Genomic DNA, 55,626 nt, shown 5'->3' with positions numbered 1-55,626 from the left:
CGCGTTGAACGCGCCCTGCGCGGTGGAGATCAGCAGGCCGATGCCCTGCTTGGAGCCGAGGAATTCGCCGACCACCGCGCCGACCAGCGCGAAGCCGAAGCTCACGTGCAGGCTCGCGAGAATCCACGAGAGCGCGGACGGGATCACGACCGACGTGGTGATCTGCCGGCGCGACGCGCCGAGGATCTGCGCGTTCGCGATCAGGTAGCGGTCCGCTTCGCGCACGCCCTGGAACGCGTTGCCGAACACCACGAAGAACACCATCACGACGGCCAGCGCGATCTTCGACGCCATCCCGAGGCCGAGCGCGATCACGAACACCGAGCCGAGCACGACGCGCGGGATCGAGTTCGCGATCTGGATGTAGAGGCCGAACACGTCGGCCATCAGCTTGTTGCGGCCGAGCACGATCCCGCAGATCACGCCGGCGACCGAGCCGATCAGGAAGCCGATCGTGGTTTCCTCGAGCGTCACCCACACCTGCGTGAGCAGCGGCCCCTGCGACGTGCCGTTGACGAACCAGTCCTGGATCTGCGCGAAGATCAGCGTCGGCTGCGAGAAGAAGAACGAATCGATCCACTTGAGCCGCGCGGCGAGTTCCCAGCCGCCCAGCACGACGACGAGCACGGCGATCCGCAGGCCGATGATCAGTTGCCGGCGGCGGCGCAGCCGGGCCTGTGCGGCGCGCGACTCGTCCTCGAGCGTCGGCGCCGGAATGGCGGTGGGGGGAAGCGTCATGTCGGTCATGCTCCTGTCCTTGCTCTGTCCTGTTGCGGCGTTCAGCCGATCTGCACTTCTTCGCGCAGGTCGTGCCAGATGTCCTTGGAAATCTCGATGAAGTGCGGGTGATAGCGAATCTCCGACGTGACGCGCGGGCGCGGCAGGTCGATCGGGTACACGCGCTTGAGCGTCGCCGGGCGCGCGGTCAGCACGAACACGCGGTCCGCGAGCGCGATCGCCTCTTCCAGGTCGTGCGTGACGAACACCACCGAGCCCTTGTTCGCGGACCAGAGCTGCAGCAGCTCGTCCTGCATCAGCGTGCGGGTCTGCATGTCGAGCGCGGAGAACGGCTCGTCCATCAGCAGGATTTCCGGCTGGTTGATGAAGGTCTGCGCGAGCGCGACGCGCTTCCTCATCCCGCCGGACAGCTGGTGCGGGTAGTGCTTCGTGAACTTGTCGAGGCCGACCTTGCGGATCCATTCCTCGGCCTGCGCGTACGCGACGTCCTTCGAGCGGCCGCGAAACAGCGGGCCCGCGGCGACGTTGTCGATCACGTTGCGCCACGGGAACACGGCGTCCGCCTGGAACACGAAGCCGATGCGCGGGTCGATCCCGTCGACCGGGCGGCCCATCACGCGCACTTCGCCGGACGCGGGCTTGAGCAGCCCGGTGATCAGGTTCAGCGTCGTCGACTTGCCGCAGCCGGTCGGCCCGACGATCGCGATGAACTCGCCGCGCGCGACGCTCATGCTGAAGTCGCGCAGCGCGACGGTTGCCTTGCCTTCCGGCGAAATGAAGCGGCACGACACGTTGCGAAACTCGATCGCCGGTGTGCTCGGTGAAACTGCCTGGTTCATCGCATGTGGTCCTGCGTGTGGGACGCCGCGTCGCGGGCGGCGCCTGGGCCGGTCAGCCGGGCCGGAACGGGGAAGCGGGGCGCGCGGGATCGTCCGCGGCCGCGCTTGTTTCGCGCTTACTTCGGGCTCACGTACTCATTGGTGTAGGTGCGCGTCAGGTCGATGTGCTTGCCCTTCACCGACGGGTTGAACGCCGACAGCACCTTCAGCACGGTCGCCGGGCCGTCGGCCGGCATCTTCGCGTCGGCGGTGTACATCGGCAGCGACGCCTTCAGCGCGGCCACGTAAAGCGCCTTGTCCTTCTGGTAGTCGGCCGGCATCTTCGCGGCGATCTCCTCGGCGCTGTGCGTATGGATGAACTGCATCGTCTTCGCGAACGCATGCGCGAGCTTCGTCGCCTGCGCCTTGTGCGAATCGGCCCACGCGGACTGCACGTACAGGCTCGCGGCCGGGTAGGTGCCGCCGAGCGCCGCGCGCGTGCCTTCGAGCGTGCGCAGGTCGACCAGCACCTTCGCGTCGCCCATCTTCTCGAGCGCGGACACGGTCGGCTCGGTCGTCATCCCGGCGTCGATCCGGCCCTGCTTGATCGCGGCGATGAAGCTCGCGTCGGCGCCGACCGGCAGCATCGTGTACTGGGTCGACGGCACGCCGTGCTGCAGCGCGAGGTATTGCGTGAGGAAGCTCGTCGACGAGCCGAGGCCCGTCACGCCTAGCGTCTTGCCCTTCGCGTCGGCCATCGACTTGAAGGTCGGCGCGGCCTTCGTCGCCACCATCTCGGCTTCGCCCGGCACCTGGCCGAACACGGCGATCGCCTTCACGTCCTTGCCCTTGCTCTGCAGGTCGATCGTGTGGTCGTAGAAGCCGACCACGCCCTGCACCGCGCCCGCGAGCAGCTCGTTCTCGGCATCGACGCCGGCCGGCTGCGACAGCAGCTCGACGTCGAGCCCTTCGTCCTTGAAGTAGCCGAGTTCCTGGGTCAGGCGCGCGGGCAGGTAGATCAGCTTCGCGATCCCGCCGACCATGATCGTGATCTTGCCGCCGTCGTCCGCCGCGGCGAGGGCGGGATGCGCGGCGAGCGCGCAGGTCAGGGAGGCTGCAACGGCGAGGGGGCGCAGGATGGGGCGCATCGGGGTGTCTCCGTTCGTTGTCCGTATGGCGCGATGCTTTCTTGCATCGTTGCAACGAGTATAGGGACCCGAAACCTTCCGCTACCTTTCGCGGGGCGGCAATTCCTTTAGGGGTTTTCCAGCAATCTGGCCGGACGAATGGGTGCGGACGGCGCCTACCGCCATCCCCCCAGAACCCGCCCCATCGCATCCAGCCCCATGTCGAACAAGCGCCCGAAGAACGGCACCATGTTCGGCACCATCAGCTGCACGAGCAGCAGGCCGACCAGCATCGTGACCGGGAAGCCCACCTGGAAGATCCCGACCTGCGGCGCCGCGCGGTTCAGGATGCCGAGCGCGAGGTTGGCGATCAAGAGCGCCGCGACCACCGGCAGCGCGAGCAGCAGCCCCATCTGGAACACCGTCGCGCCGAACGCGGCGAGCGTGCGCCAGCCGGGCGCGTGCAGCAGTTCGGCCGATACCGGCAGCGCCTGGAACGACGCGGCGAGCGCCGCGAGCACCTGCAGGTGGCCGTCGAACGCGAGGAACGCGAGGATCGCGACCGCGTTCAGGAAGCGGCCCATCACCGGCGTCGCGCCGCTCGCGTGCGGATCGAAGAAGGTTGCGAAGCCGAGGCCCATCGACAGGCCGATCGCGTCGCCGGCGGCCTGCGCGGCGGCGAACACGATCTGCATCGTGAAGCCCATCGCCACGCCGATCAGGAACTGCGTGACGACGATCCAGATGCCCTGCGCGGAAAACACGGTGACGGCCGGCATGGCCCCAAGCGTCGGCGCGACGACCAGCGCCATGAACGCCGCGACGCCGATCTTCACGCGCCCCGGCACCGACGCGTGGCCGGTCACCGGCGCGACCGCGACGAGCGCGAGCATCCGCACGAACGGCCACAGGAACGCCGTGAGCCACGCATTGAGCTGCGCGTAGGTGACCGAGAACATCGCCGGAGCCCGGAGCCGCTAGGCGTGCGCCGCTCAGCCCGCGCCGAGCGTCGCGACGTGCAGCAGGGTCTGCCGCAGGTAGTCGAGCACCGTCGTCATCATCCACGGGCCCGCGATCACGAGCGTGGCCAGCACCGCGAGCAGCTTCGGGATGAACGACAGCGTCGATTCGTTGATCTGCGTCGCGGCCTGGAACAGGCTCACGAGCAGGCCGACCGCGAGCGCGACGAGCAGCAGCGGCGCGGAGACCAGCAGGCCGACCACCATCGCGTGGTGCGCGAGCGTCATCACTTGTTCGGGCGTCATCGCATGCTCTCCGGCGTATTTCAGATATTTCAGATGAAGCTCTGCGCGAGCGAGCCGAGCAGCAGCTGCCAGCCGTCGACGACGACGAACAGCATCAGCTTGAACGGCAGCGACACGGTGGACGGCGACACCATCATCATCCCCATCGACATCAGCACGCTCGCGACGACCATGTCGATGATCAGGAACGGGATGAAGATCGTGAAGCCGATCTGGAAGCCCGTCTTCAGCTCGCTGGTGACGAACGCGGGCACCAGCAGCGACAGCGGCACGTCTTCCGGGCCCTGCATCGGCGCGGCCTTCGAGATCTTCGCGAACAGCGCGAGATCGGTCTCGCGGGTCTGCTTCAGCATGAAGCCCTTGAACGGCGCGACGCCGCGCTGCACCGCCTGCTCCATCGGCACGCTGCCGTCGGAGAACGGCTTGTAGCCGTCGTTGTACGCGCGGTCGAGCACCGGCGACATCACGAAGAAGGTGAGGAACATCGCGAGGCCGACCAGCACCTGGTTCGGCGGCGTCGACGACGTGCCGAGCGCCTGCCGCAGCAGCGACAGCACGATGATGATGCGCGTGAAGCTCGTCATCATCAGCAGCATCGCCGGCAGGAACGACAGCATCGTGAGCAGCAGCATCGTCTGCACGCTCAGCGAGTAGGTCGTGCCGCCGTTCGGGCCGGGGGCCGCGTTGAAGGCGGGCAGGCCCGCCGCCTGCGCGCACGCGAGCGCGGGGGCAAGGCCGAGGATCAGGGCGGGCGCGATGCGCGCCGCGCGGCGCAGGAAGACGTGTTTCATCGGAATGCGGGTACGGATGGGTGACGCGGCGCCATGTCAGCGCTCCTTGCCGCGCCCGAGTCGCTTCGCGGCTTCGCCCGCGAGCGCATCGCGAAACCGCGCGCCGAACGAGCCGGACGCGTTCGCGTCGGCGGCGCCGGCGCCGGGCGACGTCGACACGACGGCCGCGTCGGGCGCGGAGCCGGCCGGCAGCGTGTGCAGCAGCCGGACGTTGCCGGGCGCGACGCCGAGCACCAGCCACGTATCGCCGATCTCGACGATCGTCGCGCTTTCCTTCGCGCCGACCGCGACGCTCGACACGACCTTCAGCGGGCCGCCGCGCCGCGCCGGCTGGAAGCCGAAGCGGCGCGCGAGCCACGCGCAGCCGAACACGAGGCCGATCACGACCGCGAGCCCGACGAGCGTCTGCAGCACCGCGCCGACGCCGAGCGACGGCGCGGCCGAGCCGACCACCACGCTCGACGCGATCGCGCCGGCATGGTTCACCGCGTTCAGGTCGGCCGCGCCGGCGCCGCTGCTCGCGAGCGCCGCCGCCCCGGCCAGGAGGGCCGGGAGGGTGGCGACGGCGAAGCGGTGGGCGCGGCGGGCGGCCTTCACGACGTTCACCGATTCAGTTTCCGGATGCGCTCGGACGGCGTGATGATGTCGGTCAGGCGGATGCCGAACTTGTCGTTCACGACCACCACTTCGCCCTGCGCGATCAGGCAGCCGTTGACCAGCACGTCCATCGGCTCGCCCGCGAGGCCGTCGAGTTCGACGACCGAGCCCTGCGCGAGCTGCAGCAGGTTGCGGATCGCGATCTTCGTGCGGCCGAGCTCCACGGTCATCTTGACCGGGATGTCGAGGATCATGTCGATGTCGTTGTGCGTCGACGTCGACGCGGCCTTCGACAGCGGCTGGAACACGCCGGCGCCCGTCGCGCCCGGCTCGACCGCAGGCTGCTGGTTCTGCTCGGCGAGCGCGGCCGCCCAGTCGTCGAGGCCCTGTTCTTCGTCCGCGGCAGGCGCTGCCGCCGGCGCGGCCGGGGCCGGGGTCGCCGCTGCGGCCGATTCCGCGAGCGCCGCGTCGGCGAGGGCCTGCGCGTCGAGTTCGGGCGTCGTCGTGTTCAGCTCACTCATATCCACCTTCCCTCATCGTGTCGTTCGCGCTGATCATCTTCTGCACGCGCAACGCATATTGACCATTGAAAATCCCGTAACCGCATTCCATGACCGGCACGCCGTCGACCTTCGCGGTGATCGTGTCCTCGATCGCGAGCGGCAGCACGTCGCCCGCGCGCAGGTTGAGGATCTGCTCGAAGGTCACCGGGATCTCGGCGAGATTCGCGGTCACCTCGACCTCGGCCGTCTGCACCTGCTGCGACAGCACGCGCACCCAGCGGCGGTCGACCTCGAGCGCCTCGCCCTGGATCGGCGACGCGAGCACGTCGCGGATCGGCTCGACCATCGAATACGGCATGCAGATGTGCAGCGTGCCGCCCGTCGGCCCGAACTCGATCGAGAACTGGGTGACGATCACGATCTCGTTCGGCGTCGCGACGTTCGCGAACTGCGTATGCATTTCCGAGCGCACGTATTCGAACTGCAGCGGCCGCACGCTCTTCCACGCGGTCGTGTAGTGCTCGAACACGAGGTTCAGCAGCTTGCCGATGATGCGCTGCTCGGTCGCGGTGAAGTCGCGGCCCTCGACGCGCGTGTGGAAGCGCCCGTCGCCGCCGAACAGGTTGTCGACGACGAAGAACACGAGGTTCGGGTCGAACACGAACAGCGACGTGCCGCGCAGCGGCTTCACGTGCACGAGGTTCAGGTTCGTCGGGATCGGCAGGTTGCGGGTGAACTCGCTGTACTTCTGCACCTTCACCTGGCTGACGGAGATTTCCGCCGTGCGCCGCATGAAGTTGAAGATGCCGATGCGCAACAGACGCGCGAAGCGGTCGTTGATGATCTCGAGGCCGGGCATCCGGCCGCGGACGATCCGCTCCTGCGTCGCGATGTTGTAGGGGCGGATGCCGGCTGCGTCGCGCTTGTCGTCATCCGCGTCGGCTTCGCCCGTGACGCCCTTGAGGAGTGCATCGACCTCCTCCTGGGACATGAACTCCGAGTGGCCCATCTGCGTTCCTTTGTCGGCGAGTTACTGGACGACGAACTCGGTGAACAGCACGTCGTCGACCTTCGCGTGCTGGTTGCCCGGCTGCGTCGGCTGCTCGATCAGGCCCTTCAGCTCGCCGGGCGAGCGCGCGCTTGCCGTCGGGCGTTGCGAGCTCCTCCGGGTGCTTGTTGCTCAGCGCGAGCAGGATGCGGCTGCGGATCTCCGGCATGCGCGCGGTCAGCTGCTCCTGCGCCTTCGCATCGGTGATCTTCAGCGACAGCCCGACGCGCAGGTAGTGCTGGACGCCGTCTTCCGACTGCAGGTTCACGGTGAGCGGGTCGAGCGGGAAGAATACCGGCGCGGCGAGCGGCGGCGGCTCGACCGGGCCGCTCGCATGGCTGACGCCCTGCTTGCTCAGGAACACGTACATGCCGCCCGCGGCGGCGGCCGCGGCGCCGAGCGCGATGACGGCGAACAGCGCGATGCGCTTGAGCTTGCCGGACGAAGCCGGCTTGTCGGCGGGCGGATTTGCAGTCGTGGAGGCCATGTGAATGCGTGCGTGGTGACTCGTAGCATGCATTGTTCGGCATCCGGCCCGAAGCCGATGGGCGGAAAAGAGGGGGGATTTGCGGTTATCTCAGGCGATTGTCGGGCGGGCCGGGCGGTGAGGGGCCAGCGGCGGACAGCCTGAGGGCGGGCAACGGCAAAAGGCCGGGCGAGCGCCGGCAGCCGCGATCGGCCGGGCGGCCGCACCGGCGTGCCCGGCCCGCCGCCGTCAGATCGGCAGCAGCGTCAACAGCGGCGCGAGCAGCACCATCGCGACGCCCGCGATCATCATCGTCAGGCTCGACACGACGCCTTCCTCGCTGCCGATCTCGCGCGCCTTCGCGGTGCCCACGCCGTGCGCGGCCGCGCCGAACAGCGCGCCGCGCGCGAGCCGCGTGCGCATCGGCACGAGCGCGAGCACGATCTCGCCGAGCAGCATCCCGCAGATGCCGGTCGCGATCACGAACAGCGCGGTCAGGTCCTTCGGCGCATGGATCTTGTCGGAGACGGCGAGCGCGAACGGCGTCGACACCGAGCGGGTCATCAGCGAGCGCTGCAGCTCCGGCGACAGGTGCAGCAGCTTCGCGAGCAGCAGCGACCCGCAGACCCCGGCGGCGATGCCGACCACGACGCCGACCGACAGCGACAGCCAGTGGCGGCGGATCAGGTCGCGGTAGTCGTAGATCGGCACCGCGAACGCGATCGTCGCCGGGCCGAGCAGCCACATCAGCCAGCGCGTGTCGCGGAAGTAGACCGAATACGGGATGCCCGTCAGCGCGACGAGCGTGACCAGCACGCCGGGCACGAACACGAGCGGCGAGAACAGCAGCGTCTTCCGGTACGCATAGAGCCGCTTCGACGCGAAGTACAGCACGACCGTCAGCACGAAGCAGCCGACGGAGATCGCGGCGTTCACCTGGTCGACGCTCAGGCGCGACAGCAGCGCATGCATGACGGGCTCCGGCTCAGTGGACCGACACGGTCGCCAGACGCGCGCGGCGGCGTTCGGCGAACATGCGTTGCGCGGCGAGCTTGCGCTCGAGCTTCGCGGCGAGGTCGACCGCGACGGCCACCGCGACCATCACGAACGCGGTGCCGGCGACGACGACGAGCGCGAGCCGCCAGCCGTCCTCGCGGAACAGGCCGCCGTACTGCACGGCCGCGACCGCGGCCGGCACGAAGAACAGCAGCATGTCGGACAGCAGCCAGTTCGCGCCGTCCTTCACCCACGCCGGCGCGACGCCGCCGGAGAACAGCAGCACGAGCAGCACCGCGAGGCCGATCACGCCCGACGGCACCGACAGCCCGACCGCGCGCACGGCCCAGTCGACGGCCATCCACAGCACGCCGAGCGCGGCGGCCTGCAGCGCGATCCGGCCAGTGCGCGTGAGCTTGCCCGGCGTGGCGGGAAGGACGGCGACAGACGCGGTCGAGTGGCTCATGGCTGGCTCCTGCAGAGATTCGGTTGATGGTAGGAGTATAGGGTTTCCCCCATCCATAAATAAAATGACTTGTCTCTATCCTTGTCATTCCATTTCGGAATTCTACGACCGTTGCACCAATCTGGGGAGGCGCCGATGGAGTTGCGCGCACTGCGGTATTTCGTCGAGGTGGTCCGCCAGCAGAGCTTCACCGCGGCGGCCGACAGGCTGTTCGTGACCCAGCCGACCATCAGCAAGATGGTGAAGGCGCTCGAGGACGAGATCGGCTCGCCGCTGCTGCTGCGCGACGGCCGGCAGATGGTGCTCACCGACGCCGGGCGGATCGTGTTCCAGCGCGGGCAGGACGTGCTCGCCGCGCAGGCGCAGCTGCAGTCGGAGCTGAACGACCTCGGCACGCTGGGCCGCGGCGAGCTGTCGATCGGCATCCCGCCGCTCGGCGGGTCGCTGTTCACGCCGATCATCGCCGCGTACAAGCAGCGCTACCCGAACATCGAGCTGAAGCTGTTCGAGCAGGGCGCGCGGATGATCGAGGCCGCGCTGGTGGCGGGCGAGCTGGAGCTGGGCGGGCTGCTGGAGCCGGTCGATCCGGAGGTGTTCGACCGGCTGCCGATGGTGCGCGCGCCGCTGTGGCTCGTCGCGCCGCGCGAGTCGCGCTGGGAGGAGCACCCGGCGGTGCCGCTCGCCGACCTCGCGCGCGAATCGTTCGTGTTCTACGCGGAAAGCCTCGCGCTGCACGACGCGGTGCTCGACGCGTGCCGGCAGGTCGGCTTCACGCCGTCGATCGTGAGCCGCAGCGGGCACTGGGATTTCATGGCCGCGCTCGTGCACGCGGGGGTCGGCATCGCGCTCCTGCCCGAGCCGTACTGCCGGCGGCTCGATCCCGACCAGTTCACGTGCCGGCCGATCGTCGAGCCGGAGATCACCTGGGCGATCGCGCTCGGCTGGCTGAAGAAGGGCTATCTGTCGCACGCGGCGCGCGCGTGGCTCGAGGTCGCGCGCGCGACGCTGCCCATCGCGTCCGGCGATGATCTCGCCTTCGGGGGTCTGCTCGCGCGCGAGTGATGCGGGCCGGGACATCGGCACGCGGCGGCCGTGCGGCTCATGCGTGCCGTGGGCGGTGGGCGTGGGCGACGTGTGCGGCCCGCGGCCGGTGGCCGGGCACGCGACGCCGGCCGCGGCGGGGCTCAATGCCCCATCGCCGGCCCCGCGCCCTTCCTCGGCTTGGTGATCCACACGAGCGCCGCGAGCGCGACGAACACGATCGCCGACAGGTGGAAGAAGTCGTTGGTCGCCATCATGAAGCCTTGCTGCGTGACGATCTGGTTGATCTGCGCGTTCGACATCTGGCCCGCGATGCCGAGCTGCGCGAGCGCACCCTGGTAGTCGGTCGTGCTCTGCGCGTAGACGCTCACGGATTCGGACAGCCGCGCATGGTGGTAGATCGCGTCGTTCTCCCAGAACGTCGAGCTGGCCGCGGTGCCGATCGCGCCGGACAGCGTGCGCAGGAAGTTCGACAGCCCCGACGCGCTCGCGAGCCGGTCGTCGGCGATGCTCGACAGCGTGATCGTCGTCATCGGCACGAAGAAGCACGCGACGCCGATCCCCTGCACGAGCCGCGGCAGGATCACGTGGTTGAACGGCACGTCGAGCGTGAACGTCGAGTTCCAGATCGACACGCCGGCGAACACGACGAACGCGAAGCTCGCGACCATCCGCAGGTCGAGCCGGTGCATGTTGCGGCCGATCAGCGGCGACAGCACCAGCGCGAGCAGCCCGACCGGCGCGGTCGCGAGGCCGGCCTTGCCGGCCGTGTAGCCCATCACCGTCTGCAGCCACAGCGGGAAGATCACGACCGAGCCGAAGAACGCCATGAAGCCGAACGAGATGATCAGCGCGCCGAGCGCGAAGTTGCGGTCCTTGAAGAGCGTGAGGTCGACCACCGGCTCCTTCTCGGTCGCCTCCCACACGAGCATGAACGCGAGCGACACGACCGCGATCAGCGCGAGCGCGACGATGAACGTCGAGTTGAACCAGTCGCGGTCCTTGCCGAGGTCGAGCATCATCTGCAGGCACGACACGCCGATCACGAGCAGCGCGAGCCCGACCGCGTCGATCCGCTGCCTGGTCGTCTTCGTCTCGCGGCCGCGCAGAAGCACGAACGCGCAGGCTGCCGAGAACACGCCGATCGGCAGGTTGATGTAGAAGATCCACGGCCACGTGTAGTTGTCGCTGATCCAGCCGCCCAGCAGCGGGCCGAAGATCGGCGCCACGATCACCGTCATCGCCCATAGCCCGAGCGCGAGCCCGCGCTTCGCGGGCGGGTAGCTGCGCATCAGGATCGTCTGCGACAGCGGCACCATCGGCCCCGACACGAGCCCCTGCAGCAGCCGGAACGCGATCAGCGTCTCGAAGTTGTTCGCGAGGCCGCACAGCGCGGACGCGATCGTGAACGCGAGCACCGACAGCGTGAACAGGCGCACCTCGCCGACCCGCCGCGCGAGCCAGCCGGTGAGCGGCACCGCGATCGCGGACGCGACCGAATACGACGAGATCACCCATGTGCCTTCGCTCGTCGCGACGCCGAGGCTGCCCGAGATCGTCGGCACCGCGACGTTCGCGATCGACGTGTCGAGCACTTCCATGAAGGTGCCGAGCGCGAGCCCGACGGTGAGCAGCGCGAGGGCGCCGCCGGACAGCGGCGCCGGTTCGGCGGCGGGGGACGCGGGCGAGGCCGCGGAGGCCGTGGTGTCGGACATCGGAATCTCCTATGCGCGGCGCGCGCAAAGCGCACGACGGGCGTGCACGGCCGGGAACGAGGGGAAATACGTGGAGCGGAGCGTATGACGCGTCATCTTCTGCCCAGACAGATAAATAAGTGAACGCTTAACCAAAATGTCGACGCCTCGCATGGCTTCAGCAGTCCGGCTCGCCGGACGAATCGCACCCGAGGGTGCCGGGGCCGTTCGCGATGAAGCGCTGCAACAGGCCCGTGAGCGTCGCGAGCTCGTCGGCCGAGAAGCCGGCGAGCTGCGCGTTCAGCGCGGTCGCGATCAGCGACGGCAGCGCGCGGGCGGCGTCGGCGCCGCGTTCGGTCAGCGTCAGCTCGATCACGCGGCGGTCCTGCTCGCTGCGTGAGCGTGCGATGAAGCCCTTGCGCTCGAGCCGGTCGAGCATCCGCGTCATCGAGCCGCTGTCATACGCCATCTTGCGCGACAGCTCGAACGGCGTGCGCACGTATCCGCGCGACAGCAGCAGGATCACGCCGACCTGCTGCGCGGTCAGGTCGAGCGGCTCCAGCGCGCGGTCCATCCGCTCGATGAGCGCCTGACGCGCCTTCGTCAGGTAGTAGCCGAGACTCGATTCCAGCTCGATGCCGTCAGGATCGTAGAGACCGCCGTTCATTCTCGATTGCGCGCGCAGCAATAGTGCTTTGTCGGAAAAACGCGACCAGTATCTTGAAAATTAATTGCTTAGTCAATATTATTTCAGGCAACCAGTTACGACGTGCGACCTGCACTGCCGGAGACGATGTTCTGACCTGCCTTGCCCGCGCCGCGGGCGCCTCGAGGATGTTCGCGATGCTGTTCCTGAAAAATGCCGCCGGCGCGCTGCGCCGCAACCTGACCGATACCGCTCACCATGTGTTCTCCGGGCCGCACCGCGGCTGGAAGCTCGCGCTGTACGTCGCGATGCTGGTGTTGCCGGGCGGCTCGCTCGCGGCGCTCGGGTTCGCGTGGTTCGATCATCGCCGGCAGCGCAACGCGAAGGGGGCACGCAATGGCGAACGCAAGGCGGCGGCCGCCACGGAGCCGTCGTCATGGCGCGCGGCCGCCATCGAACCCGCACACTGCCACTGACTGACCGGCCGGCACCTGCCGGCGAGCGGCGCGCCCCGCGTGCGCCATCCGCCGCAAGCGATCCGTAATGCCCGGTAACCCGGCCTGCCGCGCCGGTAACACATTCCCGCCCTCGCGCGCCTTACCCTAACGGCTGCGCAGCTTCCCCGCCGTCAGTTACCATTTGTCCGCCTGCGGCCTGCCGGCCGCATCGCGCGCCCGCGTGCCCATGCCCCGGGCCGCGCCCAGACAGGAATCACACGCATGCCGTACGTCCCATCCCCGCGCGCCCGCCGCCCGCTCGCCGCCGCCGTCGCGTTCGCGACCGCCATGCTGCTCGCCGGCTGCGCCGTCGGGCCCGACTATCACCGCCCCGACACGCCGATGCCCGCCGCGTTCAAGGAAGCGCCCGCCGGCTGGAAGGTCGCGCAGCCGGCCGACGGCGCCGACCGCGGCGCTTGGTGGAGCGTCTACGGCGATCCGCAGCTCGACGCGCTGATCGGCAAGCTGAACGCGTCGAACCAGACCATCGCGCAGTCGGCGGCCGCGTACCGGCAGGCGCGCGCGCTCGTCGCCGAGGCGCGCGCCGCGTATTTCCCGACCGTCGGGCTGAGCGCGTCGGGCTCGCGCTCCCGCACGCCGCGCGCGTCGCTGTCGTCCGGCTCGTCGTCGAGCTTCGGCGGCGGCAGTTCCGGATCGATCGGCAACAGCTACAGCGTCGGCCTCGACGCGTCGTGGGAGCCCGACCTGTGGGGCAAGGTGAGCCGCACGGTCGGCGCGCAGCGCGCGGGCGAATCGGCGGCCGCCGCCGATCTCGCGAACGCGCGGCTGTCTCAGCAGGCGACGCTCGCGCAGACCTACTTCCAGCTGCGCACCGCCGATGCGCTGCAGAAGCTGCTCGACGACACCGCCGCGTCGTACGCGCGCTCGCTGCAGCTCACGCAGAACCGGTACGCGCAGGGCGTCGCCGCGCGCGCGGACGTGATCCAGGCGCAGACGCAGCTGCAGAGCGCGCAGGCGGCCGCGATCGACAACGGCGTCGCGCGCGCGCAGTACGAGCACGCGATCGCGACGCTGATCGGCGAACCGGCGTCGACGTTCTCGCTGCCGCCGCTGCCGCTCGCCGCCGAGCCGCCCGTCACGCCGGTCGGCGTGCCGTCGGCGCTGCTCGAGCGGCGGCCCGACATCGCGGCGGCCGAACGCCGCGCGGCCGCGGCCAACGAGCAGATCGGCGTCGCGATCTCGGCGTTCTTCCCGACACTCACGCTGTCGGCACAGGGCGGCGTGCAGAGTTCGGTGTGGTCGAACCTGTTCACGCTGCCGGCGCGCTTCTGGACGGTCGGCCCGCAGCTCGCGGCGACGCTGTTCGACGCGGGCCTGCGCGCCGCGCAGACGGAGGCCGCGCGCGCGACCTACGACCAGGACGTCGCCGCATACCGGCTGTCGGTCCTCACCGCGTTCCAGGACGTCGAGGACAACCTGGCGTCGCAGCGCATCCTCGCGCAGGAAATCGACGTGCAGCGGCAGGCGGTGGACAGCGCCGAACATGCGCTCGCGATCGTGACGAACCAGTACAAGGCGGGCACGGTCGACTACCTGAACGTGCTGACCGCGCAGACGACCGCGTTCAGCGCGCACCAGAAGCTCGCGACGATCGCGGGGCAGCGGATGGTGTCGTCGGTCGGGCTCGTGAAGGCGCTCGGCGGCGGCTGGGACGTGTCGCAGATCGCGCGCGAGACGGGCGGCGTGGCCGCGCCTGCGCCGGCCAGCGGCGCGCCGGCCGTGCCGGTTGCGCAGAAGTGACGTGAAATGCGCGCGTCGCGCGCGTCAGCGCGCCGCGTCGCCGTAGATCAGCGACACCGAGCCGTCGCCGATCGGATGGCCGAGCAGGTTCAGCAGGCCCGCGAGGTTCGCCAGCTGCTCGGGCGCCGCATGCGCGGTGCCGCGGAACGACCCGCTGCCGGGCCCGAATGTGCCGTGCCCGTCGAGAAACAGCGGGCCTTTCGTCGTGGCCAGGTCGAGATCCGCGCCCGAACCCTTCGCCTGCAGCACCGCGCGGTACGAGCCGAGCGGCTTCACGCGCGACACGCGCGAGCTCATGTCGTCGATCGTCACCGTCAGCTGGCCGAACGCATTGCTGCCGATCAGCCGCCAGTCGCTCCAGCGGACCCACACGTCGCCCTGCAGGTCGAGCGTGTTGAACGGCGTGCCGAGCCCCGCCAACAGCGACGCCGGCACCGACATCGCGCCCGCGGACAGCACCGCGCCACGCCACGTCGCGTCGAGCGTGACCGCGTCGGGCATCGCCTCGGTCTGCCGCATCCGCATCTGCACGCGCCCGGTCAGGAGCGGCCAGAAGCGCGTCGTCCATTCGACCCGCCCCGGCAGCAGCGTCGCCGCGCTGCGGTCGGCGCCCGGCGCGAGCATCAGGGTGCCCGAGCCGTGCCACAGCGAGCCGTCCGGATCGACGAGGTTCACATGGCCGCCCGTCGCGCGCGCGAATTGCGGCGCGATCCACGCGGCCGGCGCGAGCGCGACCAGCGTGACGGCGGTCGCGAGCCCGCCCGCCGCGAGCCACGGCAACGCGGCCCAAAGCCGTCTCGGCCACGGCCTCATCGGCCGGCCGTCGCTTGCATCATCCATTGCGTCGTTTCTGCATCATTTCTGCGTCGACGGCTGCATCACGGCCGTCAGGTCGACCTGGCCGTCGTCCTTCAGCGCGGTGACGTGCGCCTCGCCGACCTGCACCTTGAACTGCTTGCGCACGTCGTCGAGCCATTGGGTCCACGCCGGGAACGACGCGTTCTTCAGCTGGATCTGCACGCCGTTGCCGACCAGCTGGATCTGCCCGCCGGGCATCCCGTGGTCGGACAGCGACGCCGCCAGCGCGTCCTTCAGCGCGGCGCCGGTCGGCGCGACGCCCTGCGCGGCCGCCGTGAGCGAGCGCGCTTCGTTCGCCTGCGCGGTCATCTTCGCGAGCTCGGCGCGCATCGCGGGCAGCGCGCGCGTGATCCGCGCGCGGCCTTCCTGCGCGGGCGACCACAGCACCGAATAGGCGATCGCGACCGCCAGCACGGCGCCGCCCCAGCCGAGCAGGTTTTTTTCCCGCGGGGTGCGCTCACCCCAGAATTGCGTGAGAGTCTGGTTCAGTTCAGCCTTCATGACCGGCTCCGGATCGTCCATTTGCCCGTGCTGCTGTCGACTTCGCCGGCCAGCCCGTTGCGCGCGAGGCGCTGCGTGAAGTCGGGATCGACCGTCACGCCCTGCTTGAAGCCGACGTCGAGCCGCCGGTCGTGATAATCGAGCGACGCGATGCCGTTCAGCGGCAGCGTGCCCATCGAGCGCGACAGCCCGCTCGCGAGCGCGAGGAAATCGTTCGGCGACAGCTCGCCCGCCGCGAGGCGCAGCTGGTCGAGCTGGCGCTGCATCTGCGCGGCCGGATCGAGCACCGTCGTGGTCTTCGGGAACGCGGACAGCAGCGTCTCGGTGATCTGCGCGGACAACGCATCGCGCTCGCGCGACAGCTTCCACCAGTGCACGTTCATCCCGATCACCGCGACGCCGAGCGTCGCCGCGACGAGCGCGACCGGAACCCGCAGCCGCTTGAGCGTCGCGCGGTCGAAGCGCCACGGCTGCGACTCGAATTCGAACTGGCACAGATCGAAACGCTCGGCCAGCGCGCGGCGCGCGAACGTGTCGAACGGCAGCGGCGCCGCGCCCGGCAGCAGCGCGGCGGCGCCCGACGGCTCGACGTCCGTGCGCTTGACCGACGCGAGCTGCGGTTCCGCGCCCGGCTCGCCGAGCACGTACAGCTCGACCGGGGCGCCGCCCGCGAGCGCGGCGAGCGTGCCGGTCGCGCGCTGTGCGGGCGCAGCGAAGCCTTCGCCCAGCGCGCCGCGCGCGACCGCCAGCTCGAGCCGCGGCGAGCCGGATGCGTCCGGCTGCGCGCCCGCTTCGACGAGCACCGGCTCGACCGACGCCGCGACGCCCAGCACCGCGGCGACCGCGGCCGGGCGCGGCGGCGGGGCGGCGTCAGCCTCGGCTTCGGCGGCTGCCTCGTCGGCCGCCGCCGTCGCCGGATCGGTGACGGCCGCGGCCGCCGCGAGCGGCGGCGGCAGGCAGCGCGTCGCGGGCACCGCGCGCAGATGCCGGTGGCCGGCCGCGGCAAACGCGTCGCAGATCGCGCGGAACCACGCGCGATCGACGACCGCGAGCACGCGGCGCCCGTCGGGCAGCGCCGCCGGATCGACCGCGACGTGGCAGCCCTGCGGATCCTGGATCAGCTGGTCCTCGACGATGTTGGGCAGCGCCTGGCGCAGCTTCGGCCCCTTGAGCGGCGGCACCGTCGCGGCCAGCAGCAGCACGTCGCGCGCGGCGACGACCAGCACCGTCGCGGCCGCGCGCGGCAGCAGCGCGAGCGCGGCGCGTCCGGCCCGCTGCGTCTGGCCGGCCTTGTCGACGAGCATGAACGGCAGCTCGGGCCATTGCCATTCCTGCAACGGCACGGCGGGCTCGCGCGGCGGCAGTAAAACAATCAGCGTGCTCAAGGGCTCCTCTCCCGAATGGCGTCGTTATAGCTGGTCGCGGATGCGCACGACCCGCGTCGAGTGCGTGGTCGGATCACGATACACGAGCGAGGTGCGGTCGACCTCGGCGCGATCGTGCTGGATCCGTCCATGCACGATGAAATAGTTCGAATTGACGTCGATCAGCGTCGGATCGGGCGTCACGTTCGGCGGCGGCGCGCCGGCGCCGCGCAGCGCAAGCTGCACGTCGCCGACGTTGCGGAAGAACACGGTCTCGCGGCGCGACACGAGCGCCTGCGCCGACGCCACGCTCATCCCCGGCACCAGCGCCGCGATCACCTCGGCGGGCGCGGTGTTCATGTTCACGGGCGTCGTGGTCGGCAGCACGGTGACGAACGGGCGCAGCCGTTCGACCATTTCCGGCGTGACGCCGTCGACGTCGAGCAGGCTGTCGACGCTCGTCATGATGAGCGGCGCCGGCCCGCGATCGCTGTCGGCGAGGCCGGGCTCGTCGGTGAAGGCCGTGCCCTGCGTGCCCGTGCCTGCCTCCGGCAACGGCGCGCCCGCGGCGCCGGGCAGCGTCGCCATCTGGAAGCGCGACGCCGAATGCTTCAGGCCCGCGCGCACCTGCAGCGCGATGCGCTTCGCGAACGCGCCGTCGTAGCCGAGCGTCGTCACGAGGCGCTGGAACGCCTGGAGCTGCGCGGCGTTGAGCTGCAGCACGCCGGGCGCGGGCGTCGACACGAGGTTGCGCAGGTTGAACTTCGCCTGCGCGTCCTCGATCGCGCCGGACAGATAGGTGTCTTCGCCTTCGCTGCCGCCGCCGCCCACGCCGATCTTGCCCATGAAGTCCGACAGCTTCGTCTTCGCGATCGGCACGCCCCAGATGCCGCCGAGATACGTGATGCCCGGCGCCGTGTCGCCTTCCGAGCGCAGGATCATCCGCGTCCAGTCGAGCGCGCCGCGCGCGACCCACTGCGCCTGCGCGATCAGGCGCTGGTTCTCGATGCGGCGGATCTGCACCTGCTCGCGCCACAGCATCCCCGATACGAGGATCGCCGACAGCGCGACGACGAGCAGCGCGGTGATGATCGCGGCGCCGCGTTGCCGGCGCGCGGGGCGGGGGGGCCGGAGGAACGGAAGCGGGGCAGGGGCGCGCATCGTCATTCCCCGACGAGGAAGATACGGGTCACCGGCACGCGCAGCGACGTCGCGCCGATGCTGACCTGCAGGCCCGTCACCGCGCGCGGCGGCGGTGCGTTGCCGAGCTGCGGCACCTTGATCGCATCGTTGTTCTGCGCGAGCGCTTCGTCGGCCGTCTGCACGTTCGTGGTCCAGCCGACGCGCGGCACGTAGAGCTTCGCGTCGATCGCGCCGACTCCGCCCATCAGCGCCACCGAGCTCCAGCCTTCGACGTCGGGGTTCTTCAGCGTGTCGCGCAGCCGGTTCGCGTCGGCGAGCGGCGGCGACGCGTAGCGCACCACGCGCCCCGCCGCGATCCGGTAGCGAATCACCTGCAGCCGCGGCGCGGCGCCCGGCGCGTCGAACGCGCGGACGATCTGCAGCGTGTTGCCGGCGACGCCGAGCGCGGGCTGGCCGGCCTCGTCGTCGGTCGCCGCGCGGCGCGCGTCGATGCGCATCTGGTCGAACATCTGCGCAAAGATGCGTTCGTCTTCCATCGCCGACGACACCTTGTCGCGGCCGCGCATGATCTGGTCGAGCCCGCGCCATGCGAGCACGGCGACGACCGCGAGAATCGCGATCGCGATCATCAGTTCGATCAGCGTAAAGCCGCGCGTGCGGGCGCGCCGCGTGGATTCAGAGCGAGCGGCTGGTTTCATTCGCGACCACCGTGACCATCTGCGCGAGCACGCCTTTGCCGTCCGGCGCGCTCACCGATACCTGGACGCGCCGGAACACCGGATTCGGCGTCGCGCTGACGCGCTGCGTGCAGACGAGCTTCACGTTGCCCTGCGAGCAATCGAAGCTCTGCTCGCCGATCTCCGGCCACGCATGCGCGAGCCGCAACTGCGCGAGCGCGTTGTCGGCGCTCCAGCTGGCCAGCAGCCGGCGATGCAGGTCCGACGAGCCGGTCGCCAGCGTGCCGACCGCGCGAATCGACGCGGCGAGCGCCACCGCGATGATCGCAAGCGCGACCAGCACCTCGATCATCGTGAAACCGCGCGCCGCTGAACGTCCCGTGCAGGGACGCATCGCGGGAGCGGGGGAAGGGGAGAAGAACGGCCGGCGATGCATCGTCACTGCACCTCGTAGCGGCCGTTGCCGGTGCCGACGATCGTCACGCTGCCGACGGTCGAGCGCAGCGTCACGCGCACCGGCATGTCGATGCTCTCGGTGCCGAACACGACGCGGTCCACGCGCGTATCCGAGCCCGGGTAGTCGATGTCGGCGCCCGTCACGCCGCCGTCCCAGTCGCGCGGGCGCAGCAGGTCGTCGCGCAGCGTGCGCCAGCCGTCGGCGGTGCTCATGTCGAAGCGAAATCCGCGCGCGGTCGGCTGCCAGGCGATCGGACGGGCGCGCACCTGCGCTTCGTCGCCCGCCGTCTCGAACAGCAGCGCGAGCCGCTGCGCTTCCTCGCGCAGGTCGGTGCGCGGATTGCGCGTCAGCGACAGCGACGCGAGCGACACCAGCAGGCCCGCGATCACGAGCACGACGAGCATCTCGAGCAGCGTGAAGCCGCGCTGCGGCGCCCGCGCGCCATCCGCGCGCGCCGGCGCCCGGCGCACACGGCAGCCGCGCCCGAAGCGGGAAGTCGTGCGGATGGCGAGCATGGGGATCAGAAAAAAGAGACGTCGGGCCGGTCAGCGATCGTTTACTGCCACGAACCGATGTCGGTATCGTTGGATTCGCCGCCTTCCTTGCCGTCGGCGCCGTAGCTGAACACGTCGATCTCGCCGTGCACGCCCGGGTTCAGGTACTTGTACGCGTTGCCCCACGGATCGTTCGGCAGGCGCTCGAGATAGCCGCCGTCCTTCCAGTTGTTCGGGATCGGATCGGTGCTCGGCTTCTGGATCAGCGCCTGCAGGCCCTGGTCCTGCGACGGATAGCGGCCGTTGTCGAGACGGTACAGCTTGAGCGCCTGCATGATCGTGCCGATGTCCTGCTTCGCGGCGATGCGGCGCGCCTCGTCCGGACGGCTCATGATCTTCGGCACGATCAGCGCCGCCAGAATCCCGAGAATCGCGACCACCACCATGATCTCGATCAGCGTGAAACCGCGCTGACGGCGAACAGCTCCGTTGCGTCGAGTGATCCACGTTTGCATGCTGCTGACTTCCTCTTTCCAAAAAATTGTCGTCGATTGAGTGACGTTTCCGAAGCAACCGGGTCAGGTCCCTGCGGGACTGCTGCGCCGATTGCGCCGGGCACGGAGCACGCATTGTAAGGCGCGGCCCGCCAAGGGCTTTCACTCAACGCAAATTTCACATACATCCGTACAATAGCGCGCATGAACGCGATCTCGATCCGGATACTCTCCCTCGCCCTCTTCGCGGCGTTGTGCGCGACGGCCACCTATTGGGTCGTCACGCTGTCGGCCCGCGAAGCACCGCTGCCCGCCGCCGCCGCGCGGCCCCCGATTCGCACCGAGGATGCCGCCGCGCTGTTCGGCGGCCAGCTCGACAAGAATCCCGTGCAGGACATCCACCTGTTCGGCATCCTCGCGCTCCAGCGCGGCGCCGCCGCGATCGTCGGCGTCGGCGGCGAGCCGCCGCGCGCGGTGTCGCTCGGCGCCGAGGTCGCGCCCGGCGCGAAGCTCGCCGAAGTCCGCGACCGCTCGATCATCGTCGAGCGCAACGGCGCCCGTGCCGAAGTCGCGTTGCCCGCCAACACGCCGTCTCCGGCGATCTACATGCGCTGAACGTCCGGTGACGGCCGGCACGGCCGTCACTGCACCATGTTGTTCAGCTCGATGATCGGCAGCATCACGGCCAGCACGATCACGAGCACGATGCCCCCCATCGCGAGAATCAGCAGCGGCTCGAGCAGGCTCGTCAGGAACATCGTGCGGCGTTCGAGTTCGCGCGCCTCGCCTTCGGCCGCGCGGTCGAGCATCGTCGTCACGTCGCCCGTCGCCTCGCCGGAACGGATCAGGTGCACCAGCACCGGCGGAAACGTCTTCACGTTGTTCAGCGCGCGCGACAGCGCGGAGCCTTCGCGCACGCGCACGATCGCGTCGTCGATGTTCGCGCGCATCGCGCGGTTCGACAGCGTCTCGCCCGCCGCCTGCAGCGCGCGCAGGATCGGCACGCCGGCCGCGGTCAGGATGCCGAGCGTGCTCGCGAAGCGCACCGTGTTGTAGCCGCGCACCAGCTTGCCGGCGAGCGGCGCGGTCAGCAGCCAGCGGTCGAACGCGAGGCGCGGCCCGTCGCGCGACAGCGTCGCCCTGACGAACCAGACGACGAGCACGGCCGCGATCACGATCGCCCACCACCAGTGCCGCACGAAATCCGACAGCGCCATCATCACGACCGTCAGGATCGGCAGTTGCTGCTTGGTGCTCGCGAACACGTTGACGACCTGCGGCACCACGTAGCTCAGCAGGAACGTGACGATGCCGAACGCGATCAGCGTGACGATCCCCGGATACGTGAACGCGAGCAGGATCTTCTGCTTCAGCGCGTTGCTCTGCTCGATGTAGTCGGCGAGGCGCGACAGCACGATGCCGAGCTTGCCCGTGTGCTCTCCCGCCGCGACGAGCGCGCGATAGATTTCCGGGAAATCGCGCGGATGCTGCGCGAGCGCGTTCGCGAGCGAATGGCCGCCCAGCACCTCGGCGCGGATCGCGGCCATCAGTTCGCGGATGTAGTCGCGCTCGGCCTGCTCGGTCAGCACGCCGAGCGATTCGTCGAGCGGCAGCCCGGCGATCAGCAGGCTCGCGAGCTGGCGCGTGAGGATGGCCTGTTCGCGCTGCGACAGCTTGCGGCCGAGCGCGAGGCGCTGGCTGCGCGCGCCGCGGGTCGCGCTGGCCGCCGGCTCGACGACGAGCGGCGTCAGCCCCTGCGTGCGCAGCTGGCCGCGCGCGCCGCGCGCGCTGTCGGCTTCGACGACGCCCTTTTGCGCATGACCTGCCGCGTCGATTGCTTCGAATCGGAATGCCGGCATCGCGCTATGCGCCTCCCGTCACGCGCAACACTTCCTCGAGCGACGTCGCGCCCGCCGCGAGCCAGCGCTCGGCGTCGTCGCGCAGCGTGCGCATCCCTTGCGCGCGGCCCGTCGCGAGAATCTCCGCGTCGGCCGCGTTGCGGTGGATCAGCGTGCGAATCGACTCGTCGACGATCAGCAGTTCGTATACGCCGCGCCGGCCCGCATAGCCCGAATGCCCGCACTTGTCGCAGCCGACCGGATGCCACACCGTGCGGCCTTCCTCGTGCCGCTCTTCCTTGCAGACCGGGCAGAGCTGCCGCACGAGCCGCTGCGCGAGCACGCCGAGCAGCGACGACGCGAGCAGATACGGCTCGACGCCCATGTCGGTCAGGCGCGTGACCGCCGACGCCGCATCGTTCGTGTGCAGCGTCGCGAGCACGAGGTGGCCCGTCAGCGACGCCTGCACCGCGATCTGCGCGGTTTCGAGGTCGCGGATTTCGCCGATCATGATCACGTCCGGGTCCTGCCGCAGGATCGAGCGCAGCGCGCGGGCGAAGGTCATCCCGATCCGCTCGTTCACCTGCGTCTGGCCGATGCCGGACAGGTCGTATTCGATCGGGTCCTCGACCGTCATGATGTTGGTCGTCGCGGTTTCGAGCCGCGACATCGACGCGTACAGCGTCGTCGTCTTGCCCGAGCCCGTCGGGCCCGTGACGAGCACGATGCCGTGCGGGCGCGCGATCAGCTTGTCGAACTGCGTGAGCGTGTCGCGGCCCATCCCGAGCGCTTCGAGGTTCAGGCGCTGCGCGTCCTTCTCGAGCAGACGCAGCACCGCGCGCTCGCCGTGCCCGGTCGGCAGCGTCGACACCCGCACGTCGACCGGCCGGCCGCCGACCCGCAGCGTGATCCGGCCGTCCTGCGGCAGGCGCTTCTCGGCGATGTCGAGCTGCGCCATGATCTTGATCCGCGAGATCAGCGCGCCGTGCAGCGCCTTCTTCGGCCGCACGACGTCGCGCAGCGTGCCGTCGACGCGAAAGCGCACGACCGACGCGTTCTCGAACGGCTCGATGTGGATGTCCGACGCCTGCTCGCGCGCCGCTTGCGTGAGCAGCGCGTTGATCATCCGGATGATCGGCGCGTCGTCTTCCGATTCGAGCAAGTCCTCGACTTCGGGGATGTCCTGCATCAGCCGCGACAGGTCGACTTCACCCTCGACCTCGCCGACCACCTGCGCGGCGCTGCCGTCCTGGCGCGCGTAAGCCTGGTTGATCGCGTGCGCGAGTTCGTCGGCCGGCAGGCGCAGCACCGAGATCGAGCCGAAGTTGCGCGCGATCTCCGCGAGCGCCGCGTCGCTCGTGCGGTCGCTGATCCACACTTCGAGCGTGTCCTCGTGCTGATGCGCGATCAGCACCTGGCCGCTCTTCGCGAAGCCGTACGGCAACAGCCGCGCGGCGAGCGGCGACGGCGGCGGGCGTTCGCCCGGCGCGCCTTCGTGGGTGGAGGCGGGCACGTCGCTCACTGCGAGGCTCCCGGCGTGGCGCTCAACGGTTGCTGCGGCACCGTCTGCTGCGGCACGCTTTGCGGCTGCACGGGCGTCTGCTCCGGCAGCGGCTGGGCCGGGACCGGCGCGACCTGACGCTGCATCTGCTGGCGGCGCATCTTGTCGAGGTCGAACAGGTTCATCGCGGGCGAACCGCCCTGGCTCGGGCCGAGCGGCATCGGCGGCACGACCGGGTCGTCCTTGTCCTTGATGATGTTGTTGTCCGACTTGTACGCGCCCGTCACGCCCTGGATGTAGTCGTAGCGGTTCGCGGTGACGGCCTGCGCGGTCTCGCGGTCGTTGATGATCACCGGGCGCAGGAACACCATCAGGTTGGTCTTCTGGCGGGACTTCGACTCCGAACGGAACAACTGGCCGATCCACGGGATGTCGCCCAGCAGCGGCACCTTGCTGTTCGACGTGTTGTAGTTGTCCTGCATCAGGCCGCCGAGCACGATGATCTCGCCGTTGTCCGCGAGCACGGTCGACTGGATCGAGCGCTTGTTGAACGTCGGCCCGGGACTATTGGCCGACGTCGAAACGGTCGACTGAACCACCGACGAATCTTCCGTGTAGAGCTGCATCTTCAGGATGCCGCCATCGGTGATCTGCGGCTTCACGTGCAGCGTGAGGCCGACGTCGCGGCGGTCGTACGTGTTGAACGCATTGCCCCCCGTGCCGCTCGTCAGGTTCGAGTACGAACCTGTCGGGATCGGCACGTTCTGGCCGACGACGATCTTCGCTTCTTCGTTGTCGAGCGTGATGAGGTTCGGCGTCGACAGCACGTTCGCGTCGCTCGAGCCGGCGAAGTACTGCAACAGCGCGCCGAGCCCCTGGACGCCGAACATATTGCGCAGCCAGCCGATGTTCAGGCCCGGCGTGAGCGCGCCGACCGCAGTGAGCGGCGACGTCGCGGCCCTGCCGGTCAGATCGATGATGCTGTTGCCGAGCCCCGCGCCGCTTATCGATGCTCCGCTCGGCAGGTTCGTGCCCGCAAAGAGTGCGTTGTTCGCCACCTGCCACTGAATCCCCAGGTTGCCGGACGTCGTCGCCTGCAGCTCGACGACGAGCGCCTCGATGTAGACCTGCGCGCGCCGCGCGTCGAGCTGGTCGATCACCGCGCGCAGGTTCCGGTAGACGGGGTCGGGCGCCGTGATGATCAGCGAGTTCGTCGCCGCGTCGGCCTGGATCATCCCGCCCGGCTGGTTTTCTTCGCCCTTTTCCTTCTCGCCGCCCAGGAGGCCGCCGGTGCCGAGGCCCCCGCCTTGCGACGAGCCGCCGCCGTACGACGAAGACGACGTACCGCCGAGGCCGCCCGACGGCAGCGGCGGGGTGCCCGCGGTGCCGGTCGAGAAGCTGCCGGCCGCCGACGAGCCGCCCTGGTTGAACGCGCTCGCTTCGTTCGACGTCGCCGACGCGCCGGTTTCGCCGCCGCCCTTGCCGAGCATCCCGCGCAGCGTCTTCGCGAGCTTCGTTGCCTCGGCGTTCTTCAGCGGCACGACGTGCATGTTGCCGGGCACGCCGCTCGGCGCGTCGAGCTGCTGCACGAGCCGCTTCGCGGCCGCGAGGCGCGACGCGCTCGACGCGCGCAGCATCAGCGAATTGGTGCGCGGGTCGGCGATGACCGACACCTTGAGCGTCGCGTCGCTGTTGCCGATCGCGCCGGGGTCGAGCATCTTCTGCAACTGCGCGGCCAGATCGATCGCGTTCGCATTCTTGAGCGGCACGACCAGTACCTGCGCACCGGCGGCGCTGTCGACGCCCGCAATGATCTGCGCGATGCGGCGCACGTTGTCCGCATAGTCGGTGACGACGATCGTGTTGTTGGCCGGATAGGCGGTGACCGTGTTGTTCGGCGAGATCAGCGGCCGCAGCACCGGCAGCAGGTTGTTCGCCGATTCGTTACGCAGTTCGAATACCTGCGTGACGACCTGGTCGCCGCGCGCCTGCGGCGAGTTGCCGACGTAGGTCGGCACGCCCTGCAGCTTGGCGTCGGCCTCGGGCACGACCTTCAGCACGCCGTGATCCTGCACGAGCGCGAAGCCCTGCATGCGCAGCGCGGACTGCAGCGTCTTCAGCGCCTGGTCTTCCGGCACCGGACGTTCGGCGACGAGGTTGAGCTGCCCCTTCACGCGCGGATCGACGATGATCGTCTTGCCGGTCGCGGCGCCGATCGCCTTGGCAACCTGATCGATATCCGCGTTCACGAAGTTGAGCGTGACCTGAGCGTGGGCGGCCTGCGCGACGATGATGCCGGCGACCATCAGGGTCGCAGCGACGCGCCGCATAACGAAGCGATTTCTTGTCATGGATGAATGGGTCGATGCCGGCTCAGGCCACATCCGGCGGTGGTACTGGATCCAATTCCGAAAACAGCGACATTAGCAGTTTTTCATGTCCGAAATATCACATCGATCCGAATACTGTCTCATATACGACATCTTGCTGGCGCAATGTATGCAGAATGTAATATTTTCGGCATCACTGCGAGATTCCGGCCGCCATCGCCTTGTCGCGCTATCGAGATCGACACGGAAATGCGGTATAAACGGTCTGCCGTCCGTCGGATGTCGCCACGTGACGGTCTGTCGGTATGATACGGGCGACGCGTTTCCAGTCGTACGCCGAACAGACACGGGTTTTCCCGAGCATTTCACCTATTCGTCACCGCTTGCGCACTATGAACAGACGGTTCGCTTCGATCGCGCTGATCGCCGCCGGCGCATGGCTCGCCAGCGGCAACGCTCGCGCCGACTGTTTCGACGAAGCGGCCAAATACCAGCAGGTCAATCCGCTGATCCTGCGCGCGATCGCGTGGCAGGAATCGCGCAACCGGCCGGACGCGAGGAACAAGAATGCGAACGGCTCGACCGACTACGGGCTGATGCAGATCAATTCGATCCATCTGCCGGTGCTGTCGCGCTACGGGATCGGCCGCGACACGCTGATGGAGCCGTGCAAGAACGTCTATATTGCGGCGTGGCACCTGCGCCAGAAGATGAACCGGTACGGCAACACATGGCAGGCGGTCGGCGCCTATCACTCGGAAACGCCGTCGCTGCGCGACAAGTACGCGAAGCAGATCGCCGGCATCCTCACGCAATGGAAATTGCTGCCGCCGCAGCCGTGACCCGGCGCCGCGCCGGCCGGCCGATGCGCGTTTGATGCACAATGCGGGCTCACGCCGCCATGTCGACCGGCCCCGCGGGCCGATCGCGCCCCGCAAGGGCGCCGCGGCCGCTTTTTCCTTTTTTCGTTGGTGCGTATCGTTATGAATCCGGCAATGAACCAGCCGTTGCCCGTCACCGTGCTGTCCGGCTTTCTCGGCGCCGGCAAGACCACGCTGCTCAACCATATCCTCGCGAACCGCGCGGGCCTGAAGGTCGCCGTGATCGTCAACGATCTCGCGGCGGTCAACATCGACGCGTCGCTCGTGCGCGACGCGCAGGCGCTGTCGCACGTCGAGGAGCGGCTCGTCGAGATGTCGAACGGCTGCATCTGCTGCACGCTGCGCGACGACCTGCTCGTCGAGATCCGCAAGCTCGCCGCGGAAGGCCGCTTCGACGCGATCCTGATCGAATCGACCGGGATCGCCGAGCCGATGCCGATCGCCGAAACCTTCACGTTCGTCGACGACGACGGCAGGTCGCTCCGGCGAGTTCGCGCGGCTCGACACGCTCGTCACCGTCGTCGACGCTTTCAATTTCCTGCGCGACTACGGTTCGGACGACGCGCTCGCCGCACGCGGCATTGCGGCCAGCGAGGACGACGACCGTACGCTCGTCGAGCTGCTGATCGAGCAGATCGAATTCTGCGACGTGCTCGTGATCAACAAGGCCGACCTCGTCGGCGCGGACGAGCTGGCGCAACTGCAGCACATCCTCGCGCGGCTGAACCCGCGCGCGCACCAGATCGTGTCGACGTTCGGCAACGTGCCGCCCCGCGAGCTGCTGGACACCGGCCGCTTCGATTTCGACGAGGCGGCGAACGCGCCGGGCTGGCTCGCGTCGCTCGAGCACGCGCATGACCACGATCACGAGCACGGCGATGACCATGCGCATCCGCACGTGCATGGCGAGGCGGACGAATTCGGCATCGGCAACTTCGTCTACCGCGCGCGCCGGCCGTTCCATCCGGGACGCCTGTGGGCGCTGCTGCACGAGGAGTGGCCGGGCGTGCTGCGCAGCAAGGGGTTCTTCTGGCTCGCGACGCGCAACGACATCGCCGGCTCGCTGTCGCAGGCGGGCGGCGTGTGCCGGCACGGGCCGGCGGGCTTGTGGTGGGCCGCGCAGGATCGCGCGGAATGGCCGGACGACGACGCGCTGCTCGCCGAGATCCGCGCGGAATGGCAGGGCGACCTCGACGACCGCTCGGTCGGCGACCGGCGCCAGGAACTCGTGCTGATCGGCATCGGCCTCGACGCGGCGGCATGGCGCGCAAAGCTCGACGCATGCCTGCTGACCGACAAGGAATTCGCGCTCGGCGCCGAACAATGGGCCGCATTCGACGATCCGTTCCCGGCGTGGGACGTCGACGAGCATGATGACGACGATCCCGACGGGCAGATCGTGCATGCGTAACACGCGGTAAACACGCTGCTGGCAAGCGGCCGACACAACGTTAAATCTTGCAAGCGCGGCGCACACTGTGGTGAAAATGCCGCGCGCGCCAAACAAAAAACCCGCCTTCCGGCGGGTTTTTTTCTGGAACGAGCGCGGTATTAACGCTTGTTGACGGCGTCCTTGAACGCCTTGCCAGCCGTGAACTTGACGGTCTTGGCTGCCGGGATCTTGATGGTTTCACCCGTCTTCGGGTTGCGGCCCGTACGTGCTGCGCGCTTGCCCGAACCGAAGCTGCCGAAGCCGATCAGCTGAACCGCATCGCCCTTCGACACGGCTTTCTTGATGACTTCGAGCAGCGTGTCCAGCGTTTCGCCGGTTTGAGCCTTGCTGGCGCCCGTTTGGGCGGCGACGGCGTCGATCAGTTCCTGTTTGTTCATTAAGGTTCCTTTTTCAGGTTAGGTTGACACGAACAGCGCGAACGCGCCGATTATACGTGCGCGAACCGTGCCGTCGAGAGTCGGACTCCGACGGCACTCCGCCGAATCCTGGCCCCGCAGGTCGGCCCCCGGCATCCCGAAGACCGCCCCGCAGAACGGCGCTTGCTATGATAGCGCAGCGCAAACCCAATAACGACAAGGGTTTCAAAGATTTTCATCGGTGTTTCGCCGAATGAATCATTGCTTGCGGGTTTTTTGACCTGCGCCAACCGGACAGGATACGCAGCGCGATCGGCCCGTGTGCAGCGCCGTTGGTTTTTGCCAACGGCGCGCCGGGCCGGTCCGCGCAACCCCTTGCCAGGCTTGGTCGCCACGATATTTGTTTCGCATGCCAGACCGACTCGTTCCCGCCACGATCGCGTTCAGCGACGACGGCACCCTCGTCTCGCCCGCCTACGGCGACGTCTATCACAGCGCCGCCGGCGCGCTCGCGCAGGCGAACTACGTGTTTGTCGCAGGCAACGGCCTGCCCGCGCGCTGGCAGGGCAGGCGCACGTTCACGATCGTCGAGACCGGCTTCGGCGCCGGCGGCAACTTCCTCGCGACCTGGGCCGCGTGGCGCGACGATCCCGCGCGCTGCGAGCGGCTCCACTTCGTGTCGGTCGAGAAGCATCCGTTCACGCGCGACGACCTGCGTCGAGCACTTTCCCACATCGTTGCGGGCACAACTTTGTCGGAGCAGGCGGCGCTGCTTGCCGATGCGTGGCCGCCGGCCGTGCCCGGTTTTCATCGGCTCGAATTCGACGGCGGACGCGTCGTGCTCACGCTCGTGTTCGGCGATGCGCTCGCGATGCTGCCGAAGCTCGCGGTGCGCGCCGACGCGTTTTATCTGGATGGCTTCGCGCCGTCGAAAAACCCGGACCTGTGGTCGGTCGACCTGTTTCGCGCGCTCGCGCGCCTCGCCGGCGACGGCGCGACATTCGCGACGTATTCGAGTTCGGGCGCCGTGAAGCACGCGCTCGCGGAAGCGAGCTTCGCGTATCGCAAGGTCGACGGCTTCGCCGGCAAGCGCGCGATGCTGGTCGGCGAATTCGCGCCGCGCTGGCAGATGCGCCGTCACGAGCCGCCGCGTGCGCTGCCGGTCGACACGCGCCGCGCGATCGTGATCGGCGCGGGCCTCGCGGGCTGCGCCGTGGTCGAGCGGCTCGCCGCGCGCGGCTGGGACGTCACGCTGATCGAGCGGCGCGAACGCATCGCGGGCGAAGCATCGGGCAATCCCGCCGGCGTGTTCCATCCGCTGATGACGCGCGACGACAACGTCGCGAGCCGGCTCACGCGCAGCGGCTTCCTCCACGCGCTCGCACGCTGGCGCGCGCTCGAACGTGCGGGCCACGGGTTCGGGCGCAGCACGCGCGGGATGATCCAGCTCGCGGAATCGGCCGACGATTTCGAGCGGATGCGCGCGGCCTTCGACGCGCTCGGCGCACCGGCCGACCATGTCACGCTGCTCGATGCCGACGCCGCGCGCGCGCATCTGAATCTGCCGGTCGCGCACGGTGGCCTGCTGTTTCCGCACGGCGGCGCCGTATGGCCGGCCGGGCTCTGCGCCGCCCAGGTCGCCGCGGCCGGCGAACGCGTGACGCTGCGCACCGGCACCGAAGTCGCGGGGCTCGAACGCGATGGCGACACGTGGCGCGCGCTCGACGCCGCCGGCCGGACGATCGCGCAAGCGCCGGCCGTCGTGCTCGCCAACGCCGGCGATGCGGTGCGGCTTGCCGGCTTGCGGCACGTCGCGCTGCAGCCGGTGCGCGGGCAGCTCACGCTGCTGCCGCCGGGCAGCGCGGCGCCGCTCGACTGCCCGGTGATCGGCGACGGCTATGCGGTGCCGCTCGACGACGGCACGCTGCTGATCGGCGCGACGTTCGAACCCGACGACGTCGATCCTGAGATTCGCGACGCCGGCCACCTCGAAAACCTCGCGCGCATCCGGCATCTGCTGCCGGGCCTCGTCGGCGACGTGCCGGACGTCGATACGTTGCGCGGGCGCGTCGCGTTTCGCTGGGTCGTCGCCGATCGCGTGCCGCTGATCGGCCCGCTCGCGGACGAAGCGCAGGCGCTCGCCCACGCGAAGGCGCTCAGCGGTGCGAAAGCGCGCGACCTGCCGCGCACCGGGGGCCTTTACGGCGCGTTCGGCTACGGTTCGCGCGGCCTCGTCTGGGCGGCGCTCGGCGCCGAGCTGATCGCGTCGCAGCTCGAAGGCGAGCCGTGGCCGCTCGAGCGCGAGCTCGTCGATGCCGTCGACCCCGCCCGGTTCCTGATCCGCGCCCTGCGCGGGCGCAAACTCGGCTGACCTGGCCGGCCCACGCCTCACAGTCCCGCGATTCGCCCGCGCAAACTTATCCACGGACCGCTGTGGATAACCGCGCGAAATCCGTGCGCACTCCGTGTGCAATCACAGTGGACGTAAACTGGGCAAGTCGGCACAGCTGTGAAACGGACCAAAAGTTGCTCAACTCAAACCGCTGTGAGCAAACAGCGTGTGCAACGGGTTACGCGCACGCCAATGCCTTGATCTTTCTACACAAACCGGCGTTATCCACAGAACTGTGCGGTTCTTGTTAACTTCTACTACGTATATATACGAGTAAACAGTTGAAACCAAAGACCTGTGGCGCCTCACAGCGCCGCGAGTCGATCGGGCGGGTTCCGGAACGAAAAACCTGTGGCACAATCGGTTTCCTTCGCGTTCGTCCGGCCAGGCGCCGGACATGCTTCAATGGAACGGTCGGCACAGTTTCGAATCTGAATCTTCGAGATCGCGCAGGCCATTCACACACCAGGCCGACAATCCAGATCGGCATGCCTGAACGACATCGCCGCCGAATGGCGGAGCAGGCTGTTCCCATGTCCTGCCGTCGCGCACAACAATCACATTTCGGGGCAATACCCAGCCGGCGCGCATCTCGACGTTGACGCTTGACCCCGTGTCGCTGGCGGTTGCTTCCAAAGGAGAAGTCACCACGATGAAGTCGGCGTTCTCATTCCTGCCCAATTGGCCGCTCGCGCCGGATGCCGTGTTCTGGGCCGGGCTCGCGCTGTTCGCCGCCGGCCTGTGCGGCGAGCTCTGCTATCGCGCGTGGCGGCTGCCGCGCATCACCGGCTATGCGGTGATCGGCCTCGTCGCCGGCTCGTTCGGTTTCGGCGTGATCGACGCCAGCACCGACGAAACGTCGCGCTTGCTGATCGACGTCGCGCTCGGCCTGCTGCTGTTCGAGCTCGGCAGCCGGCTCGACTTGCGCTGGATCCGCCGCAACCCGTGGCTGATCGCGTCGAGCCTCGCCGAAGCCACGCTCACGTTCGTGCTCGTGCTGTTCGTGCTGCTCGCGCTCGGCGTGTCGGGCATGGTCGCGCTGGTGCTGTCGGCGATCGCGGTCGCGACGTCGCCGTCGATGGTGATCCAGCTGAAGACCGAGCTGCGTGCGGAAGGGCAGGTGTCGCAGCGCCTGATTACGCTGACCGCGCTCAACAGCGTCTATGCAGTCGTGCTGACCAAGCTCGTGACGAGCTGGCTGCACCAGGAGGCGTACGGCAACGTGTTCGCGACGATCCTGCAGCCGGTCTACCTGCTGTCCGGCTCGTTCATCGTCGCGTACGTCGTCGCGCGCGCGTGCAATTACCTGTTCCGCCACATGACCGCGACGATGCGCAGCGAGCATTCGTTCGTCGCGCTGTTCGGGCTCGTGATGATCGCGATCGCGGTCGCGCAGGCGCTGAAGCTGTCGACGCTGCTCACGCTGCTGCTCGCCGGCATCATCGTGAAGAACCTCGAGGCGCGTCCGCAGCTCTGGCCCGAACACTTCGGCACCGCCGGCTGGCTGCTGACGGTCGTCCTGTTCGTGCTGACGCTGACCTCGTTCACGTGGGGCGACATCGCGCTCGGCGGGCTGTTCGCCGTCGCGCTGATCGTGACGCGGCTGGCCGCGAAACTGGCCGGCGTCGTCGCGTTCGCGAAGCCGAGCGGCATCGGGATGAAGCAGGGCGTCGCGCTCGGCATCGCGCTGTCGCCGATGTCCGCGCTCGCCTACCTGCTCGTCGACGATACCTATCAGCTGTACCCGAATTTCGATCCGCACCTGCGCGCGATCGTGATGTGCTCGATCGTCGTGCTGCAGCTGGTCGGCCCGTTCCTCGTCTACCGCTGCCTGTCGGCGGTCGGCGAGCGCAGCGACAGCAACTGATTTACGGGAACTGCCATGTCACTCGAAACCTTCGTCAATTCCGAGCCGTTCACGTTCGGCATCGAACTGGAAATCCAGGTCGTCAACACGCACAACTACGATCTGACGAAAGCGGCGTCCGACCTGATGCGGCTGATCCAGGGCGAAACCTTCCCGGGCAACATCACGCCGGAAATCACCGAGAGCATGATCGAGCTGTCGACCGGCATCTGCCACACGCACGAGCAGGCGGTCGGCGAGCTGCATGCGATCCGCGACGTGCTCGTCAAGGCGGCCGACCAGCTCAACGTCGGGCTGTGCGGCGGCGGCACGCATGCGTTCCAGCAGTGGAGCGATCGGCAGATCTACGACGCGCCGCGCTTCCAGTACATCTCCGAGCTGTACGGCTATCTGGCGAAACAGTTCACCGTGTTCGGCCAGCACGTGCACATCGGCTGCCCGGACCCGGACAGCGCGCTGTTCCTGCTGCACTCGATGTCGCGCTTCATTCCGCATTTCATTGCGCTGTCGGCGTCGTCGCCGTTCGTGCAGAACGTCGACACCGGCTTCCAGTCCGCGCGCCTGAACTCGGTGTTCGCGTTCCCGCTGTCCGGCCGCGCGCCGTTCGTGCTGACCTGGAACGGCTTCGAGGAGTACTTCACGAAGATGGTGAACACCGGCGTCGTCAATTCGATGAAGGATTTCTACTGGGACATCCGGCCGAAGCCCGGCTACGGCACGATCGAGGTGCGCGTGATGGACACGCCGCTGTCGGTCGACCGCGCGGCGGCGATCGCGTGCTACATCCAGACGCTCGCGCGCTACCTGCTGACCGACCGGCCGCTGACGCTGTCCGAGGACGACTATCTCGTCTATACGTTCAACCGCTTCGAGGCGTGCCGGTTCGGCCTCGAAGGCACCTGCGTGAATCCTCAGACCGGCGAGCGGCGCACGATCGCCGAGGACATCCTCGACACGCTCGACCGGATTGCTCCGCATGCCGCAGAACTCGGCTCGCGCGCGGCGCTCGACGAGATCGGCGCGCTCGCGCAAGCGCGCGTGAACGACGCGTCGTGGCTGCGCACGGTCTACAAGCAGGAAAAATCGCTGAATGAGACCGTCCGCCAGCAGTGCTTACGTTGGCGCGAATGAAAAAATGTTTTGCTGATTGCGGGCTCGACCGCAAAGCAATTCGCTGAGCGAAGGTTGAAGGAGCGCTGAGGGACGGTTGACGCAGGTCAATGGCGAAATCGTTTGCAGGTTTCCCCCAAATCTGTGGATAACCCGATATTCCTCTGCAAAGTCAACGGCCTGCCGAACGGATAACCCGGTGGAAGGCAGGCCGGTGGCGGCTTGCCGGGCGACGCGGGAAAATGCTTGGCGGTCCGGCGGCGCCGATTGGAGAAAATCCGCGCACACCGTTTTCCGGTCTTATTCAGCCGTTATCCACAGATTGGAGGGGATAACTTAGCTGTGCGATTTTCCGCTCTCGCTTAGAATGTCGGCTTTGCGGACGCCGGAACGACGTGTGTCTCACCGGTTGCCGCGATGGCGGCCGCCGTGTGTGCCTCGCGACGGCCGTGTCGGGTGCGTGCGGTTTCGCGCACCTCTTCTGAGACAGAGATTCGATCTCCACACTACGGCTGCCCGGGAAGACGGGCGGCGGCAAAGCGAAAAGACTATGAGCGAAGGCGTTTACGGGAACCAGGCTGCGGGTCGTGTCACCCACAGTCTGCTGCGGTTGAGTACGGCCATGCGGAGCCAGGCATGGGATTGGGCGGAAGGCGCCGGCCTCACGCCGACGCAGGGCGAGATCCTCGTGCTGCTGCTGCAACGCAAGGGCCCGATGCGGCTCGGCGAGATCGCGCGCGAGACGCAACTCACCGCGGCGACGACGAGCGATGCGGTCAGCACGCTCGAGACCAAGGGGCTGGTCGAAAAGCGCCGCGCGCTGGACGACGGCCGCGCGCTCGCGGTGCGGCTCTCCGCCCGCGGCCGCACCGCGGCGAAGAAGGCGCTGCAGTGGCCCGAGTTCCTGACCAAGGCGGTCGGCACGCTCGCCGCGGACGAGCAGGGCGCGCTGTACCGCGCGCTGCTGAAGACGCTGCGCGAGCTGCAGGTGGCCGGCGCGACGCCGCCGCACCGGATGTGCGTGACGTGCGCGCACTTCCAGCCGGGCAAGCAGTCGAAGAAGACCGTGCACCACTGCGCCGTGTTCGACCAGGCGATGACCGACAGCGACCTGCGCCTCGATTGTTCGGTACACGAAGAAGGTGACGCGGCGACGCAAAAGAAGATCTGGAAGATTTTCGCGGCCTGACGTCCGTCGATCGACCGGGAGGCCGATGATGAACGCTGAAGTCGTGGCGATCCGCCACGTGCATTTCGAGGACCTCGGGAGTTTCGAGCAAGTGCTCGGCGAACGGGGGAAGCGGGTGCGTTACGTCGACGTCGGATCATCCCGGGTCGAGGTGCTCGACGTGCTCGAGCCAGCGCTCTTCGTCGTGCTCGGCGGGCCGGTCAGCGTGTACGACGACGCGCAGTATCCGACGAACGCGCCGCTCGCGGCGCTCGTCAAGCAGCGCATCGACGCGGGCCTGCCGATCCTCGGCATCTGCCTCGGCGCGCAGTTCATTGCACGCGCGCTCGGTGCGCGCGTCTATCCGGCCGCGCGCAAGGAGCTCGGCTGGACGCCGCTCACGCTCTCCGACGCAGGCCGTGCGTCCGCGCTGCGTCATCTCGACGGCGCGGCGACGTCGATGCTGCACTGGCACGGCGATACCTTCGACCTGCCGGGCGGCGCGATCCATCTCGCGTCGACGCCCGCGTGCCGCCATCAGGCGTTCGCATGGGGGCAGCACGTGCTCGCGCTGCAATGCCATCCGGAAATCCGCGCCGATGGCTTCGAACCCTGGCTGATCGGTAACGCCGGCGAAATCGCCGCGACGCCGGGCATCGACGCGCGCCAGCTGCGCGCCGACACCGCGCAACACGGCCCCGCGCTCGAAACGGCCGCGCGCCGCATGTTCGCGGAATGGCTCGACAGCGTCGGGATTTGACGCCCGCGCCTGCCGAACCTGGGCCCCACCTAGGCGGCCCCACCTGACCAATCGCTTACCGCCGAACCCGCGTCCTGCACGCAACGTACACGCGTGCTACGCTCATCCGCTGTTTCCCTTTCCGAGCGAGCGCCACTCATGACTGCGCTGTTTTCACCGTTCACGCTGCGCGGCGTGACCCTTCCGAACCGGATCGTCGTTTCGCCGATGTGCCAGTACTCCGCCGAGCGCGGCGAGGCGACCGACTGGCACATGATTCATCTCGGCCACCTCGCGCTGTCGGGTGCGGGCCTGCTCTGCATCGAGGCGACCGCGGTCGAGCCGGACGGGCGCATCACGCACCGCGACCTCGGCCTCTGGGACGACGCGACCGAAGCCGCGCTGAAGCCCGTGCTGGCGGCGATCCGCAAGCATGCGCCGATCCGCGTCGCGATGCAGCTGGCGCATGCGGGCCGCAAGGCGTCGAGCCAGGCGCCGTGGGAAGGCGGCCAGCTGATTCCGGTCGCCGACGGCGGCTGGCTGCCGCATGCGCCGTCCGCCGTGCCGCACAAGGATGGCGAGACGCCGCCGCTTGCGCTCGACACCGCGGGCCTGAACCGGATCCGCGACGCGTTCGCGGCGGCCGCGAAGCGCGCGGCGCGGCTCGGCATCGACGCGATCGAGGTGCACGCGGCGCACGGCTATCTGCTGCACCAGTTCCTGTCGCCGCTCGCGAACCGGCGCACCGACGAATACGGCGGCTCGCGCGAGAACCGGATGCGCTTTCCGCTCGAGATCCTCGAGATCGTGCGCGCGGCGTTTCCGGAGGACCGGCCGGTCGGCGTGCGCGTGTCCGCGACCGACTGGGTCGAGGGCGGCTGGGAGCTCGAAGACACGATCGCGTTCGCGCACGAGCTGAAGCGCCGCGGCTGCGACTGGATCGACGTGTCGTCGGGCGGCGTGTCGCCGCTGCAGAAGATTCCGCTGTCGCCGGGCTACCAGGTGCCGTTCGCGCAGGCGGTGAAGCGCGCGGTCGGCATGCCGACGATCGCGGTCGGCCTGATCAACGAGCCCGCGCACGCGAACCGGCTGATCGACGCGGGCGACGCCGACTTCGTCGCGATGGCGCGCGCGATGCTGTACGACCCGCGCTGGCCGTGGCACGCGGCCGCCGAGCTCGGCGCGCAGGTGACGGCGCCGCCGCAGTACTGGCGTTCGCAGCCGCGCGAGCACAAGGCGCTGTTCGGCGACATTGCGTTCGGTCAGCGTTGAATGCCGCGTTCGCGGTTGAATGTTGCAATCCCGACCGTGTAGGATGCGGGTGATTCGCCGCATGCCCTGACGCGGCGCCGATCGGCGCCGCGTTTTCATTTGGCGGGCCCGCGGCGGCCCTTTCCTTTTCAAGTCGATTTCACAAGGATTCGTTCGATGAGTTCACGCAGGATCGCGGTGCGCCGCTCGGGAGTACACGGCAGGGGCGTGTTCGCCGTGGCGCCGATCAAGGCCGGCGAGCGCGTTGTGGAATACAAGGGCGAGCGAATTTCGTGGAAGGAAGCGCTGCGCCGCCATCCGCACGATCCGAACGAGCCGAATCATACGTTCTACTTCGCGCTCGAAGAGGGCGGGGTGATCGACGGCAAGGTCGACGGCAACAGCGCGCGCTGGATCAATCATTCCTGCGCGCCGAACTGCGAAGCCGAGGAGCTCGACGGCCGCGTCTACATCCATGCGCTGCGCGACATCGAGCCGGAAGAGGAGCTGTTCTACGACTACGGCCTCGTGATCGACGCGAAGCTGACGAAGAAGCTCAAGCGCGAATACGCATGCCATTGCGGCGCCCAGTCGTGCCGCGGCACGCTGCTCGCGACGCCGGACGACGACGGCAAGAAGAAAAAGAAGAAGGACAAGAAGGACGGCAAGGCCGAGTCCGGCGCGAAGGACAAGAAAAAGAAGAAGTAAGCGACGCGCCGCGCGAGCTCGCGCGGCTGCTTCGCCGGCGGGCCTTGTTGCTGCGTCGCTGCGGGGCTGAGCCGGCTCGATGGCTTTGACGGCTTCGCCGGGTTCGCTCGAGATCCGCTACCCGCGCGTTACGCGCCGCTCAGTGCGTCGGCACGGCCGCCGGCGTTTCGCTCGCCGGCTTGCTGGTTCGCTCGGCGAGCGGCACCTTCACCACGAACCGCGAGCCGCCTTCCGGCGCGTCCGCATACGACACGCTGCCGCCATGCATCGCGATGATGTCGTGCACGATCGCGAGGCCGAGGCCTGCACCCGTCTCGACGCCGTTGCCGCTTTGCGCATCCCCGCGGAAGAACCGCTTGAACAGGTCCGCCTGCTGGCTCGCGGGCACGCCGGGGCCGTTGTCCTCGACGACGATCTCGGCCGCCGGCACGCCGGCATCGAGCGTCGCGCGCCCGACGTTCACCGTGATCCGCGCGCCGTGCGGCCGCGCGAGCGGCACGTACTTCAGCGCGTTGTCGAGCAGGTTCGCGATCACCTCGCGCAGCAGCACCGGGTTGCCGCGCACGAGCAGCGTCTGGTCGTCGTCGCGCGGCTCGTCGCTGCGCTGGAAGCCGAGGTCGACGTGCGCGGCGAGCGCGCGCGGCACCCATTCGGCGCCGGTCTCGAACGCCATCGCGGCAAGGTCGACGTCGACGAAGCGCGCGGCCTGTTCGCCCGGTTCCGCGCGCGCGAGCGACAGCAGCTGGTTCGACAGCCGCACCGCGCGATCGGCGGCCGCGCGCAGCTCGCGCACCGCGGTGAAGGTCTGCTGCGGATCGCGCGCGATGGCCGCCTGTTCCGCATGCAGCTTCACCGCGGTGAGCGGCGTGCGCAGCTGGTGCGCGGCGTCGGCGATGAACTTGCGCTGCGCGTCGAGCGCGGTCTTCAGGCGCCCGAGCAGCGCGTTCATCGCGCTCGTCAAGGGCCGGATCTCGAGCGGCACGTCGGTTTCGTCGACCGGCTCCAGCGACGTATGCGTCTGCCGGTTCAGCGAATCGGCGAGATGCGTGAGCGGGCCGAGCTGCTGGTTGACGACCCGCCACACGATGCCCCAGCCGGCGAGCAGCAGCAGCAGCAGCGGCATCATGATCGCGACGAGGAATTCGGCGGCGATCCGGTAGCGGTGCCGCACCGGCTGCGCGACCTCCACGACCATCGGCTTGCCGCCGTCGACTTCCTCGACGCGCACCTGCGCGACCCGCACCGCGCGGTTGTCGTATTCGGCCTCGAACACGTACGCGTAATGCATGCGCCGCACGTTGGTGCCCTGCAGCGGCAGCTTCGGATCGCCGGCGAGTTCCTGCTCGCCGTCGCTGATCCGGTAGATCAGCGCTTCGGCCGGATCGGAGAACATCGCCTGCGCGAGCGGCGGCACCGTGAACGGCGCGTCGGGGCCGGCGATCTGGATCTGTTTCGAGATCGCGGTCGCGAGATCCGCGAGCGAGCGGTCGATCACGTGCTGCGTGTATTGCCACGCGAGCCAGTACGCAATCAGGCCGCTCATCAGCGCGAGCATCGACAGCGGCGCGGCGAGGCGCCGCAGCAATGAGCGGCGCAGGCTGGTCACAGCCGGATCAGAAGACATTTCGAGAATGAAATGGATGAACGCCGCTCACGGGGAGCGGCGCGGGCGTAGGCCGGTCGGCGGGACGGGCAGGGGGCGGGCGGTGCAAGCGGGTGCCGGGCGGCCGGCGTGAACGTCCGGTGTCGGACGCCCGTCAACGGAAACCGGCCGGCGCTTGCCGTCGCCTCGCTCAAACGCTCGCCGTCTGGCGGATTTCCTGCAGCAGGTAGCCGAAGCCGCGCACCGTGACGATCTCGACCCGGCACTGCTCGAGCTTCTTGCGCACGCGGTGCACGTAGACTTCGATCGCGGTGTCGCCGAGATCGCCGCCGAAGTGCGTCAGGTGATCCTGCAGCTGGGCCTTGCTGACGACGCGGCCGTGGCGCAGCAGCAGCATTTCGAGCACCGCGAATTCGCGCGGCGACAGCTCGAGCGGCTTGTCGTCGTTGAAGATGCGGCGATCGACGCCCGACAGGCGGACGCCGCCGAGCGACACCTCCGGACGCGGCATGTCGCTGTGCGGGCCGCTGCGGCGCATCACCGCGCGGATTCGCGCTTCCAGCTCGGCCGGCTCGAACGGTTTCAGCATGTAGTCGTCGGCGCCCGAGTTCAGGCCCTGGATCCGGTCGTTCAGCTCGTCGCGCGCGGTCAGCACGATCACGGGCGTATGACGGTTGGTCTGGCGGAAACGGGTCAGAAGCGTCATCCCGTCGATGCCGGGCAAGCCGAGATCGAGGATCACGAGCTCGTGGCGGTTCTGCGCGAGCGCCTGCTCGGCAAAGATGCCGTCGTGCACCATGTCGACGGTGAAGCCAGCCTGTTCGAGGCTGCTCTGGATACCGCGTGCGATGGGGCGGTCGTCTTCGATCAGAAGGAGTCGCATGAAGTTCGCTCAAGTACAATGGGTTGGCGGTTCAGGCACGCGGACAGCACGACGCCGTTTCCACAGGGGCGCCGCGAGCCAGACTTCAAGCAGGCGGCCAGCGAACGAATCAATCCAATAACCATGTCCGATATTTCGATCCACGACCTCGAAGCCGCGATCAATTTCTGGCGCGCCCGCTCGCCGTCGAGCGGCGACGAACTCAAACTCTGCGAAGAGGCTAGCGCGCTCTCCAAGCCGTATGCGCTGCTGATTGTACAGCGGCAAAGCGCCATACAACTGGAAGGTTTGGACCCCAAGGCGCGGAAAGCATGGGACGCTTACGTACGCCTTAAGGAAGGCTTGGAAAGCTGAAGGCTTTCGCTCACTACATCGTAGAAAACGTTCATCGAAATGAAAAGTTGACGCGCCGCGCGCCCGAATGGCGCGCGGCGGGGAGACGTCAGGCGGCGGGCGTCGCGTGCGCGCCGGCCTGGTCGATGAAGTGGGCGAGCGCGATGTCGCGTTCGGTCAGGCCGTCCGCGTCGTGGGTCGACAGCGTGACGTCGACGCGGTTGTAGACGTTGAACCATTCCGGATGATGGTTCATTTCCTGCGCCTTGATCGCGACGCGCGTCATGAAGCCGAAGGCCTCGTTGAAATCGGCGAAGCGCAGGCTGCGCTGGATCGCGTCCCGGCCCGGCACGGCCGTCCAGTGCGGCAGGCGCTCGAGCTGGGTCTTGCGTTCTTCTGATGTGAGTTTGTGGATCATCGTGCACCTCGTTCGGTAACGGCGGGCTGCGCGTGACGTCCGTCGCGCGGAGCACTGCCGGCACCGATCATTCTTCCATAGTTGCGTGTCGGGTGTAGGGCGCGCGCATGCCGGTTCGCGTCATGCGTGCGCGTCGTCCGGCCAGCCCGCGCCGGTGCCGCGATGCAGCACGCGGTCGGTGTCGAGCACCGCGCCGGCCGGGTGTTCGGGCAGGCCGGCGAGCCGGTCGGCGAGCGCGCGGCCGTCGACGTGCGCGAGCGCGAACAGCTGCGCGAAGTCGTCGATCACGAAGTAGGTCTGCTGGAACGTGTCGATCCGGTATTGCGTGCGCATCACGCGCTCGAGGTCGAAGCCGAGCCGGTTCGGCGCCGCGCTTTCGAGGCTGTACAGGCTTTCGCCCTTGCTCGACACGATCCCCGCGCCGTAGATCGACAGCCCGTTCGTGCCGCGCGGGTCGCGGATCAGCCCGAACTCGACGGTGTACCAGTAGAGGCGCGCGAGCCGCGCGAGCGCGTCCGGATCGTCGGCGACCGCGAGCGCGACGCGGCCGTACGCCTGCATGTAGTCTGCGAACACCGGGTCGATCAAGAGCGGCACGTGGCCGAACAGGTCGTGGAAGCAGTCCGGTTCCTGCAGGTAGTCGAGCTGGTCGGGGCGGCGCATCCACCAGGTCACCGGAAAGCGGCGGTTCGCCAGATGCTCGAAGAACACGCGGTCGGGCACGAGCCCCGGCACCGCGACGATCTCCCAGCCGGTCGCCGGCTTCAGCTGGCGGTTGACCGCGGCGAACGACGGCACGCGGTCGGCCGGCAGGTCGATTTTCGCGAGCCCGGACACGAACGCGTCGCACGCGCGTCCCTGCAGCAGCACGGTCTGGCGCGCATAGAGCTGGCTCCACACCGCGTGGTCGACCTGGCCGTAGCGTTCGAGCGGCTGGTCGATGGTGAAATCGGCGCGGGTTTCGAGGCCCGCGTCGAACTGCTCCTGCAGTTTCGCGGTGACGACGGTGGACATGGTGACGCTCTGCATGCTTGGGTGAATGACCATGCGAGTGTAGAGCGGGGCGCGCGCATGATGGGCGCAAAGATGGCGTCGATTCTCCATCTGATGCGATAATCCCGCATCATTTCATCGTTTTGTGCGGAGGGCATTCATGTTGGAACTCGACCACTTCGATCTGGCGCTGCTGGACGTGCTGCAGCGCTTCGGGCGGGCCACGCATCAGCAGCTCGGCGAGGAGGTGCCGCTGTCGCCGTCGCAGATCGGCCGGCGCCTGCAGCGGCTCGAAGCCGCGGGCGTGATCGAAGGCTACCGCGTGATGCTGCGCCCGGAGAAGCTCGGGCTCGGCGTCACCGCGTTCACGAGCCTGAAGCTCAAGCATCACGGCGATTCGATCATCGAGCAGTTCCAGCAGCAGATCGACGTGCTGCCCGAGGTGCTCGAATGCCACGCGGTGGTCGGCGACGCGGACTATCTGCTGCGGATCGTCGCGCCGGACCTGAACGCGCTGTCGCAGTTCGTGATGAAGAAGCTGATGCGGGTGCCGGGCGTCGACAGCGTGCGCTCGAACATCGTGCTGACGACGTTCAAGCGCAACGGGCCGCTGCCGCTCGCGCACCTGGAGCCGGGCGCCGCGTGATCGAGCGGCAGGGCGGTGATGGCGGTGCCGCCGCCACATGACGCGCCGGCGGCGGTCATGCCGCCATTATTGTCGCCGCTTATGCGGCTTCCGATTGGGCGTCGGCGTTCAGCAGGTCCACATATGCGACCGCGACGAGATCGTCGTTCGACACGCCGAGCTTCGCGAACACGTCGTGCGCTTCGGCTTCGCCGCCCGCCTCGTCGTCGTCCGGCGCGAGCACGACTTCCAGCTCGATGAAGTCGCCGAGGCCGTCGACGCGGTCGAGGTGAATGCGGGTGCGGCCCGCCAGGTACACGTGCCGCTCCTTCGTGACGATGCCGCGCGTCGTCAGCGCGGTCGCGAGCAGCGCATGCATCGCGTCCGGATTCGTCACCGGGCTGCGGGTGTAGTACGACGCCTTCGGGCCGTCGCGGTCGTCGCGCTGGTAGAAGATCAGCTCGGCGGGCGTGCCGTCCTCGAAGCGGCGCAGCTTCAGCCGGCCGCGCGGCACGTCGTAGAAGAAATCCTGCTGGCGGTAGAACAGCGGCGCTTCGGTGGCGAGCGCCGCCGCGCGTTCGCGCAGCTGGTCGAATTCACGGGCGCGGGCTTTGATCTCGATGTTGCGGGCCATGCGGGTCTCCTTCGATCGACAAGGGTCTCGCGAATGCGAACGCACAATCTAGCAAAAAGCGGGCGACGGCGGCGTGACGCGCGGTGGCCTCATCTCGCCCACTGCGCGTCGATCAGCCGCAGCGCCGCCGCGATCGCCGGCTCGTCGCGCCGCGCGGCGAGCGTCACGAACGTCAGCTCGGTCGGCACCGTCACGCGCTCGACGATCGTCAGCGCGTGCGCATGCGCTTCGGCCAGCGCGGTCGAGTCGCGCGCGAGCGTGAGCCCGATCCCCGACTTGACGAGATCCAGCATCGACTGCTCCTGGTCGACCTCGGCGACCTTCACCGGCTGCGCGCGCGCATCCGCGAACCGGCGCGACAGCAGCCGGTGATGCGCGGACTGCGGCGGCGTCCAGATCCACGGCAGCGCGGCGAGCGCGCGCCAGTCCTGCGCGCGCTGCACGCGCTCCTTCCAGCCGGCCGGCGCGAGCACCCGGTACTGGAAATGCGTGAGCGTGACGGTATGGAACAGCGCGCCGTCGCGCGGATCGTCCTCGCCGGGCTGGCCGATGTAATAGCCGACGTCGAGCGCCTGCGCGCGCACCTGCTCGAGCACCCAGCCCGACATCCCGTGGCGCAGCGCGGTCTCGATCTGCGGATGGGTCTCGACGAGCGCGCGCAGGAAGCCGCCCAGGCGCAGGAATTCCGGATCGAGGATCGTGCCGATCCGCAGCCGGCCGCGCACTTCGTGCCGCAGCGCGGCGGCCGCGCGCTGCACGTCGGCGGCAGCCGCGAGCGCGCGTTCCGCGTGCGGCAGCAGCGTCTGGCCGTCGCGCGTGAGTGCGAGCCCGCGCGACGTGCGCGTGAACAGCACGACGCCGAGCGTCTCCTGCAGATGCTTGACCTGCAGGCTGACGGCCGGCTGCGTGAGGTGCAACTGCTCGGCGGCGCGCGTCAGGTTGCCTTCGCGGGCCACCGCGGCGAAGGCGCGGAGGAGGGTGAGGTCCATCGTGTCGTGATCGATCCTGATATAAGCGCGGCTTATGACGCAATTGAGCATAACTCATTGGATCGGCAGCGCGCGGCCGGAGTACGCTGCAACGATCGCGTCGCTCCGCGGCGCACTATGCTGAAAAAGGCGCGCGGCACGCCCCGCGCGGCGCACAACAACTCAGGAGACACGTCGTGAACACTGAACGGACGCTCGAGGGTGAATTCGATTACGTGATCGTCGGCGCGGGCACCGCGGGCTGCGTGCTCGCGAACCGTCTGACCGAGGATCCGGACGTCAGCGTGCTGCTGCTCGAAGCCGGCGGCAAGGACGACTATCCGTGGATCCATATCCCGGTCGGCTATCTGTATTGCATCGGCAATCCGCGCACCGACTGGCTCTACAAGACGCAGCCGGAAGCGGGGCTGAACGGCCGCGCGCTGTCGTATCCGCGCGGCCGCGTGCTCGGCGGCTCGTCGTCGATCAACGGGATGATCTACATGCGCGGCCAGCGCGAGGACTACGACGGCTGGGCGCGCGACACGGGCGACGCGGGCTGGTCGTGGGACAGCGTGCTGCCGATCTTCAAGCGTAGCGAGGATCATCATGCGGGCGCGAGCGACGTGCACGGCGCGGGCGGCTGCTGGCGCGTCGAGAAACAGCGGCTGCGCTGGGAAATCCTCGAATCGTTCGCGCACGCGGCGCAGGAAACCGGCATTCCCGCGACCGACGATTTCAACGGCGGCGACAACACCGGCGTCGGCTATTTCGAGGTGAACCAGAAGCGCGGCGTGCGCTGGAGCGCGTCGAAGGCGTTCCTGCGCCCGGCGATGTCACGGCCGAACCTGACCGTGATCACCGGCGCGCACGCGCAGCGCGTGATCTTCGACGGGCGGCGCGCGACCGGCGTCGAATATTGCCGCGGCGATTCGAATTTCGTCGCACGTGCGCGCGCCGAAGTGCTGCTGACGTCGGGCGCCGTCAATTCGCCGCAGCTGCTCGAACTGTCCGGCATCGGCGACGGCCGGCGGCTGCAGGCGCTCGGCATCGACGTCGTGCAGGACCTGCGCGGCGTCGGCGAAAACCTGCAGGATCACCTGCAGCTGCGGATGGCGTTTCGCGTCGAGGGCGTGCGCACGCTCAACACGCTGGCCGCGCACTGGTGGGGCAAGCTCGCGATCGGCGCCGAATATGCGCTGCTGCAGCGCGGTCCGATGTCGATGGCGCCGTCGCAGCTCGGCGCGTTCGCGAAATCCGATCCGGACGACCCGACGCTCACGCGGCCCGATCTCGAATATCACGTGCAGCCGCTGTCGCTCGAGCGCTTCGGCGAGCCGCTGCACAGCTTCAATGCGTTTACCGCATCGGTGTGCCACCTGCGGCCGACGTCGCGCGGCAGCATCCACATTGCGAGCGCCGATCCGGGCGCGGCGCCCGCGATCGCGCCGAACTACCTGTCGACCGATTACGATCGCCACGTCGCCGCGAACGCGCTGCGGCTGACGCGCCGGATCGCGTCCGCGCCGGCGCTCGCGCGATACCGCCCCGAAGAAATCCTGCCGGGCCCGCGCTACCGAACCGAAGCGGAACTGATCGAAGCGGCCGGCGCGGTCGGCACGACGATCTTCCATCCGGTCGGCACCTGCCGGATGGGACGCGCGGACGACGACGGCGCCGTGGTCGACAGCCGGCTGCGGGTGCGCGGCGTCGCCGGGCTGCGGGTGGTCGACGCGTCGGTGATGCCGTCCATCACGTCGGGCAACACCAACTCGCCGACGCTGATGATCGCGGAGCGCGCGAGCGACATGATCCGCGAGGATCGCCGCACGGCGCGCGACGCGACGCAGGTGCGCACGGAAGCGGCGATGACGCCGGCGTGATATCGGCGTGATATCGGCGCCACACGCGCGGCGGCCGCGTGTCTGCGGCGACCTTCGGGCTATGCGGCGAAACGGGTTCGCATATGCGGCGGTTGGAAGCGCGCGCGTGCGAACGATCACGTTGAACCCGCGCATGGGTCACGATCGGCGCGTGGTCGCGATGACCTGACGCGCGCTGTTTTCACAGGCACGCGCCGTGCGCAGCGCGCACGTGTCGAACCTTCGCGCTCCACCGCGTGCGATATGGCGGCCAGCCCTATAAGTGCAAATCCCGATGAATGCACTGCACCAACGGCGCGACAATGTTGCGCAGTGTGAATACGCGTCGGCGCGGGAGACCACCCTCGACGTGTAATACGGCGCCCGGGGGCGGCCCGCCGATCCGCGGCGCCGATCGCGATCGCCAGTGCGACGCTCCCCGGTGCTTCGCCCGATTTCGTACGGAAGGGAACATGATTCTCGGCGACACGATTCTCGAAACACGCGGACTGACGAAGGAATTCAAGGGCTTCACCGCCGTGAACGGCGTCAATCTGCGCGTGCGCCGCGGGTCGATCCACGCATTGATCGGACCGAACGGCGCGGGAAAAACCACCTGCTTCAACCTCCTGACCAAATTCCTGACGCCGACGGCCGGCCAGATCGTCTTCAACGGCATCGACATCACCGACGAGCGGCCCGCGCAGGTCGCGCGGCGCGGCATCATCCGTTCGTTCCAGATCTCCGCGGTGTTCCCGCACCTGAGCGCGCTGCACAACGTGCGCCTCGGCCTGCAGCGCTCGCTCGGCACCGAATTCCATTTCTGGCGCAGCGAGCGCTCGCTGAAGGCGCTCGACGACCGCGCGATGGACCTGCTCACGCAGGTCGGCCTCACCGATTTCGCGCACGTGCCGACCGTCGAGCTCGCCTATGGCCGCAAGCGCGCGCTCGAGATCGCGACGACGCTCGCGATGGAGCCGGAGCTGATGCTGCTCGACGAGCCCACGCAAGGGATGGGCCACGAAGACGTCGACCGCGTGACCGCGCTGATCAAGAAGGTCGCGAGCGGGCGCACGATCCTGATGGTCGAGCACAACATGAACGTGATCGCGGGCATCTCCGACACGATCACCGTCCTGCAGCGCGGCGAGGTGCTCGCCGAGGGCTCGTATGCGGAGGTGTCGAAGAATCCGCTCGTCATCGAGGCATACATGGGCAGCGCCGATGCAGCGCTCGCGGGGGCGCACGCATGAAGCGCAGCGAACGGGAGGAACGCGAATTGAGCGGCGTCGAAAGCGGCACGCCTGCGCTGGAGATCTCGGGCCTCGAAGCCTGGTACGGGGAATCCCACATATTGCACGGCGTCGATCTCTCCGTGCACCGCGGCGAGGTCGTGACGCTGCTCGGCCGCAACGGCGCGGGCCGCACGACGACGCTGCGCGCGATCATGGGCCTGACGGGCCGCCGCAGCGGCTCGATCAAGGTCGCCGGCCACGAGACGATCGGCCTGGCGACGCACCGGATCGCGCATTACGGCGTCGGCTATTGCCCGGAGGAGCGCGGCATCTTCTCGAGCCTGTCGTGCGAGGAGAACCTGATGCTGCCGCCGCCGATCGGGCCGCGCGAGCACGCGATGTCGCTCGACGACATCTACGCGATGTTCCCGAACCTCGCATCGCGCCGGCAGAGCCAGGGCACGCGGCTGTCCGGCGGCGAGCAGCAGATGCTCGCGGTCGCGCGGATCCTGCGCACCGGCGCGAACCTGCTGCTGCTCGACGAGATTTCCGAGGGTCTCGCGCCCGTGATCGTGCAGACGCTCGCGAAGATGATCGTCGCGCTGAAGGCGCGCGGCTACACGATCGTGATGGTCGAACAGAATTTCCGCTTTGCCGCGCCGCTCGCCGACCGGTTCTACGTGATGGAGCACGGCCGGATCGTCGAGCATTTCGGCGCGCGCGAACTCGCAAGCAAGATGCCGGTGCTGCACGACCTGCTCGGCGTTTGACGCCATCCCGCGCCGCTAGCCGTGGCGGCCGTCGAATATCCACAACGCATCAAAGAAGAACAGGAGACGTCAATGAAAATGAAGACCCTCGCACGCGCCTGTCTCGCGCTCGCGGCCGCCGCGTTCACCGCCGGCGCCGCGCAGGCCGCGGATACCGTGAAGATCGGTTTCATCACCGACATGTCGGGGCTTTATGCGGACATCGACGGGCAGGGCGGCCTCGAGGCGATCCGGATGGCGGTCGCGGACTTCGGCGGCAAGGTGCTCGGCAAGCCGATCGAGGTCGTGTACGCGGATCACCAGAACAAGGCGGACATCGCGGCGTCGAAGGCGCGCGAGTGGATGGACCGCGGCGGGCTCGACCTGCTCGTCGGCGGCACGAACTCGGGAACGGCGCTGTCGATGAACACGGTCGCGGCGGAGAAGAAGAAGGTCTACATCAACATCGGCGCGGGGGCGGACACGCTGACGAACGAGCAGTGCACGCCGTACACGGTGCACTACGCGTACGACACGATGGCGCTCGCGAAGGGCACCGGCTCGGCGGTGGTGAAGCAGGGCGGCAAGTCGTGGTTCTTCCTGACCGCCGACTACGCGTTCGGCAAGGCGCTCGAGAAGAACACGTCGGACGTCGTGAAGGCGCACGGCGGCCAGGTGCTCGGCTACGTGCGGCATCCGCTGTCCGCGTCGGACTTCTCGTCGTTCCTGCTGCAGGCGCAGGCGTCGAAGGCGCAGATCCTCGGCCTCGCGAACGCGGGCGGTGACACGATCAACGCGATCAAGGCGGCGAAGGAGTTCGGCATCACGAAGACGATGAAGCTCGCCGCGCTGCTGATGTTCATCAACGACGTGCACAGCCTCGGCCTCGAGACGACCCAGGGCCTCGTGCTGACCGACAGCTGGTACTGGAACCGCGACGCGGCATCGCGCCAGTGGGCTCAGCGCTACTTCGGCAAGATGAAGAAGATGCCGTCGAGCCTGCAGGCGGCCGACTATTCGTCGGTGACGACCTACCTGAAGGCGGTGCAGGCGGCCGGCACGACCGACTCCGACAAGGTGATGGCCGAGCTGAAGAAGGCGAAGGTCAACGACTTCTACGCGAAGGGCTACATCCGCGCGGACGGCAGCATGATCCACGACATGTATCTGATGGAGGTGAAGAAGCCGTCCGAATCGAAGGAGCCGTGGGATTACTACAAGGTGCTCGCGACGATTCCGGGCGAACAGGCGTTCACGACCAAGCAGGAGACGCGCTGCGCGATGTGGAAGTAAGCGCGCGGCGGCGGGCGGGGCAGGGCGCCCCGCCGCCTGCGCGCGCGGCGAACAGGTTGCGCGCGCAACGAACCTCACTCTGACGGCGGAAGCGATGGAAATCTTTGGCATTCCGTTGCCGGCGATGCTGAGCCAGCTGTTGCTCGGGCTCGTCAACGGCTCGTTCTACGCGATCCTGAGCCTCGGGCTCGCGGTGATATTCGGGCTGCTCAATGTGATCAACTTCGCGCACGGCGCGCTGTTCATGCTGGGCGCGATGCTCGCATGGATGGGGCTGTCGTATTTCGGGCTGCCCTACTGGGCGATGCTCGTGATCGCGCCGGTGCTCGTCGGCGTGTTCGGCGTCGTCGTCGAGCGCTCGATGCTGCGCTGGCTGTACAAGCTCGACCACCTGTACGGGCTGCTGCTGACGTTCGGCCTGACGCTCGTCGTCGAGGGCGTGTTCCGCTCGATCTACGGCGCGTCCGGGCAGCCTTACGACGTGCCGTCGCAGCTCGCCGGCGCGACCAATCTCGGCTTCATGTTCCTGCCGAACTATCGCGCGTGGGTCGTCGTCGCGTCGCTCGCGGTGTGTCTCGCGACCTGGTTCGTGATCGAGAAGACGCGCCTGGGCGCGTACCTGCGCGCGGGCACCGAGAATCCGAAGCTCGTCGAGGCGTTCGGCGTGAACGTGCCGATGATGATCACGCTCACCTACGGCTTCGGCGTCGCGCTCGCCGCGTTCGCGGGCGTGCTGGCCGCGCCGGTGATCCAGGTGTCGCCGCTGATGGGCCAGCCGATGATCATCACCGTGTTCGCGGTGGTCGTGATCGGCGGGATGGGCTCGATCCTCGGCTCGATCCTCACCGGCCTGATGCTCGGCGTGATCGAGGGCTTCACGCGGGTGTTCTATCCGGAAGCGTCGGCCACCGTCGTGTTCGTGATCATGGCGATCGTGCTGCTGATCCGTCCGGCGGGCCTCTTCGGCAAGGAAAGATGATGCAGAGAAAAGTGCTCTACGGTGTGCTGCTCGCCGCACTGCTCGTCGCGCCGTTCGCCGGCGCGTATCCGGTGTTCGTGATGAAGGTGCTCGCTTTCGCGCTGTTCGCGGCCGCGTTCAACCTGCTGATCGGCTATACGGGGCTGCTGTCGTTCGGCCACGCGATGTTCCTCGCGACGTCGGGCTACCTGACGGGCTATGCGCTGCAGACGCTCGGCTTCTCGTCCGAGCTCGGCGTGCTCGCGGGCACTGCGGCCGCGACGCTGCTCGGCCTCGTGGTCGGCCTGTTCGCGATCCGCCGGCAGGGGATCTACTTCGCGATGATCACGCTCGCGTTCGCGCAGATGATCTACTTCATCTACCTGCAGGCGCCGTTCACGCACGGCGAGGACGGCCTGCAGGGCGTGCCGCGCGGCCGGCTGTTCGGCGTGCTCGACCTGTCGTCGGACCTCGTGCTCTATTACGTCGTGCTCGCGATCATCGTTGCGGCCTGCGCGTTCATCGTGCGGATCGTGCATTCGCCGTTCGGCCAGGTGCTCGTCGCCATCAAGGAGAACGAAGCGCGCGCGGTCTCGCTCGGCTACGACACCGACCGCTTCAAGCTGCTCGCGTTCGTCCTGTCGGCCGGGCTCGCGGGGCTGGCCGGCTCGCTGAAGGTGCTCGTGCTCGGCTTCGAGACGCTTTCCGACGCGTACTGGACGATGTCGGGCCTCGTCGTGCTGATGACGCTCGTCGGCGGGATGGGCACGCTGTTCGGCCCGCTGCTCGGCGCCGCGCTGATCGTCTCGCTCGAGGACCGGCTCGGCGACATCGGCGAATGGCTCGCGTCGCTGACCGGCATCGGCTGGTTCCACTCGCTCGGCGAATCGGCGACGATCGTGACCGGGCTGATCTTCATTGCGTGCGTGCTCGCGTTCCGGCGCGGCATCGTCGGCGAAATGATCGCGCGGTATAAACCGCTGAAGGCATCGTGACGCGTTGATGCGAAGCACCATCGGGCACCGGTTCCGGACTGCGCCGAGGCGCGCTCCGGCAGGCGCTGCGCGGCAGATTGGTGCCCCATTTTCGTGCGGCGATGCACCATAGGGGTAAATGCTAAGTTGCCGCAGTGTGAAAGGTCCTTTAATCTTCGTCTCAGTTCTGATGCACCGCGAAACGAATTTTGCAGGTGGAGAACGAGGAGACAATCGAGGCACAAAGTGCCCGGACCCAAAGCGCTGTTGGACGGAATCCAACAGCGCTTTTTCATTTGCGCGTACAACTTTCTTTCCGCCGATCGCGCAGCAGCCGGCTTCGCATGCTGCCCATGCTGTCATTTCATGCGTTCGGCGCGGCTGTCTTTCTCACCGTTTCCCCACAATGGATTGCTGCATGCGCTTCGGGCTTACCCGGTTAGCGCACGCAGGACGCGTCCGTTACACTCGCCTTTCGCCGACCAATCGGTCGGGAATACAGTCGGCAGTTCTCCTACAAGCAGAATCCAGAAAGCGGAGTGCGGGTTGATGAGAAGCGCAGCGCGCATGAGCGGCCGGTGCACACGCCGTGCATTGCGCCGGCATCACAGCGGACAGAGTCTGATCCGCGATCGATTTCCACCTGGTTATCCCGGTTATTCCCTGCGACGAGCCTGCCCGGCGGCGTCACGGGAAAACGAGCGTAGGCGCGGCCATGCGGGATAGTTAAATTATTAACTTGTTTGAGTCGAGACCGGGCGCCGCCCGAGCGCCCCGAGGATTTTTCGAGCAGCGTTTGGAGACACGTGTGAAAATGAATCGATGGATGGAGACCGTGCTCGCCGCGGGCCTCGTGTGTGCGGCGGCGACGGCGTCGGCGCAGGTGAAGATCGGCGTCACGCTGTCGGCCACCGGGCCGGCCGCATCGCTCGGCATCCCGGAAAAGAACACGATCGCGCTGCTGCCGAAGGAAATCGCGGGCAAGAGCGTGCAGTACATCGTGCTCGACGACGCGTCCGACACGAGCCGCGCGGTGCAGAACGTGCGCAAGCTGATCGACGAGGACCACGTCGACGCGATCATCGGCTCGTCGGTCACGCCGAACTCGCTCGCGATGCTCGATCCGGTGTCGCAGGGCAAGACCCCGGCGATCTCGCTCGCCGCGAGCGCGCAGATCATCGCGCCGATGGACGCGAAGCGCGCGTGGATGTTCAAGGTGCCGCAGAACGATCGCCTGATGGCCGACGCGATCGCGGGCTACATGGCGAAGCACGGCGTGAAGACGGTCGGCTTCATCGGCTTCGCGGACGCGTACGGCGACAGCTGGTACAGCACGTTCAGCGCGGCGGCCGCCGCGAACGGCCTCAAGATCGTGTCGAACGAGCGCTACAACCGCACCGACGCATCGGTGATGGGGCAGGTGCTGAAGCTGGCCAGCGCGAATCCCGACGCGGTGCTGATCGCCGGCTCCGGCACGCCGGCGGCATTGCCCGCGAAGACGCTGAAGGAGCGCGGCTACAAGGGCAAGGTGTACCAGACCCACGGCGTCGCGAACAACGACTTCCTGCGCGTGTGCGGCAAGGACTGCGAAGGCGAGATCCTGCCGGCAGGCCCGGTGCTCGTCACCGACCAGTTGCCCGATGCGAACCCGGTGAAGAAGCCGTCGCAGGCATACAAGGCGGCTTACGAGAAGGCGTACGGCGCGGGATCGGTGTCGACGTTCGGCGGTCATGCGTGGGATGCGGGGCAACTGCTGCAGCGCGCGATTCCCGATGCGCTGAAGAAGGGCCAGCCGGGCACCGAGGCGTTCCGCGAAGCGCTGCGCGCGGCGCTCGAGAACGTGAAGGACCTGCCGGTGTCGCACGGCGTGATCAACATGACGCCGGCCGATCACAACGGCTTCGATACGCGGGCGCGCGTGATGGTGCAGATCGTCGACGGCAAGTGGAAGCTGCAGTCCGACTGAGTTCCACGTGAATGACGACGGCGCGTGCGGGCGGCGGGACGCCGCGCGCGCCGTCGGCCGGCGCTCGCCGTTTCCCCGCAGCCTTCTCGACACACGAAACGTATGGATTTCTCGATTGCGGCGATCCTCGCGCAAGACGGCATCACGACCGGCGCCATCTATGCATTGCTGTCGCTGGCGCTCGTGCTGGTGTTTTCCGTCACGCGGGTGATCTTCATTCCCCAGGGCGAGTTCGTCGCCTACGGCGCGCTGACGCTTGCCGCGTTGCAGGCGCAGAAGTTTCCCGCCACCTGCTGGCTGCTGTTCGTGATGGGCATCGCGTGCTTCGTGCTCGAAGTCGGCGGCCTGATCCGGCATCGCGCGCGTCGTCATCAGCTCGGCCGCACGCTGACGACGCTCGGCAGCCGCTACGTGCTGCTGCCGCTCGCGGTGTTCGCGCTCACGCGCAGCTATGCCGCGCAGCCGCTGCCGATGCTCGCGCAGATCGCGCTGACGCTCGCGATCGTGGTGCCGATGGGGCCGTTCGTCTACCGGCTCGTCTACCAGCCGGTGGCCGAGGCGACGACGCTGCTGCTGCTGATCGTGTCGGTCGCGCTCCATTTCGCGATGGTGGGCCTCGGGCTCGTGATGTTCGGCGCGGAGGGCTCGCGGACCAGCGCGTTCTCCGATGCGTCGCTGTCGGTCGGCAGCCTGACGATCTCGCTGCAGAGCGTGCTGGTGGTGGTCACGGCGCTGGTGCTGATCGCGGCGCTCTACGTGTACTTCGGCCGCACGATCGCCGGCAAGGCGCTGCGCGCGACGTCGGTGAACCGGCTCGGCGCGCGGCTCGTCGGCATCGGCACGACGGAAGCGGGGCGGCTCGCCTTCACGCTCGCGGCGGGGCTCGGCGTGCTGTCGGGCATCCTCGTCGGGCCGTTGACGACGATCTACTACGACTCCGGCTTCCTGATCGGCCTGAAGGGCTTCGTCGGCGCGATCATCGGCGGGCTCGTCAGCTATCCGCTCGCGGCGGCCGGCTCGCTGCTCGTCGGCGTGCTCGAATCGTATTCGTCGTTCTGGGCGAGTGCGTACAAGGAGGTGATCGTGTTCACGCTGATCATTCCGGTGCTGCTGTGGCGCAGCTTCGCGACGCCGCACGCGGAAGAGGACGAGGAGTGACGCGATGAAGAAGATCGTGCGCAACAAGACGTTCTGGCTGTTTCTCGTGGTGCTGTTCGCGCTGCCGGTGCTGCCCGGCGTGCTGCGGGTGCCCGAATACTGGATCACGCTGCTGAACTACATCGGCCTGTACGCGATCGTCGCGATCGGGCTCGTGCTGCTGACGGGCGTCGGCGGGATGACGAGCTTCGGGCAGGCGGCCTTCGTCGGCATCGGCGCGTACGCGACCGCGTACCTGACGACGCGCTACGGCGTGTCGCCATGGCTCGGGCTGATCGCCGGCGTCGTGCTGACGGCGCTCGTCGCGCTCGTGCTGGGTGCGGTGACGATGCGGCTGTCCGGGCATTTCCTGCCGCTCGGCACGATCGCCTGGGGCCTCGCGCTGTTCTACCTGTTCGGCAACCTCGAGCTGCTCGGCAAGTACGACGGGATCAACGGCATTCCGGCGCTGCACCTGTTCGGCGTCGTGCTGGACAGCGGACGCAGCCTGTATTTCCTGATCTGGGCGGTCGTGCTCGCGGCGATCGTGTCGGTGCAGAACCTGCTGAACAGCCGGCCGGGCCGCGCGATCCGCGCGCTGCGCGGCGGCGGCGTGATGGCCGAGGCGATGGGCGTGAACACCGCATGGATGCGGGTCGTGATCTTCGTCTACGCGGCGGTGCTCGCGGCGGTTTCCGGCTTCCTGTACGCGCACCTGCAGCGCGCGGTGAACCCGACGCCGTTCGGCTTGAACCACGGGATCGAATTCCTGTTCATGGCGGTGGTCGGCGGCGTCGCACATGTGTGGGGCGCGGTGCTCGGCGCGGCGATCCTCACCGTGCTGCAGGACTACCTGCAGACGCTGCTGCCGAAGCTGCTCGGTTCGGAAGGCAACTTCGAGATCATCGTGTTCGGCGTGCTGATGGTGCTGCTGCTGCAGTACGCGCGGCAAGGCGTGT

General features: G+C 68.3%; 54 protein-coding genes and 2 pseudogenes (2 of these 56 cut by a window edge). 24 read left to right on the top strand and 32 right to left on the bottom strand.

Annotated features, from left to right (window positions below; genetic code table 11):
• The 12 genes and pseudogenes from WJ35_RS11205 to WJ35_RS11150 form a co-directional block, all read right to left on the bottom strand.
• Positions 1-747, bottom strand: partial view of an ABC transporter permease gene (locus WJ35_RS11205; protein ID WP_010090261.1) — the 5' portion only. 111 nt of this gene lie to the left of the window's left edge; only the first 747 of its 858 coding nucleotides appear in the window; it begins with the start codon at positions 745-747; its stop codon lies beyond the left edge, outside the window.
• 32 nt (positions 748-779) lie between these two features.
• On the bottom strand, positions 780-1,577 hold the full coding sequence (locus tag WJ35_RS11200; RefSeq protein WP_010090260.1) for an ABC transporter ATP-binding protein: 798 nt from the start codon (positions 1,575-1,577) through the stop codon (positions 780-782).
• 116 nt (positions 1,578-1,693) lie between these two features.
• The gene (locus tag WJ35_RS11195) at positions 1,694-2,704 is read right to left on the bottom strand and encodes an ABC transporter substrate-binding protein (protein WP_069239159.1); all 1,011 of its coding nucleotides are present in this window, start codon (positions 2,702-2,704) and stop codon (positions 1,694-1,696) included.
• A gap of 155 nt (positions 2,705-2,859) precedes the next feature.
• Complete coding sequence (gene fliR / locus WJ35_RS11190; protein WP_010090258.1) at positions 2,860-3,642, bottom strand: flagellar biosynthetic protein FliR; 783 nt, start codon at positions 3,640-3,642, stop codon at positions 2,860-2,862.
• A gap of 33 nt (positions 3,643-3,675) precedes the next feature.
• Positions 3,676-3,948, bottom strand: coding sequence for a flagellar biosynthesis protein FliQ (gene fliQ, locus WJ35_RS11185; protein WP_010090257.1), 273 nt, complete (start codon positions 3,946-3,948; stop codon positions 3,676-3,678).
• A gap of 29 nt (positions 3,949-3,977) precedes the next feature.
• Positions 3,978-4,739 carry a flagellar type III secretion system pore protein FliP gene (gene fliP, locus WJ35_RS11180; RefSeq protein ID WP_059899940.1) on the bottom strand — a complete coding sequence of 254 codons (762 nt, stop codon included), beginning with the start codon at positions 4,737-4,739 and terminating at the stop codon, positions 3,978-3,980.
• A 36-nt stretch (positions 4,740-4,775) separates the two neighbouring features.
• Positions 4,776-5,345, bottom strand: coding sequence for a flagellar biosynthetic protein FliO (gene fliO / locus WJ35_RS11175; RefSeq protein WP_420480891.1), 570 nt, complete (start codon positions 5,343-5,345; stop codon positions 4,776-4,778).
• Positions 5,342-5,857, bottom strand: coding sequence for a flagellar motor switch protein FliN (gene fliN, locus WJ35_RS11170; protein ID WP_069239158.1), 516 nt, complete (start codon positions 5,855-5,857; stop codon positions 5,342-5,344). The genes fliO and fliN overlap by 4 nt, the downstream gene beginning before the upstream one ends.
• Entirely contained in the window at positions 5,850-6,848 is a 999-nt protein-coding gene (gene fliM, locus WJ35_RS11165) for a flagellar motor switch protein FliM (protein ID WP_060231090.1), read from the bottom strand. Before fliM ends, fliN begins: the two co-directional genes overlap by 8 nt.
• Before the next feature lie 21 nt (positions 6,849-6,869).
• A pseudogene (gene fliL, locus WJ35_RS29930) lies at positions 6,870-7,407 on the bottom strand (flagellar basal body-associated protein FliL).
• 195 nt (positions 7,408-7,602) lie between these two features.
• A complete protein-coding gene (locus tag WJ35_RS11155) occupies positions 7,603-8,325 on the bottom strand; it encodes an LrgB family protein (protein WP_069239156.1) in 723 nt (240 codons plus the stop codon).
• A 13-nt stretch (positions 8,326-8,338) separates the two neighbouring features.
• A complete protein-coding gene (locus WJ35_RS11150; RefSeq protein WP_069239155.1) occupies positions 8,339-8,815 on the bottom strand; it encodes a CidA/LrgA family protein in 477 nt (158 codons plus the stop codon).
• Positions 8,816-8,950: 135 nt separating this feature from the next.
• On the opposite strand from WJ35_RS11150, the gene WJ35_RS11145 reads away from it, so the two are divergent.
• On the top strand, positions 8,951-9,877 hold the full coding sequence (locus WJ35_RS11145) for a LysR family transcriptional regulator (RefSeq protein WP_069239154.1): 927 nt from the start codon (positions 8,951-8,953) through the stop codon (positions 9,875-9,877).
• A gap of 122 nt (positions 9,878-9,999) precedes the next feature.
• Here WJ35_RS11145 and WJ35_RS11140 read toward each other — a convergent pair whose 3' ends face one another.
• Entirely contained in the window at positions 10,000-11,571 is a 1,572-nt protein-coding gene (locus WJ35_RS11140) for a DHA2 family efflux MFS transporter permease subunit (RefSeq protein WP_060231093.1), read from the bottom strand.
• A 157-nt stretch (positions 11,572-11,728) separates the two neighbouring features.
• Positions 11,729-12,217, bottom strand: a complete 489-nt coding sequence (locus WJ35_RS11135) for a MarR family winged helix-turn-helix transcriptional regulator (RefSeq protein ID WP_059655771.1) — start codon at positions 12,215-12,217, stop codon at positions 11,729-11,731.
• A 167-nt stretch (positions 12,218-12,384) separates the two neighbouring features.
• Between WJ35_RS11135 and WJ35_RS11130 the strand changes: the two genes are divergently transcribed.
• Together WJ35_RS11130 and WJ35_RS11125 are read left to right on the top strand one after the other, a co-directional pair.
• Positions 12,385-12,672, top strand: a complete 288-nt coding sequence (locus tag WJ35_RS11130; protein ID WP_010090243.1) for a hypothetical protein — start codon at positions 12,385-12,387, stop codon at positions 12,670-12,672.
• Between the two features lie 243 nt (positions 12,673-12,915).
• Positions 12,916-14,454 carry an efflux transporter outer membrane subunit gene (locus tag WJ35_RS11125; RefSeq protein ID WP_060231095.1) on the top strand — a complete coding sequence of 513 codons (1,539 nt, stop codon included), beginning with the start codon at positions 12,916-12,918 and terminating at the stop codon, positions 14,452-14,454.
• Positions 14,455-14,478: 24 nt separating this feature from the next.
• Here the strand turns inward: WJ35_RS11125 and WJ35_RS11120 are convergent, their stop codons facing one another.
• The 8 genes from WJ35_RS11120 to gspG are packed head-to-tail and all read right to left on the bottom strand — an operon-like array spanning position 14,479 to position 20,463.
• Positions 14,479-15,267, bottom strand: coding sequence for a type II secretion system protein N (locus tag WJ35_RS11120; RefSeq protein ID WP_060231192.1), 789 nt, complete (start codon positions 15,265-15,267; stop codon positions 14,479-14,481).
• A 42-nt stretch (positions 15,268-15,309) separates the two neighbouring features.
• Entirely contained in the window at positions 15,310-15,813 is a 504-nt protein-coding gene (gspM, locus tag WJ35_RS11115) for a type II secretion system protein GspM (protein WP_029226289.1), read from the bottom strand.
• Positions 15,810-17,198 (bottom strand): type II secretion system protein GspL, encoded by a 1,389-nt coding sequence (gene gspL / locus WJ35_RS11110; protein WP_060231098.1) that lies wholly within the window; start codon positions 17,196-17,198, stop codon positions 15,810-15,812. The genes gspM and gspL overlap by 4 nt, the downstream gene beginning before the upstream one ends.
• Before the next feature lie 24 nt (positions 17,199-17,222).
• Entirely contained in the window at positions 17,223-18,344 is a 1,122-nt protein-coding gene (gene gspK, locus WJ35_RS11105; protein WP_155121892.1) for a type II secretion system minor pseudopilin GspK, read from the bottom strand.
• Positions 18,341-19,018 (bottom strand): PulJ/GspJ family protein, encoded by a 678-nt coding sequence (locus WJ35_RS11100; RefSeq protein ID WP_059966493.1) that lies wholly within the window; start codon positions 19,016-19,018, stop codon positions 18,341-18,343. Before WJ35_RS11100 ends, gspK begins: the two co-directional genes overlap by 4 nt.
• Positions 18,996-19,391, bottom strand: coding sequence for a type II secretion system minor pseudopilin GspI (gene gspI, locus WJ35_RS11095; protein WP_045566928.1), 396 nt, complete (start codon positions 19,389-19,391; stop codon positions 18,996-18,998). The genes WJ35_RS11100 and gspI overlap by 23 nt, the downstream gene beginning before the upstream one ends.
• 44 nt (positions 19,392-19,435) lie before the next feature.
• Entirely contained in the window at positions 19,436-19,969 is a 534-nt protein-coding gene (locus WJ35_RS11090) for a GspH/FimT family pseudopilin (RefSeq protein WP_060231101.1), read from the bottom strand.
• 41 nt (positions 19,970-20,010) lie between these two features.
• Entirely contained in the window at positions 20,011-20,463 is a 453-nt protein-coding gene (gspG, locus tag WJ35_RS11085) for a type II secretion system major pseudopilin GspG (RefSeq protein ID WP_010090232.1), read from the bottom strand.
• Between the two features lie 183 nt (positions 20,464-20,646).
• Between gspG and WJ35_RS11080 the strand changes: the two genes are divergently transcribed.
• On the top strand, positions 20,647-21,057 hold the full coding sequence (locus tag WJ35_RS11080) for a general secretion pathway protein GspC (protein ID WP_010090231.1): 411 nt from the start codon (positions 20,647-20,649) through the stop codon (positions 21,055-21,057).
• Between the two features lie 26 nt (positions 21,058-21,083).
• Here the strand turns inward: WJ35_RS11080 and gspF are convergent, their stop codons facing one another.
• The 3 genes from gspF to gspD are packed head-to-tail and all read right to left on the bottom strand — an operon-like array spanning position 21,084 to position 26,132.
• A complete protein-coding gene (gspF, locus tag WJ35_RS11075) occupies positions 21,084-22,301 on the bottom strand; it encodes a type II secretion system inner membrane protein GspF (protein WP_010090230.1) in 1,218 nt (405 codons plus the stop codon).
• A 4-nt stretch (positions 22,302-22,305) separates the two neighbouring features.
• Positions 22,306-23,793, bottom strand: a complete 1,488-nt coding sequence (gene gspE / locus WJ35_RS11070) for a type II secretion system ATPase GspE (protein WP_332307725.1) — start codon at positions 23,791-23,793, stop codon at positions 22,306-22,308.
• A 5-nt stretch (positions 23,794-23,798) separates the two neighbouring features.
• Positions 23,799-26,132 (bottom strand): type II secretion system secretin GspD, encoded by a 2,334-nt coding sequence (gene gspD / locus WJ35_RS11065; RefSeq protein ID WP_069239153.1) that lies wholly within the window; start codon positions 26,130-26,132, stop codon positions 23,799-23,801.
• A gap of 371 nt (positions 26,133-26,503) precedes the next feature.
• On the opposite strand from gspD, the gene WJ35_RS11060 reads away from it, so the two are divergent.
• Positions 26,504-26,953: a lytic transglycosylase domain-containing protein gene (locus tag WJ35_RS11060; protein WP_069239152.1), complete on the top strand. Its 450-nt coding sequence runs from the start codon at positions 26,504-26,506 to the stop codon at positions 26,951-26,953.
• Between the two features lie 141 nt (positions 26,954-27,094).
• A pseudogene (locus WJ35_RS11055) lies at positions 27,095-28,403 on the top strand (GTP-binding protein).
• A 140-nt stretch (positions 28,404-28,543) separates the two neighbouring features.
• Here the strand turns inward: WJ35_RS11055 and WJ35_RS11050 are convergent.
• Positions 28,544-28,822, bottom strand: a complete 279-nt coding sequence (locus WJ35_RS11050; protein WP_006401505.1) for an HU family DNA-binding protein — start codon at positions 28,820-28,822, stop codon at positions 28,544-28,546.
• Positions 28,823-29,210: 388 nt separating this feature from the next.
• On the opposite strand from WJ35_RS11050, the gene mnmC reads away from it, so the two are divergent.
• The 7 genes from mnmC to WJ35_RS11015 all read left to right on the top strand — a co-directional run bounded on the left by mnmC (position 29,211) and on the right by WJ35_RS11015 (position 38,036).
• A complete protein-coding gene (mnmC, locus tag WJ35_RS11045; RefSeq protein ID WP_069239151.1) occupies positions 29,211-31,172 on the top strand; it encodes a bifunctional tRNA (5-methylaminomethyl-2-thiouridine)(34)-methyltransferase MnmD/FAD-dependent 5-carboxymethylaminomethyl-2-thiouridine(34) oxidoreductase MnmC in 1,962 nt (653 codons plus the stop codon).
• A 673-nt stretch (positions 31,173-31,845) separates the two neighbouring features.
• Positions 31,846-33,060, top strand: coding sequence for a cation:proton antiporter (locus WJ35_RS11040; RefSeq protein ID WP_060231112.1), 1,215 nt, complete (start codon positions 31,846-31,848; stop codon positions 33,058-33,060).
• Positions 33,061-33,075: 15 nt separating this feature from the next.
• Positions 33,076-34,191, top strand: a complete 1,116-nt coding sequence (locus WJ35_RS11035; RefSeq protein WP_010093152.1) for a YbdK family carboxylate-amine ligase — start codon at positions 33,076-33,078, stop codon at positions 34,189-34,191.
• Between the two features lie 529 nt (positions 34,192-34,720).
• The gene (locus tag WJ35_RS11030) at positions 34,721-35,359 is read left to right on the top strand and encodes a MarR family winged helix-turn-helix transcriptional regulator (protein WP_069239150.1); all 639 of its coding nucleotides are present in this window, start codon (positions 34,721-34,723) and stop codon (positions 35,357-35,359) included.
• Between the two features lie 28 nt (positions 35,360-35,387).
• A complete protein-coding gene (locus tag WJ35_RS11025; protein WP_060231196.1) occupies positions 35,388-36,098 on the top strand; it encodes a glutamine amidotransferase in 711 nt (236 codons plus the stop codon).
• Between the two features lie 138 nt (positions 36,099-36,236).
• On the top strand, positions 36,237-37,349 hold the full coding sequence (locus tag WJ35_RS11020) for an NADH:flavin oxidoreductase/NADH oxidase (protein WP_010093147.1): 1,113 nt from the start codon (positions 36,237-36,239) through the stop codon (positions 37,347-37,349).
• A gap of 156 nt (positions 37,350-37,505) precedes the next feature.
• Complete coding sequence (locus WJ35_RS11015; protein ID WP_069239149.1) at positions 37,506-38,036, top strand: SET domain-containing protein; 531 nt, start codon at positions 37,506-37,508, stop codon at positions 38,034-38,036.
• A 139-nt stretch (positions 38,037-38,175) separates the two neighbouring features.
• On the opposite strand, the gene WJ35_RS11010 is transcribed toward WJ35_RS11015, so the two are convergent.
• Positions 38,176-39,660, bottom strand: coding sequence for a sensor histidine kinase (locus WJ35_RS11010; protein ID WP_069239148.1), 1,485 nt, complete (start codon positions 39,658-39,660; stop codon positions 38,176-38,178).
• 169 nt (positions 39,661-39,829) lie between these two features.
• Complete coding sequence (locus WJ35_RS11005) at positions 39,830-40,522, bottom strand: response regulator transcription factor (protein ID WP_006401494.1); 693 nt, start codon at positions 40,520-40,522, stop codon at positions 39,830-39,832.
• 123 nt (positions 40,523-40,645) lie between these two features.
• Here WJ35_RS11005 and WJ35_RS11000 point away from each other — a divergent pair, with 123 nt between their 5' ends.
• The gene (locus tag WJ35_RS11000; RefSeq protein ID WP_010093135.1) at positions 40,646-40,876 is read left to right on the top strand and encodes a DUF3717 domain-containing protein; all 231 of its coding nucleotides are present in this window, start codon (positions 40,646-40,648) and stop codon (positions 40,874-40,876) included.
• Positions 40,877-40,964: 88 nt separating this feature from the next.
• Here WJ35_RS11000 and WJ35_RS10995 read toward each other — a convergent pair whose 3' ends face one another.
• A complete protein-coding gene (locus WJ35_RS10995; RefSeq protein WP_010093133.1) occupies positions 40,965-41,273 on the bottom strand; it encodes a 4a-hydroxytetrahydrobiopterin dehydratase in 309 nt (102 codons plus the stop codon).
• 120 nt (positions 41,274-41,393) lie between these two features.
• Positions 41,394-42,320 (bottom strand): phenylalanine 4-monooxygenase, encoded by a 927-nt coding sequence (gene phhA, locus WJ35_RS10990; RefSeq protein ID WP_196222074.1) that lies wholly within the window; start codon positions 42,318-42,320, stop codon positions 41,394-41,396.
• 106 nt (positions 42,321-42,426) lie between these two features.
• Between phhA and WJ35_RS10985 the strand changes: the two genes are divergently transcribed.
• Positions 42,427-42,912 (top strand): Lrp/AsnC family transcriptional regulator, encoded by a 486-nt coding sequence (locus WJ35_RS10985; RefSeq protein ID WP_010093131.1) that lies wholly within the window; start codon positions 42,427-42,429, stop codon positions 42,910-42,912.
• Positions 42,913-42,991: 79 nt separating this feature from the next.
• On the opposite strand, the gene WJ35_RS10980 is transcribed toward WJ35_RS10985, so the two are convergent.
• Together WJ35_RS10980 and WJ35_RS10975 are read right to left on the bottom strand one after the other, a co-directional pair.
• Entirely contained in the window at positions 42,992-43,525 is a 534-nt protein-coding gene (locus tag WJ35_RS10980) for a class IV adenylate cyclase (RefSeq protein ID WP_069239147.1), read from the bottom strand.
• 89 nt (positions 43,526-43,614) lie between these two features.
• Positions 43,615-44,514 carry a LysR family transcriptional regulator gene (locus tag WJ35_RS10975; RefSeq protein WP_069239146.1) on the bottom strand — a complete coding sequence of 300 codons (900 nt, stop codon included), beginning with the start codon at positions 44,512-44,514 and terminating at the stop codon, positions 43,615-43,617.
• Positions 44,515-44,690: 176 nt separating this feature from the next.
• On the opposite strand from WJ35_RS10975, the gene WJ35_RS10970 reads away from it, so the two are divergent.
• From WJ35_RS10970 to WJ35_RS10930, 9 genes are all read left to right on the top strand, one after another.
• The gene (locus tag WJ35_RS10970) at positions 44,691-46,376 is read left to right on the top strand and encodes a GMC family oxidoreductase (RefSeq protein WP_069239145.1); all 1,686 of its coding nucleotides are present in this window, start codon (positions 44,691-44,693) and stop codon (positions 46,374-46,376) included.
• A 452-nt stretch (positions 46,377-46,828) separates the two neighbouring features.
• Positions 46,829-47,608: an ABC transporter ATP-binding protein gene (locus WJ35_RS10965; RefSeq protein WP_010093126.1), complete on the top strand. Its 780-nt coding sequence runs from the start codon at positions 46,829-46,831 to the stop codon at positions 47,606-47,608.
• A complete protein-coding gene (locus tag WJ35_RS10960; RefSeq protein WP_010093125.1) occupies positions 47,605-48,360 on the top strand; it encodes an ABC transporter ATP-binding protein in 756 nt (251 codons plus the stop codon). The genes WJ35_RS10965 and WJ35_RS10960 overlap by 4 nt, the downstream gene beginning before the upstream one ends.
• Before the next feature lie 72 nt (positions 48,361-48,432).
• Positions 48,433-49,632 (top strand): ABC transporter substrate-binding protein, encoded by a 1,200-nt coding sequence (locus tag WJ35_RS10955; protein ID WP_060231130.1) that lies wholly within the window; start codon positions 48,433-48,435, stop codon positions 49,630-49,632.
• Positions 49,633-49,726: 94 nt separating this feature from the next.
• Positions 49,727-50,611: a branched-chain amino acid ABC transporter permease gene (locus WJ35_RS10950; RefSeq protein WP_010093122.1), complete on the top strand. Its 885-nt coding sequence runs from the start codon at positions 49,727-49,729 to the stop codon at positions 50,609-50,611.
• Positions 50,611-51,585, top strand: coding sequence for a branched-chain amino acid ABC transporter permease (locus tag WJ35_RS10945; protein WP_029226652.1), 975 nt, complete (start codon positions 50,611-50,613; stop codon positions 51,583-51,585). Before WJ35_RS10950 ends, WJ35_RS10945 begins: the two co-directional genes overlap by 1 nt.
• 787 nt (positions 51,586-52,372) lie before the next feature.
• A complete protein-coding gene (locus WJ35_RS10940; RefSeq protein WP_060231133.1) occupies positions 52,373-53,530 on the top strand; it encodes an ABC transporter substrate-binding protein in 1,158 nt (385 codons plus the stop codon).
• A gap of 102 nt (positions 53,531-53,632) precedes the next feature.
• Positions 53,633-54,688, top strand: coding sequence for a branched-chain amino acid ABC transporter permease (locus WJ35_RS10935; protein WP_045566912.1), 1,056 nt, complete (start codon positions 53,633-53,635; stop codon positions 54,686-54,688).
• Positions 54,689-54,692: 4 nt separating this feature from the next.
• Positions 54,693-55,626, top strand: partial view of an ABC transporter permease subunit gene (locus tag WJ35_RS10930; RefSeq protein WP_060231137.1) — the 5' portion only. 851 nt of this gene lie beyond the right edge of the window; only the first 934 of its 1,785 coding nucleotides appear in the window; its start codon is at positions 54,693-54,695; its stop codon lies off the right edge, out of view.

This window comes from Burkholderia ubonensis (assembly GCF_001718695.1).
Lineage (GTDB): Bacteria > Pseudomonadota > Gammaproteobacteria > Burkholderiales > Burkholderiaceae > Burkholderia > Burkholderia ubonensis_B.
This window is presented reverse-complemented; position numbering and strand designations above follow the sequence as displayed.

Bases quoted from the DNA above. Each gene is read 5' to 3' on its own strand.
- WJ35_RS11200 (WP_010090260.1), bottom strand. From the start codon at position 1,577: ATGAACCAGGCAGTTTCACCGAGCACACCGGCGATCGAGTTTCGCAAC.
- WJ35_RS11195 (WP_069239159.1), bottom strand. From the start codon at position 2,704: ATGCGCCCCATCCTGCGCCCCCTCGCCGTTGCAGCCTCCCTGACCTGC.
- fliR (WP_010090258.1), bottom strand. From the start codon at position 3,642: ATGTTCTCGGTCACCTACGCGCAGCTCAATGCGTGGCTCACGGCGTTC.
- fliQ (WP_010090257.1), bottom strand. From the start codon at position 3,948: ATGACGCCCGAACAAGTGATGACGCTCGCGCACCACGCGATGGTGGTC.
- fliP (WP_059899940.1), bottom strand. From the start codon at position 4,739: ATGAAACACGTCTTCCTGCGCCGCGCGGCGCGCATCGCGCCCGCCCTG.
- fliN (WP_069239158.1), bottom strand. From the start codon at position 5,857: ATGAGTGAGCTGAACACGACGACGCCCGAACTCGACGCGCAGGCCCTC.
- fliM (WP_060231090.1), bottom strand. From the start codon at position 6,848: ATGGGCCACTCGGAGTTCATGTCCCAGGAGGAGGTCGATGCACTCCTC.
- WJ35_RS11155 (WP_069239156.1), bottom strand. From the start codon at position 8,325: ATGCATGCGCTGCTGTCGCGCCTGAGCGTCGACCAGGTGAACGCCGCG.
- WJ35_RS11150 (WP_069239155.1), bottom strand. From the start codon at position 8,815: ATGAGCCACTCGACCGCGTCTGTCGCCGTCCTTCCCGCCACGCCGGGC.
- WJ35_RS11145 (WP_069239154.1), top strand. From the start codon at position 8,951: ATGGAGTTGCGCGCACTGCGGTATTTCGTCGAGGTGGTCCGCCAGCAG.
- WJ35_RS11140 (WP_060231093.1), bottom strand. From the start codon at position 11,571: ATGTCCGACACCACGGCCTCCGCGGCCTCGCCCGCGTCCCCCGCCGCC.
- WJ35_RS11135 (WP_059655771.1), bottom strand. From the start codon at position 12,217: ATGAACGGCGGTCTCTACGATCCTGACGGCATCGAGCTGGAATCGAGT.
- WJ35_RS11130 (WP_010090243.1), top strand. From the start codon at position 12,385: ATGTTCGCGATGCTGTTCCTGAAAAATGCCGCCGGCGCGCTGCGCCGC.
- WJ35_RS11125 (WP_060231095.1), top strand. From the start codon at position 12,916: ATGCCGTACGTCCCATCCCCGCGCGCCCGCCGCCCGCTCGCCGCCGCC.
- WJ35_RS11120 (WP_060231192.1), bottom strand. From the start codon at position 15,267: ATGAGGCCGTGGCCGAGACGGCTTTGGGCCGCGTTGCCGTGGCTCGCG.
- gspM (WP_029226289.1), bottom strand. From the start codon at position 15,813: ATGAAGGCTGAACTGAACCAGACTCTCACGCAATTCTGGGGTGAGCGC.
- gspK (WP_155121892.1), bottom strand. From the start codon at position 18,344: ATGACGATGCGCGCCCCTGCCCCGCTTCCGTTCCTCCGGCCCCCCCGC.
- WJ35_RS11100 (WP_059966493.1), bottom strand. From the start codon at position 19,018: ATGAAACCAGCCGCTCGCTCTGAATCCACGCGGCGCGCCCGCACGCGC.
- gspI (WP_045566928.1), bottom strand. From the start codon at position 19,391: ATGCGTCCCTGCACGGGACGTTCAGCGGCGCGCGGTTTCACGATGATC.
- WJ35_RS11090 (WP_060231101.1), bottom strand. From the start codon at position 19,969: ATGCTCGCCATCCGCACGACTTCCCGCTTCGGGCGCGGCTGCCGTGTG.
- gspG (WP_010090232.1), bottom strand. From the start codon at position 20,463: ATGCAAACGTGGATCACTCGACGCAACGGAGCTGTTCGCCGTCAGCGC.
- WJ35_RS11080 (WP_010090231.1), top strand. From the start codon at position 20,647: ATGAACGCGATCTCGATCCGGATACTCTCCCTCGCCCTCTTCGCGGCG.
- gspF (WP_010090230.1), bottom strand. From the start codon at position 22,301: ATGCCGGCATTCCGATTCGAAGCAATCGACGCGGCAGGTCATGCGCAA.
- gspD (WP_069239153.1), bottom strand. From the start codon at position 26,132: ATGACAAGAAATCGCTTCGTTATGCGGCGCGTCGCTGCGACCCTGATG.
- WJ35_RS11060 (WP_069239152.1), top strand. From the start codon at position 26,504: ATGAACAGACGGTTCGCTTCGATCGCGCTGATCGCCGCCGGCGCATGG.
- WJ35_RS11050 (WP_006401505.1), bottom strand. From the start codon at position 28,822: ATGAACAAACAGGAACTGATCGACGCCGTCGCCGCCCAAACGGGCGCC.
- mnmC (WP_069239151.1), top strand. From the start codon at position 29,211: ATGCCAGACCGACTCGTTCCCGCCACGATCGCGTTCAGCGACGACGGC.
- WJ35_RS11040 (WP_060231112.1), top strand. From the start codon at position 31,846: ATGAAGTCGGCGTTCTCATTCCTGCCCAATTGGCCGCTCGCGCCGGAT.
- WJ35_RS11035 (WP_010093152.1), top strand. From the start codon at position 33,076: ATGTCACTCGAAACCTTCGTCAATTCCGAGCCGTTCACGTTCGGCATC.
- WJ35_RS11030 (WP_069239150.1), top strand. From the start codon at position 34,721: ATGAGCGAAGGCGTTTACGGGAACCAGGCTGCGGGTCGTGTCACCCAC.
- WJ35_RS11025 (WP_060231196.1), top strand. From the start codon at position 35,388: ATGAACGCTGAAGTCGTGGCGATCCGCCACGTGCATTTCGAGGACCTC.
- WJ35_RS11020 (WP_010093147.1), top strand. From the start codon at position 36,237: ATGACTGCGCTGTTTTCACCGTTCACGCTGCGCGGCGTGACCCTTCCG.
- WJ35_RS11015 (WP_069239149.1), top strand. From the start codon at position 37,506: ATGAGTTCACGCAGGATCGCGGTGCGCCGCTCGGGAGTACACGGCAGG.
- WJ35_RS11010 (WP_069239148.1), bottom strand. From the start codon at position 39,660: ATGTCTTCTGATCCGGCTGTGACCAGCCTGCGCCGCTCATTGCTGCGG.
- WJ35_RS11005 (WP_006401494.1), bottom strand. From the start codon at position 40,522: ATGCGACTCCTTCTGATCGAAGACGACCGCCCCATCGCACGCGGTATC.
- WJ35_RS11000 (WP_010093135.1), top strand. From the start codon at position 40,646: ATGTCCGATATTTCGATCCACGACCTCGAAGCCGCGATCAATTTCTGG.
- WJ35_RS10995 (WP_010093133.1), bottom strand. From the start codon at position 41,273: ATGATCCACAAACTCACATCAGAAGAACGCAAGACCCAGCTCGAGCGC.
- phhA (WP_196222074.1), bottom strand. From the start codon at position 42,320: ATGGTCATTCACCCAAGCATGCAGAGCGTCACCATGTCCACCGTCGTC.
- WJ35_RS10985 (WP_010093131.1), top strand. From the start codon at position 42,427: ATGTTGGAACTCGACCACTTCGATCTGGCGCTGCTGGACGTGCTGCAG.
- WJ35_RS10980 (WP_069239147.1), bottom strand. From the start codon at position 43,525: ATGGCCCGCAACATCGAGATCAAAGCCCGCGCCCGTGAATTCGACCAG.
- WJ35_RS10975 (WP_069239146.1), bottom strand. From the start codon at position 44,514: ATGGACCTCACCCTCCTCCGCGCCTTCGCCGCGGTGGCCCGCGAAGGC.
- WJ35_RS10965 (WP_010093126.1), top strand. From the start codon at position 46,829: ATGATTCTCGGCGACACGATTCTCGAAACACGCGGACTGACGAAGGAA.
- WJ35_RS10960 (WP_010093125.1), top strand. From the start codon at position 47,605: ATGAAGCGCAGCGAACGGGAGGAACGCGAATTGAGCGGCGTCGAAAGC.
- WJ35_RS10955 (WP_060231130.1), top strand. From the start codon at position 48,433: ATGAAAATGAAGACCCTCGCACGCGCCTGTCTCGCGCTCGCGGCCGCC.
- WJ35_RS10950 (WP_010093122.1), top strand. From the start codon at position 49,727: ATGGAAATCTTTGGCATTCCGTTGCCGGCGATGCTGAGCCAGCTGTTG.
- WJ35_RS10945 (WP_029226652.1), top strand. From the start codon at position 50,611: ATGCAGAGAAAAGTGCTCTACGGTGTGCTGCTCGCCGCACTGCTCGTC.
- WJ35_RS10935 (WP_045566912.1), top strand. From the start codon at position 53,633: ATGGATTTCTCGATTGCGGCGATCCTCGCGCAAGACGGCATCACGACC.